A 57,671-nucleotide genomic window follows, 5' to 3' on the forward strand; every position below is an offset into this window, starting at 1 on the left:
CCAAGCAGGCAGGCCTGTCGATGGCGCAGCTGGCCGTCGCGTGGGTGCTGCAGAACCCGAACGTCGCCTCGGCGATCATCGGCGCCTCGCGCCCGGAGCAGGTGGCGGACAACGTCCAGGCCGCGGGCAAGAAGCTCGACGCCGACCTGCTCACCGCCATCGACGACGTCCTCGGCGACGTCGTCGAGCGCGACGCGAGCCTCACCAGGAGCCCCTGACGTCGAAAGCCGTGAAGGCCTCCTTAACGGCCATAAGAGCCGGTAAGGAGGCCTTCACGGCTTTCAGTCCTGGTTGATCCGGGCCTGGTAGGGGACGTGGCCGTCCAGGTCCAGGCCGTCCTCCGGGGAGACGCGGGGCTCGACGCCGAACCCGCGCAGCAGGCGGCTCGCGCCCGCCAGCCGGTCGCCGCCGCGGCCCGGGAGCCGCTCGGGGGTGAACCCGCGCTCGGCCAGCAGGCTTTCGACGTCGTCGATCAGCCGGTACGGGTCGTAACCCCGCGGCTCACCCACGGGGCCAGGTCTTCCCGGTGATCCGCTCGTAGACCTCGGTGTAGCGCTGCCGCGTCTGCTCGACGATGTCCGCCGGGATCTCCGGCCCGGGCGGGGTCTGGTCCCAGCCGGTGCTCCGCGACCAGTCGCGCACGAACTGCTTGTCGAAGGCGTGCTGCGGGCGGCCCGGCTCCCACTCGTCGGCCGGCCAGAAGCGCGACGAGTCCGACGTCAGGACCTCGTCGCCCAGGGTCAGCGTGCCCTCGGCGTCGAACCCGAACTCCAGCTTGGTGTCGGCGATGATGACGCCCTGCTTCGCGGCGTGTTCGGCGCCCTTCGTGTAGATCTCCAGCGTCAGCTCGCGAAGCCGCTTCGCGGTGTCTTCGCCGATTTCGTTCAGCACCTCGTCGAAGGTCATGAACTCGTCGTGGCCGGTGTCGGAGATCTTCGTCGTCGGCGTGAAGATCGGCTCCGGCAGCTTGTCGCCCTCGACCAGCCCCGGCGGCAGCGAGACGCCCGAGATCTTGCCGTCACGCTGGTACTCCCGCAGGCCCAGGCCGGCGAGGTAGCCGCGCGCGATGCACTCGACCTGGACCATCTTCAGCGGCTTGCAGCGCATCGCGCGGCCCGCGAACTCTTCGGGGACGTCGGTCGCCGAGACGACGTGGTTCGGGACGACGTCGGACATCCGGTCGAACCACCACGCGGACAGCTGGTTGAGCAGCTTGCCCTTGTCCGGGATCGGCGTCGGGAGCGAGACGTCGTAGACCGAGACGCGGTCGGTGGCGACCAGCAGGAGGTCGCCGTCGAGCTCGTAGAGGTCACGGACCTTGCCCGCGTGGATGTGCTTCATTCGCCGTCCTCAGTCGTGTACTCGTGGAAAACCCAGTGTTCGGGCAGCGCGGCGGACTCACCGTATTCCACGACCGTCCCGTCGGCCGCGAGGAAGGTGCTCCGGCTGAGCAGCACCGGCGACCCGGCCGGCACCTCCAGCTCGGCCGCCTCGTTCTCGTCCGCCCGGCCCGCCGCGTGCCGTTCCTGCGTGACGGCGATCTTCGTGCCGAGCCGCGCGGCCGCGTGGGCCGACGTGCCCTCGACGATCCGCTCCGGCACCAGCAGCGCCGGCGCCCTGGCCGAGAGCGCGCCGTCGAACCACGAGGTCGACGTCGACAGCGGGCGCGAATCCGGCCCGTACGTGGTGCGCCGGCGCCGGATGGCCGGCGCGCGCTCTTCCAGGCCGAGCGCGGCCGCGGCCCGCTCGGTCGCCGGTTCGAGCCCGGCCGAGCGGATCACGGCGTAGTGGCCCGGCGGGTAGATCTTGCCGGTCCGCGCCGAGGCGGCGCTGCGGTCGAGCGCGCTGCGGTGCAGGCCGCCGCGGTCGACGACGGTGCCGACGCCGCGCACCGGGCGCACGAGCCCCTGCGAACGCAGCGTGGCCAGCACCTTGGTGGCCGTCGCCATCGCGACGGCCCACGTGCGCGCGATCTCGCGGGCGGACGGCACCGTATCGCCCTCCTGCAACCGGCCGGACAGGATGTCTTCACGGATCCGGCCCGCGATCTGCAGGTACGGCGGCTCAGGACGGTCGAGGGTGGGCAAGGCGGCTCCTCACGAGGACTACGCACAAGTGTTCTAGCACGCCAGGGGGTCTCCCTCAAAGCCCTGCTCAGAACCACCCAGGTGTACTAGTACACGCGCTGGACTGCGCTCTAGTACGCAAGTTACCCTCGAAAGTGTGTCCCCGCCCACATCCCACACCGGATCAAGCGGCCCGGACCTCGAGGAACTGCTCGAGGAGCTCCGGCGCCGCAAATGGGTGCTGCACCTGTTCGGCGGCCGCGAGGCGCCGGAGATCTACGCGGCGGTCTTCCAGTGGCAGACCTGCGCGGACGTGGTCGTGCTGCGGGACGAGCACCGGGCGAGCGCCTACCGGGTGCCGACGTTCCCGGGCACCGACGTGTTCAGCCCGCGGGTGGTGACGTGGCAATACCACGCCACCCCGGTCTGGACGCTGCGGGCGGCGCTGACCCTGGCGGAGCCGGGCACCCCCGGCGCCCCACTGCAAGCGCTGCGCCCGCAGCCGGGCTGTCACATCCCGATGGAGCTCCGCGCGGACGTGACGATCCGCCCGACCTGGACCGCTTACGAGGAGGAGAAGGGGGACGACGGCGGACCACCCGCCTGCGCTTAGCGGGCGAGCAGCCGCTCCGCGACGACCAGGTCGTGGGGGTAGGTGATCTTCAGGTTCTCGGGCGCACCGGGGACCCACCGGATCGGCAGGGAGGAGTACCGCTCCATGCAGGACGAAGTGTCCGTTCCCGAGAAGCCTTCACGCTCCGCCTGTTCATAGGCCTCGAGCAGCGGTCCGGCCCGGAAGCCCTGAGGCGTCTGGACGCGGATCGCGCCGGGCACCTGGGCGACCAGGTGCCCGGCATCCACCTCGACGACGTCGTCCGCGGCCAGGCCCGGCACAGCCCCCCCGTCCTCGCGTGTCCGGGCCAGCACCGCACCGACCAGATCGGGGTGGACCAGCGGCCGGGCCGCGTCGTGCAGCAGCACGGCGTCGACCCGGCCGCCTCTTATGCGGGGGGCGAGGTGCCGCAACGCGTTCAGCTCGGACGCCTGCCGCGTGGCCCCGCCGTGCACGATCTCGACTTCGTTCGCGAAGGAGCCGAGGACCTCCTGGGCCAGCTCGGTGTCCTGCGGCCGGATCACCAGCACCAGCACGCCGATGCCGGGCACCCGGGCGAAGGCGTCGAGCGACCAGGCGACCACCCGCCGCCCGGCCAGCGGCAGGTAGACCTTGTTCAGCTTCGCGCCGACGCGGGTGCCCGCGCCGCTGGCCAGCACCACAGCGGCCGCGGTCTTCTCCACCTTCTCCACGAGCGGCGAGACTACTGGGCGGCCCTCGACCCGGCCCGCGCGGCGAGGCGAGCCCGGCGCCCCCCGCCACGACCTTCGCGCCGATCGCCGGCTCCGGCTCTGGCTCTGGCCAAGGCCGTGAGGGGCACCTTCAGGGACTTGAGGGGCCTGAGGGTGCCCCTCACGGCATTGGCCTGGGAGCCGGCCGGCTCGTGCGGTGGCGGGCATCGCCGCGGACCTCGGCCGGCCGCGTTGTCCGGCGGCCCTCGACCCGGCCCGCGCGGCGAGGCGAGCCCGGTGCTCCGCCACGACCTTCGCGCCGATCGCCGACTCCGGCTCTGGCTCTGGCTCTGGCCAATGCCGTGAAGGGCACCTTCAGGGACATATAAGCCCTGAAGGTGCCCCTCACGGCCTCCCAGGAGGGCGCCGGTGACGCGGCCCACCGGCGGTTTCCCCCGGCCCGGTAGGTTGGGCGCCAGCGTTGCCACGCAAGAGGAAGGGCCTGGTGTGGAGCCGGAAGACATCGAGTTCCCCGAGATCACCCCGCCCGACGAGCACGCCCGGTCCGCGGCGATCGCGTTGCACGACAAGCTGGTCAAGCCCGCCGGGTCGCTCGGCAGGCTCGAAGAGCTGGGCGTCTGGATCGCCGCCTGCCAGGGCCAGTCGCCGCCGCGGCCGTTCACCCGGCCCCGCGTCGTCGTCTTCGCCGGGGACCACGGGATCGCCGCCAAGGGCGTCTCGGCCTATCCCGCCGAGGTCACCTCGCAGCTGCTGGGCACGATGCTGACCGGTGGCGCCGTGATCAACGTGCTGGCCGCCGCCGCGGGCGCGAGCGTCCGCGTGGTCGACATGGCCGTGGACACCGAGGCCCCCGCGACCCGCTCGATCGGCGAGTTCAAGGTCCGCCGCGGCTCCGGCTCGATCGACGTCGAGGACGCCCTGAGCGCCGACGAGGTCCAGGCCGCCGTGCGCGCCGGGATCACGATCGCCGACGCCGAGGTCGACGGCGGTGCGGACCTGCTCATCCCCGGCGACCTCGGGATCGGCAACAGCACGCCGGCGTCCGTGCTGGTCGCGGCGCTGACCGGCACCGAGCCGGTGGCCGTGGTCGGGCGCGGCTCCGGCATCGACGACGACGCCTGGATGCGCAAGGCCACCGCGGTGCGCGACGCGCTGCGCCGGGCCCGCGTCGTGCTGGCCGATCCGATCGCCCTGCTGCGCACCACCGCGGGCGCCGACATCGCCGCGATGGCCGGGTTCCTGGCCCAGGCCGCCCTCCGGCGGACGCCGGTGGTGCTGGACGGTCTCGTCGCCTGTGCGGCGGCGCTGGTCGCCGAGGACCTCGCCCCGGGCGCGCGCCGCTGGTGGGTCGCCGGGCAGCGCACGGCCGAGCCGGCCCACGGCCTCGCCCTGGAGCACCTGGACCTGGGCCCGCTGCTGGAACTGGACGTCCGGCTCGGTGAGGGCACCGGCGCGGTGACGGCGTTGCCGCTGCTGTCGATGGCCGCGCGCGTCCTGGCCGAGACGGCCACGCTCGAGCAGGCCGGCGTCTCCGGCCCGCTCATCCCCGCCACCGCCACCTGACCCCGAAAGTCCGTGAAGGCCTCCTTGAGGGACTCTGAGTCCCTCAAGGAGGCCTTCACGGACTTGGACGACCTCAGCCGAGCGGGATCATCCAGTGGTCCGCGTCCGGGCGGGTGCCGTCCTGGATGCCGGTCAGCTCTTCGCGCAGCTTCATCGTCAGCGTGCCCGGCTGGCCGTCGCCGATCGTGAACTCGCCACCTCCGTGCTTGACGTGCCCGACCGGCGTGATCACCGCCGCCGTGCCGCAGGCGAACGTCTCCGTCAGCTCACCCGAGGCCGCCGCCTTCTCCCACTCCTCGGTGGAGATGCGGCGCTCCTCGACGCGGTAGCCGAGGCGGGAAGCGAGCTGCAGCAGCGACTTGCGGGTGACGCCGGGCAGCAGCGAGCCGGTCAGCTCGGGGGTGACGAGCCGGGCGTCCTCGCCGGAGCCGAAGACGAAGAACAGGTTCATCCCGCCCATCTCCTCGACCCAGCGCCGCTCCACCGCGTCGAGCCAGACGACCTGGTCACAGCCCTTTTCGACGGCCTGCGCCTGCGCCACGAACGACGCCGCGTAGTTGCCGGCGCACTTCGCCGCGCCGGTGCCGCCGGGCGCCGCGCGCACGTACTCGGTCGAGAGCCAGACGCTCACCGGCTTGATGCCGCCGGAGAAGTACGACCCGGCCGGGGACGCGATGACGGTGTAGAGGTAGTCGGCGGCCGGGCTGTTGACGCCGAGGCCGGTGGACGTCGAGATCATGAACGGCCGCAGGTAGAGCGCGTCACCCTGCCGGGTGGGCACCCACCGGTTGTCGACGGCGATCAGCTCGCGCAGCGAATCGAGGAACAGCTCTTCGGGCAGCTGCGGCATGGCGAGCCGCTCGGCCGACTGCCGGAACCGCGTGGCGTTGGCGTCCGGGCGGAACGACGCGATCTCACCGCTCGGCTGGCGGTAGGCCTTGAGACCCTCGAAGATGGCCTGGCCGTAGTGCAGCACCGACGTCGCCGGGTCGAGGGTGAACGGGGCGTAGGGGCCGACCTGCGCGTCGTGCCAGCCTTCGCTCTTGGACCACTTCACCGTCACCATGTGGTCGGTGAAGTACAGCCCGAATCCGGGGGCGGCGAGTACCTCCGCGACGCGTTCCTGGCTCGCAGGGCTCGAGTGCGGGACAGAGGTGAACTGCGTCGTGATGGTCATGGCCAGAGAATACCTGTTGGTCGGACGCGCGTTAGTCGGATGTCCACGTGTTTTCCGACCGGCCGCGCGTCCCGCGTCCGCGACGCGACCACACTAGGATGACGCCGTGACCTTTCACTCCACTGAGCCGGTCCCCCGGTCCGCCCCGGGCGCCGGCGCCGGCGTCAAGACGTTCGTCACCGCGGTACTGCTGACCTTCGGCGTCGGCCTGCTCGGCATGGTCGGCTGGGCCGTGCTCAGCAGCGGCTTCGGCGGCTTCCTCGGCCTGGTCGCCGGGGTCTTCGGCGTCGTGTGGTGGCGCAGCATCCACGACAAGACGGTGTTCCCGAAGGTGATCCCGACGAAGTCCGTCGTGATCCTCGCGGTCCTCAACGCCGTGCTGGCGCTGGTCCTGATCCTGACGGCGGGCTGAGCTCCTCCAGCAGCCCCGCGGGCAGCTCCGGCGCCGGCCAGCCCGGGCCCGGGCGGAAGTCGGTGCCGGTTCCGTCGAACGGGTAGGCGCCGCGCTCGGCCAGCGCGCCGATCCGCTCGCCTTCGGCGCGCAGCCGGTCGAGCTGCTCCGGGGTGAGCCGGCCGGCGTCGATCGCCACCTCGGCTTCGTCTTCGTCGTCCCAGCGCCAGGTGCCGTCCCGGTCGACGACGACGTCGAGCACGCCGTCGACCCGGTCGACCGCGCCCGGGGTGCGCCCGAGCGGCACCTCGAGGTTGACGTACCAGTTCGTGAACCGGCCCGCGGCGTCGAAGAACCACCACACCGACGACCATTCGTCGTCGGCGATCCGGCGCAGCGTGGACGTGCGGTGCCAGAAGTCCGCGACGGCGACGCGCGGGATGCGGAACCGCTGTTCCAGGGGCGCGTCCGCCATGTGCCGGCCGTCCACGAGCCGGCTGCCGACGATCGGCGTGCCCGCCGGGATCCAGCCGAGCAGGACGCGGCCGTCGTCTTCGAGGACGCGCAGCGGGTGGACCTGGCCGATCGAGCCGTCCGGCCGGTGGAACCGTTCGAGCACGGTCTGCCCGGGCGGCCAGCGTCGATCACTCACGCGATCCACTGTACCGGCGGGCACGCACACCCAGTAGCAGCTCGATCACCGTCGCCAGCCCCGCGACGACGAGCACCGGGAGCACCGGCAGGAAGTACGCGGCCACCGCGGCGACAGCGAGGCCCGCGAGACCGGGCACACCGGCCCGGGTCCGGACTTCCCCGCCCGCGGCGAGCGCCGGCACCACGGTCGCGACCACGGCGAACGCGGTGAGCAGCGGCTGCAGCGAGTCCGCGTCCGCGGCGGAAAGCAGGTCCCGCACCGACGTCGGCGACAGCCCGAGCCGGACGGCGCCGAGCTGGTAGAGCGCGGCGAAGGCGGCCAGCACGGCGACCGCGCCGAGCAGCAGGACCCGGAGCCCGGCGTTCTCCCGGCCCGCCGGCCGCAGGAACGGCAGCGTGAGCACGGCCGCGACGAGCACCCCGGCGAAGTCGGGCGGCCGCAACCCGCCGCCGACGGTCGACACCGGCGACACCGCGACGCAGAGCGCCACCAGGACCAGACCGGCCACCAGGAGGAGGCCGCCCGCGGCCCGTGCGACGAACGTAGGGATCTTGAGCCCGGCGAACCCGGCCCCGGCGACCACCACGACGAAGACCACCGCCGCGAGTTCGCGGTGCTGGGGGAAGACGTACGCGCCGAACGCGATCGCGTAGACGGTGATCTCGGCCAGCCGCGCGACGGCCACGACGACCCGGTCCACCAGGGCATCACCCGGTTCCGGCACCCGCGCCGTGCCGCCCGCGGCCACGGCCGCCAGCACCAGCCCGGCCAGCAGCCACCAGCCCGCGCCCGCCGCCCCGGCCGCCAGCGCGACCAGCAGCCCACCGCCCAGCCGCACGCCGCCCTCCCTCTCCCTCTGTTCACCCGTGCACCGCTTGTCATTAGCATGGCTCACGATCCCGACCGGGCCGGTGCCCGGTGCCACGTGAACGCGCGAGGAGCCAGAAGTGACCGTGCCCAAGCTCGCCCTGTCCGACAACACCGGGGAGGCACTGGCCAAGACGCGCGCCGACGTGGTCGTCATCGGCACCGTGGCCGGCGAGGACGGGCCCGTGCTCGCCGCGGGCGCGGAGGCCGTGGACGCCGCTTTCGACGGCCGGCTCGCCGGCCTGCTCGCCACGCTCGGCGCGAGCGGCAAGGCCGAAGAGGTCGTCAAGGTGCCGACGCTGGGCAAGCTGTCCGCCGGTGTCGTCCTGGCCGTCGGCCTCGGCAAGGCGGGTGCCGGCGTCACGCCCGAGCAGGTCCGCCGCGCCGCCGGTGCCGCCGGCCGCGCGCTGGCCGGCACCGACCGCGCGTTCGTCACGCTGTCGGCGCTCGACCTGCAGGCCGCCGTCGAGGGCACGATCCTCGGCTCGTACGTCTTCACCGCCTACCGCTCCGAGAAGGGTGACGCGCCGGTCGCGAAGCTCGACTTCGCCGCCCCGGCGGAGGGAACGGCCCGCGACCACAAGGCGACGCTGAAGGCGTCCGCCAGCATCGCCGAGGCCGTGCTGACCGCCCGCGACCTGATCAACACCCCGCCGAACGACCTGTTCCCGGCGTCCTTCGCCGAGCGCGCCAAGAAGCTCGCCGAGGACAACGGCCTCGAGTTCGAGGTGCTCGACGAGAAGGCCCTCAAGCGCAAGGGCTTCGGCGGCATCCTCGGGGTCGGCGGCGGCTCCACGCGCCAGCCGCGCCTCGTCCGGATCGCCTACAAGCCGGCCAAGGCCGCGAAGAAGGTCGCGCTGGTCGGCAAGGGCATCACGTTCGACTCGGGCGGCATCTCGCTCAAGCCCGCCGCCAACATGGACCACATGACCTCGGACATGTCCGGCGCCGCCGGCGTGCTCGCGTCGGTCGTCCTGGCCGCGAAGCTCAAGTACCCGCTGGAAGTCGTGGCGCACATCCCGCTGGCGGAGAACCTGCCGTCCGGGACGTCGTACCGCCCGGGTGACGTCCTCACCATGTACGGCGGCAAGACCGTCGAGGTGCTCAACACCGACGCCGAAGGCCGCCTCGTGCTGGTCGACGCCATGGTGCGCGCCGCGGAGGAGAACCCGGATTACCTGATCGAGACCTCGACGCTGACCGGCGCCCAGGTCGTCGCGCTCGGCAACCGCACCGCCGGCGTGATGGGCTCGGACGACTTCCGCGACCGCGTCGCCGCGATCATGCAGGCCACCGGCGAGAACGGCTGGGCGATGCCGCTGCCCGAGGAGTTGCGCGCCGACCTCGACTCGCGGCTGGCCGACCTGGCCAACGTCACCGGGCACCGCTGGGGCGGCATGCTCGCGGCCGGGATCTTCCTGCGCGAGTTCGTCGCCGACGGCCTCGACTGGGTGCACATCGACATCGCCGGCCCGTCGTTCAACACCGCCGGCCCGTGGGGCTACACCGGCAAGGGCGGCACCGGCGTGCCGGTCCGCTCGATCGCCGCGGTGCTGGCGGACATCGCCGCCAACGGCTGAGTGGACGCGGGCGAGTACCTCGAAGCGGCGGTCAGGGACGTCCTGACCGCCGCTTCGTCCATTGTGGACAACCAGGTCGGGTACGCGGCCCTGCTGCTGGCCACCGCCGGCGCTCCCGGCGAGGCCGACCGCCTGGTCACGCAGTGGCAGGCGCGCACGGAACGGCCGGTGAGCGCCCTGGCCGCCGACCCGGTCCGGGCCCGCGCCTGGGAAATGCTCTTCGAAGCCCGCGGCGGCCGTCCGTCATGGGCCGCAGGCCTGCCGCCACTCGATCTCGACGCCGAAGAGCGCGCGCACACGGCGATGCTGCGCCGCCCGGTCTCCGACCTCGACGGCGTGCTTCCACCGGGAGCGATCGCCGAAGTCGTCAAGCACGTCGCGCCGTCCCGGCCGGACAAGGTCCGGACCGCGCTCGCCGACGGTGACCTCACCCGCTGGGCCGAGCTGACCGGACCGCGGCCGGACGTCGTGACGCTGGCCGCGACCCGCGCGCTGGCCCCGGCGCTGGTGGCCGGCGCGGACCCGCTCGGCCTGGGCGGCTGGGCCGAGGCGTGCGCGGGTGCGCTGGTCGCGGCCCTGCACGAGCGGTACCCGCCCGACCTGGGCACCTGGCCCGAGCTGATCGCGGCGATCCTGCGCCTGCGCGGCAGCGCCACCGCTCCCCCGCCGGCGTCGCCCGCGGCGATCCGGTCGGCGGAACAGCGGCTCGGCGTGGACCTGCCCGGGGACCACCGCGAATTCCTGAGCACCTGCGACGGCCTGCCCGCCGACGTCGTTTTCCCGCGGCTGCTCGGCACGGCCGACCTGCGCGCCGAGAACGGCGTGGTGCTGCTGGCCGAACCGGCGGTGCTGCTGCTGTCGGCGTCACACGTGGTGGAGGTCGACCCGGTGCTCGGGACGACCGTGCACCCGTCGTTCCGCGCGGTGCTCGAACGGCACGCCACCCTGTTAGCGTCTGCGCAGTGACCACCCTCACCGTGGAGAAGATCACTCCCGAGAACGTCGCGGCCACGTGCCAGCTGGCGGTCGAAGAGCACCAGAAGGACTTCGTCGCGCCGGTCGCCGTCTCGCTCGCCGAGGCCTACACGCAGCCGGAGGTCGCCTGGCCGCGGCTGATCCGCGCCGACGGGGAGCCGGCCGCCTTCGTGATGGGGGCGTTCGACCCCGGCGCGGAGCTGGACTTCTTCCGCTGCGGCATCTGGCGGCTCAACGTCGGGGCCGGGGTCCAGGGCCGCGGCTACGGCCGCTTCGCCGTCGAAGCCGTCCTCGACGAAGCCCGCCGCCGCGGCGAAAAGGCCGCCACGGTGCTGTGGCTCCCGGCCGAAGGCGGCCCGGAGGACTTCTACTTGAAGCTGGGCTTCCGCCGCACCGGCCAGACCTTCAACGGCGAGGTCGTCGGCCGCATCGAGCTGTAGGTCTGCCGCGGCTCGTCGTGAGTGGTCAGGGCGGTTCTAACCGCCCTGACCACTCACGACGGCGAGCGTGCCTAGACCTGGCCGCGCTTCTTGCGTTCGGTGTACTCGCGCATCCGCTTCGGGTAGCCGATCCGCGCGACCTCGTAGACCGGGATCGAGCGGCGCTGGCCGAAGTTCTGCGCGGCGTCGAGGCTGCTGATCCGGCGCCGGGTCCACTCGCCGTCGTGGGCGACCAACACCACTGTGGTCTCGGTGACGTTCGTCTTCGGCTCGACGAATGCCTCCACCCCGCGCCGCGAGGCAGCCCACTCTTCGAGGTGCTTGGTGTCCTCGGTGTTGGCTTTCCGCAGCGTGCCGGCCTTCTGCCCGCCTTTGGCGCGCCTGCGCAGCGAGTCGAAGAGCCCCACCGCGACCACCTCTCCTCCGGGTACTTTGACTGCTCATTATCCCGGAGCGCGCGTGTGGTCGGCGTCGCACACCCGGCTAGGTCGCAGCCCCGTCCGGCGTAGTGACAAGATGGCGGTGTCGCGCGCGCGGTTATACCGGGCAGGGGCGACGACAGAGCACCACCCCACTGCTTGCCGAGGAGCTATTGAAGTGACCGACACCTCCGCCGACCTCGTGATCCTGGGAGGCGGATCGGGCGGCTACGCCGCGGCGTTCCGCGCGGCCGAGCTGGGCCTTTCCGTCACGTTGATCGAGAAGGACAAGCTCGGCGGGACCTGCCTCCACCGGGGCTGCATCCCGACCAAGGCACTGCTGCACGCGGCCGAGGTCGCCGACGAAACCCGCGAAGCCGAGTCCGTCGGTGTCAAGGCCGTCTTCGAGGGCATCGACATCGCCGGCGTCAACAAGTACAAGGACGGGATCGTCTCCCGCCTGTACAAGGGCCTGCAGGGCCTGGCCAAGGCGCACAAGGTGAACCTCGTCGAGGGCAGCGGCACGTTCGTCGGCGGCACGACCGTCGAGGTGGACGGCACCCGCTACACCGGCAAGAACGTCATCCTCGCCACCGGTTCCTACTCGCGCACGCTGCCCGGGCTCGAGCTGGGCGGCCGCGTGATCGCCAGCGAGCAGGCCCTCGCCCTGGACTACGTCCCCAAGAAGGTCGTCGTCCTGGGCGGCGGCGTGATCGGTGTCGAGTTCGCCAGCGTCTGGGCCTCCTTCGGCGTGGACGTCACCATCGTCGAGGCGCTGCCCCGGCTGGTCCCGAACGAGGACGAGTTCGCCTCCAAGCAGCTCGAGCGGGCCTTCCGCCGCCGCAAGATCGCCTTCAAGACCGGCGTGCGGTTCACCGGCGCGAAGCAGGACGACAACGGCGTGAGCGTTTCGCTGGAATCCGGCGAGACCCTCGAAGCCGACCTGCTCCTGGTCGCCGTCGGCCGCGGGCCGAACTCGGCCGGCCACGGTTACGAGGAGGCCGGCGTCAAGATCGAGCGCGGCTTCGTCCTCACCGACGACCGGCTGCGCACCAACCTGCCGAACGTCTACGCCGTCGGCGACATCGTCCCCGGCCTGCAGCTCGCGCACCGCGGCTTCCAGCAGGGCATCTTCGTCGCCGAGGAGATCGCCGGGCTGGCCCCGCGCGAGATCGACGAGAGCGGCATCCCGCGGGTCACCTACTCGCACCCGGAGGTCGCGTCGGTCGGGCTGACCGAGTCGCAGGCCAAGGAGAAGTACGGCTCGGACGTCACCACGTTCACCTACGACCTCGGCGGCAACGGCAAGAGCCAGATCCTCAAGACCTCCGGTGGGGTCAAGCTGGTCAAGGCACCCGACGGGCCCGTCGTGGGTGTACACATGGTGGGCGACCGCGTCGGCGAGCTCATCGGCGAAGCGCAGCTGATCTACAGCTGGGAAGCTTTCCCCGAGGACGTCGCCCCGCTCATCCACGCCCACCCCACCCAGACCGAGGCCCTCGGTGAAGCGTTCCTTGCCTTGGCCGGCAAGCCGCTGCACGTGCACAGCTGACGTCTCACCAGCAGAATCCAGACCACGCAGAATCTTGAAAGAGGAGTCAGCGAACGATGGCCTACTCCGTCACACTGCCGGAGCTCGGGGAGAGCGTCACCGAAGGCACCGTCACCCGGTGGCTTAAGCAGGAGGGCGACACCGTCGAGGTCGACGAGCCGTTGCTCGAGATCTCGACCGACAAGGTCGACACCGAGGTGCCCTCCCCGGTGGCGGGCACGGTCGTGAAGATCAGCGCCGCCGAAGACGAGACTGTCGAGGTCGGCGCCGAGCTGGCCGTGATCGACGACGGTTCCGGCGGCGCGCCCGAGTCCTCCGCCCCGGCGCAGGAAGAGCAGAAGTCCGAGCCGGAGCCCGAGCCCGAATCCGCGCCTGAGCCGCAGGCCCAGGACAGCGCGCCGAGCAAGCCGGACACCGCGCCGGCCGCCGGTGGCGAAGGCACCGAGGTGAAGCTGCCCGAGCTGGGCGAGAGCGTCACCGAGGGCACCGTCACGCGCTGGCTGAAGCAGGTCGGCGACTCGGTCGAGGTCGACGAGCCGCTGCTCGAGATCTCCACCGACAAGGTGGACACCGAGGTGCCGTCGCCGGTCGCCGGCACGGTGCTGGAGATCCGCGCGGGCGAGGACGAGACCGTCGAGGTCGGCGGCGTGCTGGCCGTGATCGGCGACGCGAACGCCGCGCCGAAGGCCGAGTCCAAGCCGGAGTCCAAGCCGGAGCCGGTCCAGGAGTCCAAGCCGGAACCGAAGCCCGAGCCGGTCCAGGAGAGCAAGCCGGAACCGAAGCCCGAGCCGAAGGCCGAGCCGAAGGCCGAGCCCGCTCCCGCCGCGGCCGCGCCGAAGGAAAGCTCGGCCGACGGCCCGTACGTCACGCCGCTGGTGCGCAAGCTCGCGTCGGAGCACGGCATCGACCTGTCGAGCCTGACCGGCAGCGGTGTCGGCGGCCGGATCCGCAAGCAGGACGTCCTGGCCGCGGCCGAGGAGAAGCAGAAGGCGGCCGCTCCGGCCCCGGCTGCCGCGGCCCCGGCGGCGCCGGCTCCCGCGGCGGCTTCGGCCCCGGCGGCCCCGCGCCCGACCGCCGTCTCGGTCTCCCCGGAGATCCAGGCGCTGCGCGGCACCGTGCAGAAGGCCAGCCGGATCCGGCAGATCACGGCCACCAAGACCCGCGAGTCGCTGCAGATCGCCGCGCAGCTCACGCAGGTCCAGGAAGTGGACGTGACCAAGATCGCCAAGCTGCGCCAGCGGGCGAAGGGTGCCTTCAAGGAGCGCGAGGGCGTCAACCTGACGTTCCTGCCGTTCTTCGCGAAGGCCACCGTCGAGGCGCTGAAGCAGCACGCGAACGTGAACGCGTCCTACAACGAGGACACGAAGGAGATCACTTACCACGGCGCCGTGCACCTGGGCATCGCGGTGGACACCGAGCGCGGCCTGCTCTCGGTCGTGATCCACGACGCGGGCGAGCTGAGCCTGGCCGGTATCGCGCACCGCATCGCCGACCTGGCGGGCCGGGCGCGGGCCAACCAGATCAAGCCCGACGAGCTGTCCGGTGGCACGTTCTCCATCACCAACATCGGCAGCGTCGGCGCCTTGTTCGACACGCCGATCATCGTGCAGCCGCAGTCCGGCATCCTCGGGACCGGCGCGGTCGTCAAGCGCCCGATCGTCGCGACCGACGCCGACGGCAACGACACCATCGCCATCCGCTCGATGGCGTACCTCCCGCTGACCTACGACCACCGCCTGGTGGACGGGGCCGACGCGGGCCGCTTCCTGATGACGATCAAGCAGCGTCTGGAAGAGGGCAAGTTCGAGGACGAGCTCGGTCTCTGACTCAAGCAGGTCGAAGGCCGCCACGGAACTCCCGTGGCGGCCTTCGCCGTTTCCGGGCCGGGAATGCGGCCGGGCACCGGATAGGCGACGATCGACCCATGCGAGTACTGATCGCCGGAGCGAGCGGCTTGATCGGGTCGGCGCTGGGCGAACGCCTGCGGCGCGACGGCCACGACGTCCGCAAGCTGGTGCGGCGCGAAACCCGGGCAGCGGACGAACACCGCTGGGACCCGCCGGCGGGCACTATCACCGGCGGCGCGTTCGACGGCGTGGACGCCGTCGTCAACCTGGGCGGCAAGCCGCTGTTCCCCGGCCGGTGGAGCGCGATGCGCAAGCAGCAGCTCACCGACAGCCGGGTCGAGCCGACCGAGGTGCTCGCCGAAGCCGTCGCCGAACACGGCGTCGGCGTCCTGGTCAACGCGTCCGCCGTGGGCTACTACGGCGATCCTGGACCGTCCTCTGTGGACGAGAACTCCCCGCGCGGGCAAGGGTTCCTGGCCGAGCTGTGCGCGGAGTGGGAAGCCGCGACGGCGGCGGCCCGCGACGCGCGGGTCGTCCACGTCCGGACCGGGCTGGTGCTCTCGGCGAAGGGCGGGCTCTACGGCACGCTGCGGCCGTTGTTCCGGCTGGGCCTGGGCGCGCGGCTCGGCGACGGCAAGCAGTACATGCCGTGGATCGCCCTCGAGGACGAGGTCGGCGCGATCGTCCACGCCCTCACGCACGACTCGCTGTCCGGGCCGGTGAACCTGACCGGGCCCGCGCCGGTGACCAACGCCGAGTTCACCCGCGCGGTGGGCCGCGCCCTGCACCGGCCCGCGCCGTGGTTCGTGCCCGGGTTCGCGCTCAAGGCGGTGCTCGGCCAGGCCGGCGAGGAGATGGCGTTGTTCGGCCAGCGGGCCGTCCCGGCCGCCCTGGTCAGCTCCGGTTACGAGTTCCGGCGCCCGACGCTGGACAGCGCGCTCGCGGCGGCATGACCGTCCCGATCCGGCGCTGGCTCGTCGTCGGCGTCGTGCTCTCGATCGCGTTCGTCCTGCTCGGGCTGAGTGTCGCGCGGCAACCGCTCGCCCTCGACGTCGCCGTGTCCGACGCCCTCCACGGCGTCTACGCCCGGCCGCTCGGACGGGTCGCCCAGGCCGGCAGCGACGTCCTCGGCCCGGTGCTCCCGTTCGTCCTCGGCACGGCGCTGGTGGCGCTGGCGTTGCGTCGCCGCGAGCACCTCGGCCTGTGCGTCCGGCTCGCGGTCGTGCTGGTGCTCTGCCGGATGACCAGCCTGGTGTTCAAGCCGATCTTCCTGCGCGAACGCCCACGCGACTACCCGGACCTGAGCTACCCGAGCGGGCACGTGACGTCGGTGGCGAGCACCGGGTTCGTCCTGCTCCTGCTGTGCGCGTGGCTGTGGCCGCGGCTGGTGAAGCGGGTCGCGGTGGCGGTCGTCGTGGCCACCGTGCTGATCGCCGTCTTCCGCGTGCTGCTGGGCGTGCACTGGGTCACCGACACGATCGGCGCCGTGCTGGCCGTGACCGGTGTCGGGCTGCTCTCAGCGTGCGCCTTGCGCCTGCTTCCGGCGGGTGACGGGCGTAGCCTCGACGGGTGAGTTCTTCCCGGATTTCCTGCCGCGCCAGCACCGAACCCGTCGACGTCCGCGAGCTCGGCACGATCGACTACACCGAGGCCTGGGAGCTCCAGCGGAGCTCGCTCACCGCCCGGGCCGACGGCGCCGCCGGCGACACGATGCTGCTGCTGCAGCACCCGTCGGTCTACACCGCCGGGAAGCGCACCGAGCCCGCCGACCGGCCCACGGACGGCACCCCGGTGATCGACGTCGACCGCGGCGGCAAGATCACCTGGCACGGCCCCGGCCAGCTGGTCGGCTACCCGATCGTGAAGCTCGCCGACCCGATCGACGTCGTGCACTACGTGCGGCGGCTCGAGGAGGCGCTGATCCACGTGTGCGACCAGCTGGGGGTGCACACCGGCCGCGTCGAAGGCCGCAGCGGCGTCTGGATCCCGGCCGACGAGCGCGGCATCGAGCGCAAGATCGCCGCGATCGGCATCCGCGTCCAGCGCGGCGTGACGATGCACGGCTTCGAGCTGAACTGCGACGCCGACCTGGCCGCGTTCGACAGCATCGTGCCGTGCGGCATCCGCGACGCGGGCGTGACGTCGCTGTCGTACGAGCTGCAGAAGGACGTCAGCGTGGAAGCGGTCCTGCCGCTGGCCCGCGACGCCGTCCTCGCGGCCCTCGAAGGCGAGCTCCCGGTGAGCGACGACCGCTGGCTCCCCCGCCCCGAGGCCCCGCAGGCCGCGGGCGTCACCTTCGCCCTCCAGAACTGAAAAGCCGTGAATGGCACATCGAGGGACTCTGAGTCCCTCGATGTGCCATTTACGGCTTTGAACCTCAGTCCAGCTGCGGGGCGACCTCGGACGCGATGAGGTCGATCTGGTCCAGGTCGGACAGGTCCAGCAGCTGCAGGTAGACGCGGGTGATCCCGGTCTTCTCGCGCCACTGGCCGATCCGGTCGACGACCTCGGCGGGTGAGCCGGCCAGGCCGCTCTCCCGCAGCCCGTCGACGTCGCGCCCGATCGCCGACGCCCGGCGCTCGACCTCGGCTTCGTCGCGGCCGACGCCGATGACCAGCGCCACCGAGCGCAGGATCTCCTTCGGGTCGCGGCCGATCTCCTGCGCCGCCGCCTCGACGCGGGCGAACTGCGCGGCCGCGGTCTCCTGGTCGGCGAACGGGAGGTTGAACTCGTCGGCGAAGCGCGCGGCCAGCGCCGGGGTGCGCTTCTTGCCCGAGCCGCCGATGATCACCGGCGGCGCCGGCGACTGGGCGGGCTTCGGCAGCGCCGGCGAGTCGGTCAGCGTGTAGTGGTCACCCTTGAAGGAGTACGTCTCCCCCGCCGGCGTCTTCCACAGCCCGGTGATGATCTCGAGCTGCTCGGCGTAGCGGTCGAAGCGCTCCTTCAGCGGCGGCAGCGTGAGCCCATACGCGTCGTGCTCCGCGTCGTACCAGCCGGCGCCGAAACCGAATTCGACGCGCCCGCCGGACATCTGGTCGACCTGCGCCACCGAGATGGCCAGCGGCCCCGGATAGCGGAAGGTCGCCGCGGTGACGAGCGTGCCGAGCCGGATCCGGCTGGTCTCCCGGGCCAGGCCGGCCAGGGTGATCCAGGCGTCGGTCGGGCCGGGCAGGCCGTCGGCCGAGCCCATCTTCAGGTAGTGGTCGCTGCGGAAGAAGGCGTCGTATCCGGCGGCTTCGGTCGCCTTGGCGACACGCAGCAGGTCGTCGTAGCTGGCCCCTTGCTGGGGCTCGGTGAAGATCCTCAAGTCCACCGCGTCAGCCTATCGACGGAGTGGCCTCTTCGCCGTCGGTGCGCCGCAGCCGGACCAGCATGCGGACGATCACGTCCTCGATCTCGGCGCCGACCTTCTTCGGGTCCGGCGAGCTGGCGATCTCGGTGGCCGCGCTCGACAGCGCGCCGAACAGCAGCCGCGCGGTGACCTCGACCGGCACCGGCTCGACCTCGCCCGCGTCGATCAGCGACTGCAGCCCGGACCGCACGAGCCCGAAGCTGCACCGCTCCTCGGCTTCACGCCAGCGCTCCCAGCCCATCACGACCGGCGCCTCGTGGATGGCGATCCGCTGGTAGGCGGGGTCGAGACAGGCGCGGATGAACGCGTTGAGCCCGCCCAGAGCCCGCTCCCAGGGTGTGCCTTCACCGGTCATGATCTTGTCGAGACGGTCGTAGACGAGGCTTTCGACCGAGTCGAACGCGGCCTCGAAGAGAGCCTGCTTGCCGCTGAAGTGGTGGTAGAGCGCACCCTTGGTGACGCGGGCGCGTTTGGCGATCTCGTCGAGCGAGGTACCCGCGTAGCCGCGTTTGGTGATCAGTTCCACCGCGCTGTCGACCAGCGCCGACCGCGTCGACTCGGAGTAGTCGAGTCGCCTGGACCTCATTGTCGCCACCTTCACAACTTTACGCCCGGAGGATCTCTCCATACCCATGGTATGTTCGCCGGGTCAGGTCCGTACCGGGAGTATGCCGCAGACCCGCGGTATGACCCCCGCCACGGAAGGGGAGCCACACCATGAGCTGGACCGACTTCTACCGACGTCAGGAAATCCTCGAAGCCACCGTCCGCCAAGCGGGCCGGAACCCGGGCGCGCCGCTGCCGCTCGACGAGGTGCCCGGGGCCGAAGACCACTTCGGCGGCGAAGAGAACGTCCTCGCCGCCCTCCAGTACAAGTGGACGCAGGTGCTGGCCGGCCGGCTGCGCACCGAGGTCACCGACCCGGACGACGCCGACGGCCTGGGCGACCACGTCGACGCCGTCACGCGCGCCTGGCGCGCCACCGTCGAGGAGCACGAGACGCTGCGCGCGGTGCTCGACGGCGGGCTCAAGCGCCACGCGTCGCTGCGCCGCATGCACGAAGGCGAGCTGCGGATGCTCGCCGTCACCTCCGGGCTGGCCGACCCGCGTGAGCCGGCCGCCGAGATCGTCCAGGTGGGCCGCACCCTCGAGGCGCTGCTGCGCACGAGCCGCGAGGAACCCGCCCGCCGCCGTCCGGTGATGGGACACCTGCGCCGCCTGCTCGCGCCGAGCGCGTGACAGGAGTTAAGTACACGCATGACTGAGCGTTGGGCCGAAGCCGACATCGCCGACCAGACCGGCCGCACCGCGGTGGTCACCGGCGCGAACTCCGGCCTCGGCCTCCGCACGGCCGAGGTGCTCGCGGGCAAGGGGGCCCGCGTGCTCCTCGCGTGCCGGTCCGCCGAACGCGGCGCGAAGGCCTTGGAGCAGGTGCGCGCGGCGGCTTCGGGCGCCGCACCCGAATTGGTGAAACTGGACCTGGCCGACCTCTCTTCGGTGCGCGACGCCGCGGCGTCGGTGCGCGAGCTCACCGGCGGCAAGCTGGACCTCCTGATCAACAACGCCGGGCTGATGATGACGCCGCGCGGCAAGACCGCCGACGGCTTCGAAACCCAGTTCGGCACCAACTACCTCGGCCACGCGGTGCTGACCTGGCTGCTGCTGCCCGCGCTGCGCGGTGGTACCGGCGCCCGCGTCGTCACGCTCTCGAGCGTCGCCGCGACCGGCGCGCGCATCGACGTCGCCGACCCGAACTTCGAGCACCGCCGCTACAACCCGGGCGCCGCCTACGGCCAGTCGAAGCTGGCCGACCAGGTGTTCGCGCTCGAGCTCGACCGCCGCCTGCGTGCCGCCGGCGACGACGTCCTCAGCGTCGCCGCCCACCCCGGCTACACCTCGACCGGCCTAGGCCAGGGCATGGCCCGCTCGTACCGCAACCCGGTGCTGCGCGCCGTGATCGGCGGCGGCAACCGGCTCGGCGAGATCCTGCTGGCCCAGGGCCCCCGGATGGGCGCGCTCCCCCAGCTGTACGCGGCCACCGCGGACGGCGTCGAGGGCGGCGAGTACATCGCCCCGCGGGGTGTCGGCGGCCTGCGGGGTTACCCCGTGAAGGTGAACCCGCTGACGCCCGCGCGCAGCGAGGCGCTGGGGGCCGCGTTGTGGGATCTCACCGCGAAGCTGACCGGCGTCACCCCCGACCCCGCGTAGTCCGGACGGGCGTACGGTTGAGGGCGTGAGTGCTGCGCCTGAAGGCCGGAAGCTGCTGCGTCTCGAAGTCCGCAACAGTGAAACGCCGATCGAGAAGAAGCCGCCGTGGATCAAGACGCGGGTGCGGATGGGCCCGGAGTTCACCGAACTCAAGGGCCTCGTGCGCCGCGAAGGTCTGCACACCGTCTGCGAAGAAGCGGGCTGTCCCAACATCTACGAATGCTGGGAAGACCGCGAAGCCACGTTCCTCATCGGCGGTGACCAGTGCACCCGCCGGTGCGATTTCTGCCAGATCGACACGGGTAAGCCCGCCGAGCTGGACCGGACGGAGCCGCGGAAGGTCGCGGAGTCCGTCCAGGCCATGGGGTTGCGGTACTCGACGGTCACCGGCGTCGCGCGTGACGACCTCGCCGATGGTGGGGCGTGGCTGTACGCCGAGACCGTGCGTCAGATCCACGACCTGAACCCGGGTACGGGTGTCGAACTGCTGATCCCGGACTTCAACGCCGACCCCGACCAGCTGACCGAGGTCTTCGGGTCGCGGCCGGAGGTGCTGGCCCACAACGTGGAGACGGTGCCGCGGATCTTCAAGCGGATCCGTCCCGGCTTCCGCTACGCGCGGTCCCTGGAAGTCATCACGGCCGCGCGCGAAGCCGGTCTGGTGACGAAATCCAACCTGATCCTCGGCATGGGCGAGACGCCCGACGAGGTCGCGCCGGCGATGCGGGACCTGGTCGACGCGGGCTGCGAGATCCTGACGATCACCCAGTACTTGCGTCCGTCGCCGCGGCATCACCCGGTGGATCGCTGGGTGAAGCCGGAGGAGTTCGTCGAGCACTCCCAGGCTGCTGAAGCGATGGGTTTCGCGGGTGTGATGGCGGGTCCGCTCGTGCGCTCGTCGTACCGGGCGGGACGGCTCTACGCCCAGACGAAGGCCCACCGCGGTGAAGTCCTGCCGGAGAACCTGCAGCACCTCGCCGTCGAAGGCCCGGCCGCGCAGGAAGCCGCGTCGCTGCTCGCACGGTGACCGACGCCACACCACCGACCTTAAAGGATCGGTAAAGTGGCACGCATGGCCCTGGTTTCGGATCTCTTGAGCTGGCTGCAAGGACTCCCGGAACCGGGGCTGGTCGCCGCGACCGGCGGCCTGGTGTTCGCCGAATGCACGATCGGGCTGGGTTTCGTGGCCCCGGGCGAGTCCGGCCTGCTCATCGCCGCGACGACCGCCACCACGGTCGCGCGGTTCATGGCACTGTGGACGGTCGTCACCCTCTGCGCGACCGCGGGCGACGCGCTGGGCTACGTCATCGGCCGCCGCTTCGGACCGCGGCTGCGCGAGACGAAGCTGATCCGCAAGTACGGCCTCGAAGGCTGGGACAAAGCGACGTCCGTCCTGGAACGCCGGGGCGCGTGGGCGGTGTTCTTCGCGAGGTTCCTGCCGGTGATCCGCACCCTGACCCCGGCCGCGGCCGGGACGTCGGGCCTGCCGTTCCGCAGGTTCCTCCCGGCCGCCGCGGCGGGCGCGTTCTGCTGGTCCCTGATCCACATCAGCATCGGCGCCGCCCTGGGCGAAGCGGCCAAACGCATCGAGGGCGCGTTGAACACGGGCGGGCTGATCGTGGTCGGTGTGCTGGTGGCGGTCGCGGTGTTCTTCTTACTGCGCTTCAAGAAACGCAAAACCCTCGCGGCCGCCGAGCCGGAGCCCGAGCGCGTCCCCTGACTGCGATGCCGTGAGGGGCACCCTCATGGACTTGTAAGCCATGAGGGTGCCCCTCACGGCTTACAAGCCGGGTCCACGAGGGTGCGGCCCGGGTGGCCGGACCGCACCCTCCCGGCGTCAGCGACGGGCGCGCGTCGCCTTGCCGGTGGCCCAGCCGATCAAACCGAGCGCCAACAGCGCCCCACCGGCGACGAACGGCCAGGAACCGGTGCCCGGCCCGGACGGCGCCGGCGCGGGAGCGGCGAGGTCGTACCCGCCGAGCTTGCCCTGCGCCCGGTAGGCCGAACCGGGCAGCTTGTCGCCGTACAACCGGTGCACCAGCTGCTGGTACGCCGGGAGCGTGACGCCGTCCCCGACCCGCGAGCGCGCCGGGTCGTTCAGCGGCAGCACGCGGCCCTCGCGAATCCGGTACCACGCGTTGACCTGCGGCTCGGTGAACACGAGATCACCGTGGGCCTGCGCCGGGTACGTCAGCTCCTCGGTCCCGGTGGTGAAGTTGGTCGCGGCCCAGCCGGCCGGCTCCGGGGTGAGCCAGACCGTCGCCTGGCGGCCCGTCGACGCCTGGGTCCGCACGGCGAAGTACGCGAACGCCGCGGGCTTCGCGTCCGGCGTCCCGGCGACGAACGCGGGGTCGAGCGAGTAGACGCGCAACGGCTCGCCGGTGACCCGGGGCGCCTGCGCCGCGTCGGCCCGCGCGACGCCGGAGCGCCGGTCGAGCTGGCCGAAGAACGACGACAGCTTCGCCGTCGTGTCCGCCGAGGCGAGGACCTGCTCGGCCGCCGTGACATCGGAGTTCGAGGGCTCGGAAGCCGAAGCCGTGCCGCCGAAACCGAGCACCAGCGCGGAGCCGGCGAGGAGGGTGACAAGTCCGCGGAAGACGTTCATGTCACGCCCCGATCCGGTAGAGGGACTGGGCCCACTGGAACTGCCCGTTGCGGACGTAGCTCGAATGCGCCATCGCGCTGTAGCGCCGGCTGCTCGGCCACGGGTCGCCGTAGTAGACGAGCCCGCTGCTGTCGTAGCCGTAGATGACCTGGGCGTGGCCGCCGCCGGCCGTCCAGTAGATGCCCGTCTCGACCGGGCGCCGCGCGGTGATCTCGCTCTGCACGGACGCGAAGCTCAGCGCGCTGGTCACGGTGCCGGGCCGCAGCCCGAGCGCCTGGTAGCCGCGCTGCACGTACGTCAGCTCACCGGCCTGGTTCGGGCACTGCGAGCCGGCCGGGTAGCCGCGGGAGTAGTCGCAGAAGGTGTTCTGGCTGACGTTCGAGCCGTAGCCCAGGAACCGCGCGATGGTCAGGCCGCTCGCGGCCCAGCACCACTGGTTCTGCTCCTGGACGAGCTGGCTGACGGACAAGGTGGCGGCGGCCTCCGTCACGTCGGTGGCGGCCGTCGCGGGTGGGGCGGACAGACCGGCGAGCGCCACGCACAGCACGCCGATCGAAAGTGATCGTCTGAGGTGCATTCGTTGCTCCTTGTCGGCAACAGGTGGGGACCTGGTGAGCGTCTCCCGTTGCCGCGCCGGGCAGTAATCCCAGCGGGGATAACACCGGCGTTATGCCGCCTATCGGGCGGAGACGAGCCGTTCGCCCGGTTCCTCCGGATGCTGCCGGCACCACCGCGCGAAGTGCGGGTTCCGCTGCCGCGACGCCACGTACGCGACCTCGGCGCAGCGGAACACCTCGTCGGTCGCCGGCGTGCGGGCGTCGTCCTCCCGCGTCGCGAACAGCAACGTGGTCCACAGCGGGTCCCCGGCGAGCGGCAGCGCGACCAGCCCGGGCGGCGGCGCCGACGCGGCCTGCGCGAGGCACACCGCACCCTGCGCGATCAGCGTGCCGGCGGTGCCCGCCTCGGACGTGAAGTGCCGCACCCGCGGCGTGAACCCGGCGGCCGCGCAGGCCTGCAGGAACCGCACCCGCACGCAGTTCTCGTGCGGCGGCGGCAGGATCCAGTCGACGTCGGCCAGATCGGCGAGGTCGACGACGCCACCGTGGATGGCCGGGTGCCCCTGCGCGATCCCGACGAAGATCGGCTCGGTGGCCAGCGTCCGCACGGTCAGCCCGGCGTAGTGGTGCGGCTCGGTGCCGTCGAACCGTTCGAGCAGCGCGACGTCCACGCGGCCGGTCGAGAGCAGCTTCAGGAGCGTCAGCGACGCCGGTTCGGCGTACGTCTGGACGTCGAGCGTCTTCCCCAGCTCTTCGATGAACCGGCCGATGATGAGTAGCGGCACGTACCCGATCTTGAGGGTCTCCGCGACACCTTCGCCGTGACTCCGCGCGGTGGCGACGAGGGCCTGCATGTCGGACAGCAGGGCGTCGGCGCGGGCGAGCACGAACCGGCCGAGCTCGGTCGGGCGCACGCCGCTGGGCTCGCGGACGAACAGGTCGCCGCCGAGGATGCGTTCGATGCGCTTGAGCTGGGCGGTGAGGGCAGGCTGGCTGACGCCCAGCACGGTGGCCGCGCGGCTCACACTGCCGCCGTCGGCGACGGCGCGGACGGCCCGGAGATGGCGCAGTTCCAGCTCGGCCACGTCCAGCAGGTTAACGCCGGCTTCACGGCCGGCACGACCTGCGAAAGTCGGGCTTACTACATTCGGCGGTATGAGTCTCGCGGATCTTCCCCGGCCGATCGGCTTCGTCCTCGGTGGTGGCGGCAGTCTCGGCGCCATGCAGGTCGGCATGTTGCGCGCGGTCGCCGAGGCCGGGATCACCCCGGACCTCGCGGTCGGCACGTCGGTCGGCTCGCTCAACGCGGCCGTCCTGGCCCTGACCCACGACGACCCGATCGAGCGACTGCGCGGGATCTGGGCGCACATGACGCGCGACGAGGCGTTCCCCGGCGGTGTGCTGAGCCGGGTCCGGACGCTGACGCAGAGCAAGACGCACCTGTTCCCCAACAGCGGTCTCACGAAGATCGTCAACGAGCACGTCGGCACCGGCCGCCGGTTCGAAGACCTGGCGCTGCCGCTCGGCGTCGTCACGACGCAGGTCGACACGGCCGAGCCGCTGCTGATCCGGACGGGTCCCCTGCTGGAGCCGCTGCTGGCCAGCTGCGCGATCCCGGGGATCTTCCCGCCGGTGGCCTACGAAGGCCGGCTGCTGTACGACGGCGGGCTCGTCGCGAACGTGCCGATGCGGCAAGCGCTGGCGATGGGCGCGCAGTCGCTGGTGGTGTTCGACTGCGCGTTCCCCGGGAAGCTGCCGGCCGAGCCGCGGACGTTCGCCGAGGTGATGATGTTCACCGCGATGATCAGCATGCGGAACCAGGCCGTGCTGGAGGCGCCGCTCGCGGCGTCCCAGGTGCCGGTGGTCTACCTGCCGGGGCCGGCGCCGGTGCGGGTGAACCCGCTGGACTTCAGCCACACGGACGCGCTGGCAGCCGAGGCGTACGACGCGGCGCGGGAGTTCCTCGACGGGATCTCGGTGTCCGGTGCGGGGCTTTACGGCGCACCTGGCCTGGTCGTCACGTGATCCACGTCACGACGATGCACCGATCCGGTCGGAAGGACGTCATCGCTATCGCGTAGTTTTGATGGTAATGCCCGCCGATCCCAATTTCCCAAAAAGAGACAATATGCTCCCCAAGAAGACTTTACTTTCGGTGGCCGGGATTCTCGCCGGAGCACTGCTGCTTTCCGCCTGCTCGTCCGGTGACGACGGTGGTTCGCCCACCAACGGGGCGCCGACGTCCGGATCCGAGGCGCCATCCGCGACCGCGGTGGCGGTGACGTTCGAGCCGGCGGGCGGCACAGGAGTCAACCCCGCGACCCCCGTCGTCGTCAAGGCGGCCAACGGGAAGCTCATCGACGTCACCGTGACCAACACGGCGAAGGGGAAGCCGGTGGCCGGCAAGCTGGCGACGGACGCCCTCAGCTGGACCTCCAGCGAGCCGCTCGGCTACGGCGCGACGTACAAGATCGTCGCGCACGCCCAGGGCTCCGACGGGAAGCCGATCGAGCAGGACAACCAGATCAGCACGATCGCCCCGAAGAAGCAGGCCAACGCCAACCTGATTCCGGCGCCGTCCGCGGTGACGAGCACGGGTGTCGGCGTGGGGCAGCCGATCGTCTTCAGCTTCGGCAAGATCGCCGTCAAGAACAAGGCGGACGTCGAGAAGGCCCTCACGGTGGAGTCGTCGCCCAAGCAGGAGGGCAGCTGGTACTGGATCGACGACTCGAACGTCCACTACCGGCCGAAGGAGTACTGGAAGGCCGGCACCACGCTGAAGGTCACGGCGAAGATCTACGGCGTCGATTTCGGAAACGGCGTGTTCGGCGCGGAAGACCGCACGGAGACGTACAAAGTGCACGATTCCTGGATCGCGAAGGCGGACGGGAACACCGAGCAGATGCAGATCTTCCACAACGGCGCCATGGTGAAATCCATGCCGATCTCGATGGGCAAGGACGCGACCCCGACACATTTGGGCGCGCACATCATTTCGGACAAGCAGGCCAACTACACGATGGACTCGTGCACGTACGGCGTCTGCCCGCCCGACCCGAAGGCGTACCGCTCCAACGAGAAGTTCTCGGAGCGGATCTCGAACGACGGCGAGTTCGTCCACGAGAACCCGAACAGCGTCGGCCAGCAGGGAAGCTCGAACGTCTCCCACGGCTGCATCAACCTGAACGCCGCGAACGCCCAGTGGTTCTTCCAGAACCTGGGCCTGGGCGACGTCGTGGAGGTAACCAACTCGGGCGGCCCCCAGCTCCCCGTCTGGGACCTGTACGGCGACTGGTCCAAGTCCTGGGCCGACTGGCAAGCCGGCTCGGCCGTGAAGTAACTCTGGTTGTTTCGAAGAAGGGGCCGGGAGCTTTCGCTCCCGGCCCCTTCTTCATGCCCTGTTCGACCCTCAGGCCGTGCGCAATGAGGCATCACCCGTGACTGGACGGGTAGCTCGCGTGATCCGCGGGGCATCAATGGTGTTCGTAGGGCATCTCGCCCGATCTGCGGGTGACGCCCGCTCAGGCTGGCATCACGGTGGCGGGTCTCGCGTGAGCCGGACCCGAACTCGTGTGATCAGACCCGTGACTCACCTGATTCGAAGCGGAACTCGCGCGCCCAGGCCCCAGCTGCCCAGCCCGAGGCCGACCAGTGAGGTTGGTGTCGACCAGTTGGAGGGCCGGCTCACCCGCCTGAGGGCGCTGGCTCGCGTGATCCACAGGCCGGTACCCGTGATCCGGAGGTCGCCACGCGTGATCCGGAGGTCGACACGCGTGACCTGCGAGTCGACACACGTGATCCTGGGGTCAACTCGCGTGATCCGCGGGTCGACACGTGATCAGAACGCCGGCACCCGTGACTGAAACGCCGGCACCCGTGATCAGACGGTCGACACGACCCCGACCGCGGCAACCCGACAAACCACCGACACCCCGGACACCAGGCACCCGGGGGTGCCGGAAAAGGGGGTGTGGATATAGAAAAAGGGCCTGGCCGGGAGAACCAAAGGTTCTCGACCGGGCCAGGCCCTTCCCCAACAAAATGTTCGGCGGTGTCCTACTCTCCCACAACCCTTCGGTTGCAGTACCATCGGCGCTGTCAAGCTTAGCTTCCGGGTTCGGAATGGGACCGGGCGTTTCCCTGACGCTAAAACCACCGAAACACTACGAAACAACCACACCCCCCAAAAACAGGGAGCCGTGTGGTGTCTCAGAAACCGTAGAGTGGATGCGTAACACCTTCGTAGACAAGTCCTCGGCCTATTAGTACCAGTCAACTCGACAACACATTACTGTGCTTCCATATCTGGCCTATCAACCCAATGGTCTATTGGGGGCCTTAACCCACAAAGGGTGGGATACCTCATCTTGGAACAGGCTTCCCGCTTAGATGCCTTCAGCGGTTATCCCTTCCGAACGTGGCCAACCAGCCATGCCCCTGGCGGGACAACTGGCACACCAGAGGTTCGTCCGTCCCGGTCCTCTCGTACTAGGGACAGCCTTCCTCAAGTATCCTACGCGCGCGGCGGATAGGGACCGAACTGTCTCACGACGTTCTAAACCCAGCTCGCGTGCCGCTTTAATGGGCGAACAGCCCAACCCTTGGGACCTACTCCGGCCCCAGGATGCGACGAGCCGACATCGAGGTGCCAAACCATGCCGTCGATATGGACTCTTGGGCAAGATCAGCCTGTTATCCCCGGGGTACCTTTTATCCGTTGAGCGACACCCCTTCCACCAGGTGGTGCCGGATCACTAGTCCCGACTTTCGTCCCTGCTCGACATGTCTGTCTCACAGTCAAGCTCCCTTGTGCACTTGCACTCAACACCTGATTGCCAACCAGGCTGAGGGAACCTTTGGGCGCCTCCGTTACTCTTTAGGAGGCAACCGCCCCAGTTAAACTACCCATCAGGCACTGTCCCTGAACCAGATCATGGCCCGAGGTTCAGATTCCCAATTCGACCAGAGTGGTATTTCAACAACGACTCCACAGTAACTAGCGTCACCGCTTCACAGTCTCCCACCTATCCTACACAAGCCGAACCGAAAACCAATACCAAACTATAGTAAAGGTCCCGGGGTCTTTCCGTCCTGCCGCGCGTAACGAGCATCTTTACTCGTAGTGCAATTTCGCCGGGCCTGTGGTTGAGACAGCCGGAAAGTCGTTACGCCATTCGTGCAGGTCGGAACTTACCCGACAAGGAATTTCGCTACCTTAGGATGGTTATAGTTACCACCGCCGTTTACTGGCGCTTAAATTCTCAGCTTCACCCCCGAAGGGATTAACCGGTCCTCTTAACGTTCCAGCACCGGGCAGGCGTCAGTCCATATACATCGTCTTGCGACTTCGCATGGACCTGTGTTTTTAGTAAACAGTCGCTTTCCGCTGGTCTCTGCGGCCACCCACCCCTAGTCCGTAAAGGACTTCAGGATGTTTGGCCCCCCTTCTCCCGAAGTTACGGGGGCATTTTGCCGAGTTCCTTAACCACAGTTCACCCGATCGCCTTAGTATTCTCTACCTGACCACCTGTGTTGGTTTGGGGTACGGGCCGTGCATGCACTCACTAGAGGCTTTTCTCGGCAGCATAGGATCACTCTACTTCGCCTCAAACGGCTACGCATCACGTCTCAGAGTATATAAAGCACGGATTTGCCTATGCTTTCTCCTACACGCTTACACCAGGACAACCATCGCCTGGCGGAGCTACCTTCCTGCGTCACCCCATCGCTTGACTACTACGAAATCAGGTCCCACGCTCCACAACACCAACTCCATCCGAAGACTTCGCCGGCGCGCTTTGGGTGGTTAGTATCAAACGCCTCGTCATGGGCGCACATGCTCGGGTACGGGAATATCAACCCGTTGTCCATCGACTACGCCTGTCGGCCTCGCCTTAGGTCCCGACTTACCCTGGGCGGATTAGCCTGGCCCAGGAACCCTTGGTCATCCGGCGGCAGAGTTTCTCACTCTGCATTCGCTACTCATGCCTGCATTCTCACTCCCACACCCTCCACCGCTAGCTTCCGCCACGGCTTCCCTGGGTGCAGGACGCTCCCCTACCCATCAACACGACTACACAAGGACTTCAAGAGCCCAAGTGGATCTATTGTGTCAATGACACAGCTTCGGCGGTGTGCTTAAGCCCCGCTACATTGTCGGCGCAGGACCACTTGACCAGTGAGCTATTACGCACTCTTTCAAGGGTGGCTGCTTCTAAGCCAACCTCCTGGTTGTCTGGGCAATCCCACATCCTTTCCCACTGAGCACACACTTAGGGGCCTTAGCTGGTGTTCTGGGCTGTTTCCCTCTCGACGACGAAGCTTATCCCCCGCCGTCTCACTGCCGCACTCTCACACCACGGTATTCGGAGTTTGGTTGATTTCGGTAACCCGGTAAGGCCCCTAGACCATCCAGTAGCTCTACCCCCGTGGTGAAACATGCGACGCTGCACCTAAATGCATTTCGGGGAGAACCAGCTATCACGGAGTTTGATTGGCCTTTCACCCCTACCCACAGCTCATCCCCTCAGTTTTCAACCTAAGTGGGTTCGGGCCTCCACGACGTCTTACCGTCGCTTCACCCTGGCCATGGGTAGATCACTCCGCTTCGGGTCTAGACCACGCGACTATAGGCGCCCTATTCAGACTCGCTTTCGCTACGGCTACCCCACACGGGTTAACCTCGCCACGCAGCACTAACTCGCAGGCTCATTCTTCAAAAGGCACGCCATCACCATTACAGCTCTGACGGCTTGTAGGCACACGGTTTCAGGTACTCTTTCACTCCCCTCCCGGGGTACTTTTCATCTTTCCCTCACGGTACTAGTCCGCTATCGGTCTTCAGGAAGTATTTAGGCTTACCGGGTGGTCCCGGCAGATTCACAGCAAATTCCACGAGCTCGCTGCTACTCGGGAGCACCATCACACAACACAAACACAGTTTTCGCGTACGGGGCTCTCACCCACTCCGGCCGCCCATCCCAAGGCGTTCCACTAACCATGCCGCATCATGCCCAGAGTGTCAGCTCTGAGAAGACAGGTCCCACAACACCGACTACACAACCCCTGACAGGTATCACATGCAATCGGTTTAGCCTCTTCCGCTTTCGCTCGCCACTACTCACGGAATCACGGTTGTTTTCTCTTCCTACGGGTACTGAGATGTTTCACTTCCCCGCGTTCCCTCCACACACCCTATATATTCAGGTGCGGGTAACACCACATCACTGGTGCTGGGTTTCCCCATTCGGAAATCCTCGGATCACAGCTCGGTTGACAGCTCCCCGAGGCTTATCGCAGCCTCCTACGTCCTTCATCGGCTCCTGAAGCCAAGACATCCACCATGTGCCCTTAACAACTTGACCACAAAGATGCTCGCATCCACTCTACAGTTCTCAAACACCACACCAGAAACAAACCACATTCCCAGGCTGTGTAAGCCCTAAGGCGTGTTGCCTCAGGACCCAACAGTGTGCATAGCAAACAATCACCCTCCGAGGCGCCGGCTCCTTTTTCCACGATCATCCGAAGATGCTCAGTACTAGAGGAGGCATTGCCAACCAAGAGTGACCATAACCAGTAGTTCCACAATTCCTTGAGCAAGCCCGGCAACACTGCATTCGAGTGTTAAACCGTGCCCACCCCACCACGGTGGTTCCGGGTATCCCGGCCGAGTGGATGTGTTGTGCTCCTTAGAAAGGAGGTGATCCAGCCGCACCTTCCGGTACGGCTACCTTGTTACGACTTCGTCCCAATCGCCAGTCCCACCTTCGACCACTCCCTCCCCGAAGGGTTGGGCCATGGGCTTCGGGTGTTACCGACTTTCATGACGTGACGGGCGGTGTGTACAAGGCCCGGGAACGTATTCACCGCAGCGTTGCTGATCTGCGATTACTAGCGACTCCGACTTCACGCAGTCGAGTTGCAGACTGCGATCCGAACTGAGACCGGCTTTAAGGGATTCGCTCCACCTCGCGGTATCGCAGCCCTCTGTACCAGCCATTGTAGCATGTGTGAAGCCCTGGACATAAGGGGCATGATGACTTGACGTCATCCCCACCTTCCTCCGAGTTGACCCCGGCAGTCTCCCACGAGTCCCCGCCATAACGCGCTGGCAACGTAGGATAAGGGTTGCGCTCGTTGCGGGACTTAACCCAACATCTCACGACACGAGCTGACGACAGCCATGCACCACCTGTACACCAACCACAAGGGAAGCCCCATCTCTGGGGATGTCTGGCGCATGTCAAGCCCAGGTAAGGTTCTTCGCGTTGCATCGAATTAATCCACATGCTCCGCCGCTTGTGCGGGCCCCCGTCAATTCCTTTGAGTTTTAGCCTTGCGGCCGTACTCCCCAGGCGGGGTGCTTAATGCGTTAGCTACGGCACGGACAACGTGGAATGTCGCCCACACCTAGCACCCACCGTTTACAGCGTGGACTACCAGGGTATCTAATCCTGTTCGCTCCCCACGCTTTCGCTCCTCAGCGTCAGTATCGGCCCAGAGACCCGCCTTCGCCACCGGTGTTCCTCCTGATATCTGCGCATTTCACCGCTACACCAGGAATTCCAGTCTCCCCTACCGAACTCAAGTCTGCCCGTATCGACTGCACGCTGAAGGTTAAGCCTCCAGATTTCACAGCCGACGCGACAAACCGCCTACGAGCTCTTTACGCCCAATAAATCCGGACAACGCTTGCACCCTACGTATTACCGCGGCTGCTGGCACGTAGTTAGCCGGTGCTTCTTATCCAGGTACCGTCACTTGCGCTTCGTCCCTGGCGAAAGAGGTTTACAACCCGAAGGCCGTCATCCCTCACGCGGCGTCGCTGCATCAGGCTTTCGCCCATTGTGCAATATTCCCCACTGCTGCCTCCCGTAGGAGTCTGGGCCGTGTCTCAGTCCCAGTGTGGCCGGTCACCCTCTCAGGCCGGCTACCCGTCGTCGCCTTGGTAGGCCATTACCCCACCAACAAGCTGATAGGCCGCGGGTTCATCCTGCACCGCCTGAACTTTCAACAACTCTCCATGCGAAAAGTTGTGATATCCGGTATTAGACCTCGTTTCCAAGGCTTATCCCAGAGTGCAGGGCAGATTACCCACGTGTTACTCACCCGTTCGCCACTAATCCACCCGAAGGCTTCATCGTTCGACTTGCATGTGTTAAGCACGCCGCCAGCGTTCGTCCTGAGCCAGGATCAAACTCTCCATCAATGAATAGTTTAATCGAGGCAAATTAATGCTCTCAAAGGAACCTCATACGAGGTTTCAAAACATAAGCTCTACTGGCTTAGTTCACTAGCACACTGTTGAGTTCTCAAGCAACACACTCTGGAATCACCCACGTTACCCGCGGGCTCAACCTCGGCGATTGTTTCAAGCCTTTGTTGTTCCGAGGCTATCACCTCGGTTCAGGACCACCCACTCTACCACCTTCGTGGGAGCTTGGTTCGTGGCCCCGGCGGCCGCCCGGTTTCCCTGGCGACTTGGAGAACTTTACATGCCCCGAAACGGCCTCGCACAGGGGGGTCCCTTTTTTGCACACCAGGTCGCTGACCTGCGGCGATCTACCCCTGCGGCTGCCCGTGGGCGAAGACGACCGTGACGGCGACGAGCGCGGCCGCGAGCACCGCGGCGACGTGGATCGGCGCCGGCGTGAACGACGCCGCGACGACGAGCACCGCGGTCACCGGGAAGCCGACGGCGATCGGGCGGCACTCGTTGGTCGGGCCGATGTGCAGCAGCCAGACGCTCAGCAGGAAGACCGCGACCGGGACCGTGGTCGCCAGGGCCGCGGCGATGCCCCCGACGTCGTGCAGCGTGTGGGTGTCGTAGGCGACCGCCACCTCCAGGCCGGCGCCGACGGCCGCGGCGGACGCGAAGATGAAGTAGTGGCCGTAACCCCAGCTCATGGTGGTCAGCAGACCCCGGTTGCGCACCAGGCGCGCGTGACCTGGGCGGTCGAAGTACAGCCACCACATCGAGAACACGAGCACCAGCGCGGCCGCGGCCAGCGAGATCAGCGCGCCGATGTGCCCCGGTTCCGCGGTGCCCTCCTTGATCGCGTTCGTCGCGCCGAGGATCACCTCGCCGAGCACGATCAGGGTGAACAGGCCGTACCGCTCGGCGATGTGGTGCGGGTGCCACGTGGTGCCGCGGCGGCTCTCCGCCCAGATCGGGACGGCCAGCTCCAGCACCGCGAACACGAAGAACGCGACGGGCTGCAGCCCGTGCGGCAGCCACAGGTAGCCGACCCACAGCACCTGGCAGCCGGCGATGCCGGCGGCGTAGCGCAGGGCCGACGGGCGGCAGCCCGGGTCGGACCGCGAGGCCCGCAGCCACTGCACGACCATCGCGAGCCGCATCAGGACGTAGCCGGCGACCATCACCCGGAAGTCGCCGTCGAAAGCGCGCTCCACCCCGGCCGCCACGGTCAGGCCGCCGGCGATCTGCACCAGCGTGACCAGCCGGTACGGGACGTCGTCGGTGTCGAACGCCGAGGCGAACCAGCTGAAGTTCAGCCAGCCCCACCAGATCCCGAAGAACACCAGCGCGAACGAGAACACCCCGTGCCCGATGTGCCCTTCGGCGAGCGCGTGGTGCAGCTGCGCGGCGGCCTGGCCGACGGCGACCACGAAGCAGAGGTCGAACAGCAGCTCCAGCGGCGTCGCGACGCGGTGGTGCTCACTGCTGTCGCGCGAGCGCATGGGCCGGTACCAGACCCGGATCCCGCTCCCCGGACGCGACGGGTACGGCGGCTGCTCGGTCATCGGGACTCCCCGCGTCTGCCTCGGACGGACGCGCTCATCCCAACATGATCAGCGGCGGCGGCGCGAGCCCGACACGGGCGAAACGGACGGACGGGCCCGGTTCCCCCTCACCCGGGCCCGCCCGCCACCGTCACGCGCGCTGCCGGCCGGCCGATGGGCAGCCCTTCCGCGACTGCCGGACGGTCCCCCGCGGACGCCGACACTCGTTGGATGGAAGGTGACCGAGTGTGTCCATTCCCTCGTACTCCGGACATTTCGGTCGCTCAGACCGGTCACCCCATCCCCGGGTGGCCGACCGATTGCCACTGTCGGTAGCCGAAGCCGCGCAGTGAAGGCTCCATAAGATCTACCCGGTTGCTCTGCGTAGCACCAGTGCCTTTCCGCGCGGGTCACTCGTTTGGAGCATCGCGAATCTGCGGAAAGTAGTGTCTCAGCCCCGATGGACGTCCGCGGCGGACGTTTCGGCCTCGCGAGCCGCCCGATCCGGCCCGGAAAGCTGCGCACGGTGTCTCCGCGCCCTCAGTTCGGCCACGGCGAGACCCAGCGCGCCGCACGTCAGGACGGCCGCGCAACAGAGGGCGACGGTGAGCGCCACCTGGTAGTCCCCCGCCGTGCCGACGACCGCGCCGAAGACCGACGCGAGCACGGCAGTGCCGATCGCCGTGCCGATCCGCTGCCCGGTCTGCAGCGCGCCGCCCGCGACGCCGGCCATCCGGACCGGGACGCACTCCAGCGTCAACGTCGTGTTCGGCGAGATCACCATGCCGCCGCCGACCCCGGCCAGCACCAGCGGCACCGCGAACGCCCATCCCGCGGACGCGGGCGGGACCAGTTGGGCCAGCAGCGCGACGACCAGCAGGCCGAGGGCGACCAGTACCAGTCCGGTGACGGTGAGCTTGCGTCCGAAGCGCGGCACCAGCCGCCCGGCGACGGCCGCGGCCACCGCCGAGCCGAGCGCGAACGGCGTCACCGACAGCCCGGACTGCAGCGGGGTGTAGCCGAGGCCCTGCTGGAAGAACATCGCGAAGACCAGCCAGATCCCGGCGAACCCGCAGAAGTAGAGCGCGCCCACGGCGGCACCCGTGGCGTAACCCGGGGTGCCGGTGAACAGCCGGGTGTCCAGCAGCGGCGACCGGCCGCGCCGGACCAGCGAGTGCTCCCAGCGCACGAAGGCGGCGCCGAAGACGAGCGCGACGACGAACATCCACCACAGCCGGGCCGGACCGCCGTTGTCGGACTCCACCACCGGGAGCAGCACGCCGAGGACCGCGACGGCGAGCAGCAGGATCCCGACGAAGTCGATCGCCGAGCGCAGCCGGAGCTCGCTCTTCCCGCTGCGCGGCAGCAGCCGCAGCGCCAGGCCGAAGGCGAGCACGCCGATCGGGACGTTGACGTAGAACACCCAGCGCCAGCCGTCCGGATCACCGAAGACGGCGAGGATCACGCCGCCGAGGATCGGGCCGACCGCCGTCGAGATGCCGACGACGGCGCCGAACACACCGAACGCGCGGCCGCGCTCGGGACCGCGGAAGAGGTCCTGGATCAGGCCGGTGTTCTGCGGGGTGAGCATGCCCGCCGCGATGCCCTGGGCGAGCCGGGCGAGCACCAGCGTCGTCTCGTTCGGGGCCGCACCGGCCAGGGCACTGGTGGCGACGAACGCCGCGAGGGCGCCGAGGAACATCTTCCGGCGGCCGAACGCGTCGCCGAGGCGGCCGCCGGTGACCAGGACCAGGCCGAACGCCAGCGCGTAGCCCGAGACGACCCAGCGGATCCCGCCGGCGCTCGCGCCCAGGTCACGCTGGATCGACGGCAGCGCGACGTTGACGATGCTGACGTCGAGCAGGCCCATGAACCCGGCCGTCAGGGAGACGGCCAGCGCTTTCCAGCGGCGGGGATCGGGTTCGTACGAAGTCATCCCGTCCAGCAAACACGAAGGGCCGGATCCGCGCGCGTTGTGCCCGCGGGTCCGGCCCTGTCGCAAGTCCTGCTCAGGTGGACGCGGTGATCCCGCGGATGCCCTTGAGCTCGCCGATCAGCATCGAGCTGACCTTGACCGGGTAGTCGTTGAGCGCGAACACCGTCTGGTTCCGCCCCACGAGCTTGAGGTGGACCATGGTCTCGCCCTTGTGAGCGAGCAGCGTGGAGCGCAGCTCGCTCACCACCGACTGGTCGATCTTCTCCGCCGCGGCCAGCAGGACCAGCGGCGGTTCGTCGTCGCCGTTGCCCGTGCCGACCTCGGACAGGTCCAGCGTCGCGAGGCCGCCGCCGAAGATGGACATCTTGTCTTCGCGCCAGTTGACGCGGCCCTTGACCAGCACCGCGTTGTCCTCGATCAGCTCACTCGAGAACAGCGCGTACGACTTCGGGAAGAAGAGCACCTCGAGCGAGGCGTCCATGTCCTCGACCGTGCAGATCGCCCAGGGCTCGCCCTTCTTGTTGACCCGCCGCTCGAGCGACGTGATCAGCCCGGAGATGACGAGCTCGCCCTCCTTGGGCGGGTCGGCGAGGATGCCGGCGATCGGCTTCGGGGCGTGCTTGCGCAGGATCCGCTCGGCGCCGTCCAGCGGGTGGGCCGAGACGTACAGGCCGAGCATCTCGCGCTCGTAGGCGAGCAGCTGCTTGCGCGGGTACTCCTCCTCGCCGAACTTCAGGTGCGCGAGCGGCGACGAAGAAACCGCTGCGGCGCTGTCATCCCCGTCTTCCCCGCCGAAGCCGAACAGGTCGAACTGGCCCATCGCCTCCTGGCGCTTGAGCGGGACGACGGCTTCGACCGCGTCTTCGTGGACCTGGATCATCGAGAGCCGCGTGTAACCGAGCGAGTCGAACCCGCCCGCCTTGATCAGCGACTCGATGACCCGCTTGTTGCAGACCACGAGCTCGGACTTGTCGAGGAAGTCGGTGAAGGTGGAGTACTTGCCCTTCTCCGCGCGGGTCTTGATGATCGACTCGACGACGTTCGCGCCGACGTTGCGGACCGCGCCCATGCCGAAGCGGATGTCCTCCCCGACGGCCGCGAACCGCAGGGCCGACTCGTTGACGTCCGGCGGCAGCACCTTGATGCCGAGCCGGCGGCACTCGGAGAGGTAGACCGCCGACTTGTCCTTGTTGTCGCCGACCGACGTGAGCAGCGCGGCCATGTACTCCGGCGTGAAGTTCGCCTTCAGGTAGGCGGTCCAGTAGGAGATCAGGCCGTACGCGGCCGCGTGGCTCTTGTTGAACGCGTACCCGGCGAACGGGAGGATCGTGTCCCAGAGCGCCTTGACGGCCTCGGCGGAGAACCCGCCGTCGAGCAGCGGGCTGGCTTTCATGCCGGCCTCGAAGCCGTCGTACTCGAGGTCGAGGACTTCCTTCTTCTTCTTGCCCATCGCGCGGCGGAGCACGTCCGCGCGCCCCATCGTGTACCCGGCCACCTTCTGGCCGATGTGCATGATCTGCTCTTGGTACACGATCAGGCCGTAGGTGTCGGCCAGGATCTCCCGCAGCGGCTCGTCGAGCTCCGGGTGGATCGGCTTGACCTTCTGCCGGTTGTTCTTGCGGTCGGCGTAGTCGTTGTGCGCGTTCATGCCCATCGGACCGGGGCGGTAGAGCGCGCCGACCGCGACGATGTCGTCGAACACCGTGGGCTCCATGCGGCGGAGCAGGTCGCGCATGGGCCCGCCGTCCAGCTGGAACACGCCGAGCGTGTCGCCGCGGGCGAGCAGTTTGTAGGTCTCCTTGTCCTCGACGCCCAGGGTGTCGAGGTCGATGTCGATCCCGCGGTTGGTCTTGATGTTGTCGATCGCGTCACCGATGACCGTCAGGTTCCGCAGGCCCAGGAAGTCCATCTTCAGCAGGCCGATGGCCTCGCACGACGGGTAGTCCCAGCCGGTGATGATCGAGCCGTCGTCCCGCTGCCAGAGCGGGATCGCGTCGGTCAGCGGGTCGCACGACATGATGACCGCGCAGGCGTGCACGCCCGCGTTGCGGATCAGGCCCTCGAGACCGCGGGCGGTGTCGAAGATCGTCTTGCACTCTTCGTCCGTCTCGACCAGCGCGCGGACCTCGGCGGCCTCGCCGAAGCGCTCGTGCTTGCTGTCGACGATGCCCGAGAGCGGGATGTCCTTCGCCATGATCGGCGGCGGCAGCGCCTTGGAGATCTTGTCCGCGATCGCGTACCCCGGCTGGCCGAAGTGGACCCGCGCCGAGTCCTTGATCGCCGCTTTGGTCTTAATGGTGCCGAAGGTGATGACCTGGGCGACCTTGTCGACGCCGTACTTGTCGGTCGCGTACCGGATCATCTCGCCGCGGCGGCGGTCGTCGAAGTCGATGTCGATATCGGGCATCGAGACGCGCTCGGGGTTCAGGAACCGCTCGAACAGCAGCTTCTGCGGGATCGGGTCCAGGTTGGTGATACCGAGCACGTACGCGACCAGCGAACCGGCGGCCGAACCACGGCCGGGGCCGACGCGGATGCCGACGCGGCGGGCGTAGCTGATGAGGTCGGCGACGATCAGGAAGTAGGCCGGGAAGCCCTTCCCGATGATGACGTCGAGCTCCTTCTCGATCCGCTCGTCGTAGCCCTCGGGCGGACCGGCCGGAAACCGCCAGGCCAGGCCCTTCGCGACCTCTTCGCGCAGCCAGCCGCCCTGGTCGTAGCCCTCGGGCACCTCGAAGAACGGCAGCCGGTCCTTGTGCGAGTAGACGTCCTCGTAGGACTCGATGCGCTCGGCGATCAGCAGCGTGTTGTCCGACGCGCCGGGGACTTCCTTGTCCCAGTACTCGCGCATCTCGGCGGCGGCCTTGAGGTAGTAGCCGTCACCGTCGAACTTGAACCGGGTCGGGTCGTTGAGGGTCTTGCCGGCCTGGACGCACAGCAGCGCCGAGTGCGTGTCGGCCTGGTCCTTGGTGACGTAGTGCGAGTCGTTCGTCGCGATCGGCTTGAGGTCGAGCAGCCGGCCGACCTCGAGGAGGCCCTCGCGGACCGACCGCTCGATCGGCAGCCCGTGGTCCATCAGCTCGAGGAAGAAGTTGTCGGCGCCGAAGATGTCCTTGTAGTCGGACGCGGCCTGGATCGCCGCTTCCTTCTGGCCCAGCCGCAGCCGGGTCTGCACCTCGCCCGACGGGCAGCCGGTGGTCGCGATGATCCCGGAGTGGTTCTCCGAGATCAGCTCGCGGTCCATCCGGGGCTTGCGGTAGTAACCCTGCATGCTGGCCAGCGAGGACAGCTTGAACAGGTTCCGCAGGCCGGTGGCGTTCTGCGCGAGCATCGTCATGTGGGTGTACGCGCCGGCGCCCGAGACGTCGCCGCCCTCACCCAGCTCGTCGGATCCGCGCTGGTTCTGCTGTCCCCAGAAGACCGGCTTCTTGTGGAAGCGGCTCTCCGGCGCGACGTAGGCCTCGATGCCGATGATCGGCTTGATGCCGTGTTTCTTCGACTGTTGGTAGAACTCGTCGCCGCCGTACATGTTGCCGTGGTCGGTCATGCCGACCGCGGGCATGCCGAGGCGCGCCGCCTCCGCGAAGAGGGGAGCGATCTTCGCCGCACCGTCGAGCATCGAGTACTCGGTGTGGACGTGCAGGTGGACGAAGGAATCGTTCGACACCAGCGAAAACCTCCCCTAGATCGGTGGGACCGGCTGCGCGCGGGTCACTCACCCTAACCCGTGGCTCGAGTGGCCCGCGCACGTGCTCGCCGCGCTCGATTCTGCTCCTCGCCGGAGCCGTTCGGGCGGTGCGACGCGCCACCGCTTCGGGCGGTGATGATCACGGCACGCGGTGCTGCCGGGCGGTCACCCGGAGCGTCAGCCGGCGGGGGTGACGAGGGGTCGGGACGGCTTGGGCGTGACGGCCGGGGCGGCCACGTCCGGGTGAAACGCCGGGAGCGCGGCCTGCGGCGGGGCGTCCGCGGGCGCCGTGCCCCACGACGGGTTCGGCGTCGTGGACAGGTCGTAGGTGATCGTGCCGCCGTTCGCGACGAACGACTCCGCCACCCACGGCTTGGACGTCGGCGAGCCGTTCACGCGCACGCCCTGGACGTAGTAAGTGTCCGCCGAGGCGCGCGGGGCCTCGACCGTGATCGTCGCGCCGTTGCCGCGGTGGACGACCGCGCGCGGGAACAGCGGGGACGCCAGCACGAGGTCCGCGCGGCTCGGGACCTGCGGGAACATGCCGAGCGTGGCGAAGACGTACCACGCCGACATGGTGCCGAGGTCGTCGTTGCCGGGCAGGCCGCCGGTGCCCGGGCCGTAGATCGTGTTCACGATCCGGCGGACCGTCTGCTGCGTCTGCCACGGCCGGCCGAGGTAGTCGTACAGCCAGGGCGCGTTGATGTCCGGCTCGTTGCCCGGGTTGTAGTGGACGTCGTCGGTACCCGACAGCGCCCAGTCGCCGGCCGCGTCGTGGAAGAAGCCGTCGAGGCGCTTCAGCGCGGCGGGCGCACCACCCAGGCCGCCGACCACGCCGGCGACGTCGTGCGAGGCCATCCACGTGTATTGCGCGCTGCTGCCCTCGACGAAGCCGGTGTCGGTCGACGGCTGGAACGGCGTCACCCACGAGCCGTCGGCCTTGCGGGCCTGGACGTACGGGCCGTCCGCGCTCGCCCGCGGGTTGACCAGGTTGCGCCAGTAACCGGAGCGCGCGAGGAACGCGGAAGGGTCACGGCCGATGCGGGACGCCCAGTCCGACAACGCGAAGTCGGCGACGGAGTCTTCGAGCGTCTCGGCGGCCGAGCCCCAGCAGTGGCAGGCGTCGTCCGGCGCGTAGTGCAGCTTCAGGTAGTCGGCCAGGCCCGGCCGCTGGCCGATGCACTGGATCGGGCAGCCGGCGTCGCGGGTGTCGTTCGCGGTCGGCACGGTGGCCGCGCGGGCCAGCGAGCCGAAGGTGCCTTGGACGTCGAAGCCGCGGGCGCCGAAGGCGTACATCCCGGCCAGCGCGGGCGCCGACGGGTCGCCGGACATCACGTGCGTGCCGCCGTTGTTGTGCAGCCACCGATCCCATTCCCCGCCGTTCTGCCCGGCGAAGTTGTAGAGGGATTGGGCGTAGTCGCCCGCCCGGGCCGGGTCGAGGAACGCGAGCAGCTGGACCTGCCCCCGGTAGACGTCCCAGCCGGAGAACGTGCCGTACTGCGCGTGCTGGCCCTTCGCGAGCCGGTGGACCTTCCGGTCGCTGCCGAGGTACTCCCCCGTGACGTCGCTGGCGAGGCTCGGCTGCTGCAGCGCGTGGTAGAGCGCGGTGTAGAACGTCGTGAGCTGCGCGTGCGTGCCGCCGCCGAGCTCGATCTTCGTCAGCTGGTCCTGCCACGCCTTCCGGGCCGACGCGCGAACGCTGTCGAACGACCGGTTCGCCGGTATCTCCGCGTCGGCGTTGCGCTGGGCGTTCGCGGCGCTGACGTAGGAGATGCCGATCCGGGCGGTGACCGGGCCCTTGCTCGCGTCGAAGCCGACGTAGCCGCCCGAGCCCTTGCCGACGCGTGCGGCGTCCGTGAAGCCCTCGCCGCCGGTCGCGCTGCTCGTGCCAGGCCGCAGGGTGCCGTCGACCCAGGTGCCCTGGCCGGTGATCGGCTGGTCGAAGGTGACGCTGAAGTGCAGCGTGTAGTAGGAGCGCTGGTTCTCCTCGCCGCCGGTGGTGCGGCCGCAGAAGCCGCCCGAGTCGACCGAGCCGGTCACCCGCCGGTGCGCCGCGTCGATGCTGATCGAGGCGTTCGAGCTGCCCGGCAGCGAGTTCGACGTCCGGAAGAGCAGGTTCGCGGGCTTGTCCGCGGGGAAGGTGAACCGGCCGAGCCCGGCCCGGTCGGTGGTGGTGAGGTTTACGCCGACGCCGTTGGCCAGGCCGACGCCGTAGTGGCCCGGCTCGGCGGTCTCGTCGGCGTGCGAGAAGTCGCTGGCGAAGACCTGGTCGGTGCGGTCGGCCGACGGCGAGGACAGGACGGCGCCGGGGAACGGCATGATCGGCACGTCGCCGGACGCGCCGGGTGTGCAGCCGGTGCCGTTGAGGTGGGTGAGGCTGAAGCCTCGCACCCGCGTGACGTCGTACTGGTAGCCGCCGGCGGCACCGGTCCCGTTCTGCAGCCCCTTCGTCGTGGTCGGGCTCCAGGCGATCATCCCGAACGGCGTCGTCGCGCCGGGGTAGGTGTTGCCCGCGTTGGTGCTGCCGATCAGCGGATCGACGTAGGACGCCGGGTCGGCGACCAGCTCGACGCCGGCCGCGGCGGGCGTCGCGAACGCCGTCGCCGCCAGGGCCACCGCGCCGAGCAGGGTCAGGATCTTCCGCGCGGCCATGGCCCGCCCTTCGCCGGTGACGTGCGACAACGTTGTCAGCTTGACGCTGCGCAACGCTACGGTCACCCGTTTGCGCCCGTCAACGACCCGGTGAACTTCTGTCCGGTTGTCACGGTGACCGGTGAGGTGAGCCACAAGCGCGTCGTCCGCGTTGACACCGCCCCGGCCGGGACCGAGCATCCGAGCCATGAACCTGTCCGACAGCCGGACAGCCGGTCCGCGGCGGGTGAGCGCCATGGAAGCCGTGCTGGCCCACCTGCGCCGTCAGATCGAACGCGGCGAGTACGCCGTCGGCGACAAGCTCCCGTCCGAGGCCGCGCTGGGCAAGGAGTTCGAGGTCAGCCGCTCGGTGGTCCGGGAGGCGCTGCGCGGGCTGCAGGCGCTCGGGCTCACCGAGTCGAAGTCCGGCAAGGGCACCTTCGTCACCGCGACCGGGCCCGCCGAGCACCCGGTGTTCGGGCCGTACTCGGCCCGCGACCTGATCGAGGTGCGCCGGCACGTCGAGATCCCGGTCGCCGGGTACGCGGCGCTGCGGCGCTCCGCCGACGACCTCGACCTGCTCGGCCACCTCGTCGAGCGGATGGCCGCCGAGACCGACAACACCGCGTGGGTCGCGCTGGATTCGCTGTTCCACATCACCATCGCCCAGGCGTCGGGCAACCCCGTGTTCGGGAAGGTGATCGAGGAGATCCGGGACGCGCTGGCCCGCCAGTCCGCCTTCCTCAACCAGCTCGGCGACCGCCGTCACCGGTCGAACATCGAGCACCGCGAGATCGTCACGGCGATCGCCGAGGGCTCGGAAGCCGCCGCGGTCGAGGCCATGACGGCCCACCTGCGGCACGTCGAAAACACCTTGACCAGCATCGTGAACGGGGACGAGTAGCACCTTGACCGAACAGACCCTCACCCCGGAGACCGCCACCGACGCGGGCGACGCCGGTTACAGCAAGGCCCTGAAGCCGCGGCACGTGAACATGATCGCGATCGGCGGGGCCATCGGCACCGGCCTGTTCCTCGGCGCGGGCGGCCGGCTCGCCCAGGCCGGGCCGGCGCTGGCGATCGTCTACGCCGTCTGCGGCCTCTTCGCGTTCTTCGTGGTCCGCGCGCTCGGCGAGCTCATCCTGTACCGGCCTTCGAGCGGCGCGTTCGTCTCCTACGCGCGGGAGTTCATGGGCGAGAAGGGCGCGTACGTCGCCGGCTGGATGCACTTCCTGAACTGGTCGACCACGGGCATCGCCGACATCACGGCCATCGCGCTCTACGCGCACTTCTGGTCGTTCTTCTCGCCGATCCCGCAGTGGGTGCTCGCGCTGATCGCGCTCGCCGTCGTGCTGACGCTGAACCTGGTGTCGGTGAAGCTGTTCGGCGAGATGGAGTTCTGGTTCGCCATCGTCAAGGTCGCCGCGCTGGTGCTGTTCATGGTGATCGGGATCGTGCTGCTGGTGACGCGCACGCCGATCGACGGCGTCGCGGGCGGGCCGCAGCTGATCACCGGGCACGGCGGGATCTTCCCGGCCGGGCTGCTGCCGATGGTGCTGATCGTGCAGGGCGTGGTGTTCGCCTACGCGTCGATCGAGCTGGTCGGCGTCGCCGCGGGCGAGACCGAAAACCCGGAGAAGATCATGCCGAAGGCGATCAACTCCATCATGTGGCGCATCGCGGTGTTCTACGTCGGCTCGGTCGTGCTGCTGGCGATGCTGCTGCCGTGGAGCTCCTACACGAAGGACCAGAGCCCGTTCGTCACCGTGCTGTCGCACCTGGGCGTGCCGGCCGCGGACAGCGTGATGAACCTGGTCGTGCTCACCGCGGCGCTGTCGAGTCTCAATTCGGGGCTGTACTCGACCGGCCGGATCCTGCGGTCGATGGCCACGGCCGGCTCCGCGCCGAAGTTCACCGGCGTGATGAACCGCAACCAGGTGCCCTACGGCGGGATCCTGCTGACGGCGTCGGTCTGCGTGCTCGGCGTGGGCCTGAACTACCTGGTGCCGAAGGAGGCCTTCGACATCGTGCTGAACTTCGCCGCGATCGGCATCCTCGCGACCTGGGCCATCATCGTGCTCTGCCACCTCCTGTTCGTCCGCAAGACCGAACGGGACGGGCTCGAACGGCCGGCGTTCCGGCTGCCGTTCTCGCCCTACACCGAGATCGTGACGCTGGTGTTCCTCGCCGCCGTCGTGGTGCTGATGGGCTTCGACGAGACCGGCCGGATCACGCTCCTGGCGCTGCCCGTGATCGCGCTCGCGCTGGTCGCCGGCTGGTTCGCGGTGCGGAAGCGGATCGACATGCGCGCGTTCGACAAGGCGGGGCTGTGAACCACGAACTCCTGGTCGAGCTGGTGCGCGACGGCATGGTCGAAGGCGGGCACCACGGCTCGGTGATCGTGCTCGCCCCGGACGGCACGACGTTGTTCGGCGCCGGCGCGCCGGACGCCCCGATGTACCCGCGGTCGACGGCGAAACCGCTGCAGGCCACGGCGATGGCCCGGCTCGGGCTGCGGCTGCCGGCCGCCGGGTTCGCCATCGCGGCGGCCAGCCACTCCGGCGAGCCGGTGCACCTCGACGCCGCGTCGGCGGTGCTCGGCGAGCGCTCTCCGGACGAACTGGGCAACCCTGCCGACTTCCCGTACGACCCGGTCGAACGCGACCACTGGGTCGCGACCGGGCGGGCTCCGAGCCGGCTCGCGCACAACTGCTCCGGCAAGCACGCGGCGATGCTGGCGACCTGCGAGCTGAACGGCTGGAGCACCGACGGCTACCTCGACCCGGCGCACCCGCTGCAGCGCGCGATCGCCGCCACCGTCGAGGACCTGACCGGACGCGCGGTCCTGCGGGTGGCGGTCGACGGATGCGGCGCGCCGCTCTTCGCGACCACGCTGCGCGGCCTCGCCACGGCCGTGTCGAAGATCGCCGCGGCCGCGCCGGGAACGCCCGAAGGCCTGGTCGCCGACGGGATCCGCCGGCACCCCGAGCTGGTCGGCGGCAGCCGCCGCGACGTCACCGCCGTGATGCGCGCGGTGCCCGGGCTGATCGCGAAGGACGGCTTCGAAGCCGTCCAGGTCGCGGCGCTGCCGGACGGCACGGCGATCGCGTTCAAGATCGCCGACGGCGGCGACCGCGCCCGGCGGCCGGTGCTGGCCGCGACCCTGGGACTGTGCGGGATCGACGTCCCGTCCGGGCCGGAGAACCTGCGCGTCACCGGGAACCTGGCCGGGGCACTCGGTGTGGGGAGCCGCTGAGCCCCGTCGCTCCGGTTGCCGGGCGCGCGACCTCGGGTACCGTCGGATCCGGAAGGTATGACTCCGCTTCGGAAGGCGTGTGCCCGTGCTGGACCGACTTGTCGACAGAGCTCTCGGACTCCCCCGCGCCGAAGGACCGAAACCGGTCGTCACGCGCGACCTGCCGGTGCCGATGACCGACGGCGTCACGCTGCTCGCGGACCGGTACGCCCCGGCGGGCGACACCCCGGCGCCGGTGGTGCTGATCCGCACGCCGTACGGGCGCGCCGGTCTCCTGTCGAAGCTGTTCGGGAACACGTTCTCGCGGCACGGGCTGCAGACGGTCATCCAGAGCACCCGCGGCTCGTTCGGCTCCGGCGGCGAGTTCCGGCCGTTCCACCTCGAGCGCGAGGACGGCATCGCCACCGCCGAGTGGCTGCGCGCGCAGCCGTGGTGCGACGGCAACCTCGCCATGGCGGGCGCCAGCTACCTCGGGCACACGCAGTGGGCGATCGGGCCGTACCTCGACCCGCCGCTGGCCGCGATGTGCCTCGGCGTCACGGCGTCGGAGTTCGTCTCGACGTTCTACCCGGGCGGCGTGCTCGCGGCGGACAACATGGTGTCGTGGTCGGCGATGATCGGCCGCCAGGAAGAGCGCTTCGGCGCGTTCCCGAACCCGCTGCAGGCGCGCAAGACGCGCCGCGCGATGGCGCACCTGCCGCTCAGCGGCGCCGACGTCGCCGCGATCGGGAAGCCGGTGAAGTTCCTGCAGGACATCACCGAGCACTTCGTACCGGACGACACCTACTGGGCGATGTCCGACCACAGCGCCGACGTCGAGAAGCTCGACGTCCCGGTGTCGATGGTCACCGGCTGGTACGACCTGTTCATCCGCGGGCAGCTGCAGGACTTCCGGCGGCTCGCCGAGGCGGGCAAGGCCCCGCGCCTCACGGTCGGCCCGTGGGCGCACGGCGAGCCGGCCAGCATGCGCCCGATGATCCAGGACCAGCTCGGGTTCCTGCGCGCCCACCTGCTCGGCGACCGCACGTTCCTGCAGCGCGCGCCGGTCCGGATCTTCCTGCAGGGCGCGGACACCTGGCTGGACTTCGAGACGTGGCCGCCGCCGTCCACCGCGACGGCGTCGCACCTGCGGCCGATCGGCGGGCTCGGCGAAGTGGGCGGCGACGAAGCGCGGCCGACGACGTTCACCTACGACCCGGCGGACCCGACCCCGGCGGTCGGCGGGCCGCTGCTGACGGGTGACTGGAAGCAGAAGGACAACCAGGAGATCGAGGCCCGCCCGGACGTGCTGGTGTTCACCGGCGAGCCGCTGGCGTCCGACCTGGACGTCATCGGCGACGTGGCCGCGACCGTGCACGTGCGCACCGAGCTCGGGCACGCCGACGTCTACGTCCGGCTCTGCGACGTCGACGCGGGCGGTGTCTCCCGCAACGTCACCGACGGGATCCTCCGGCTGCGGCCCGGCTTCCCCGAGGCGGACACCGGCGGCGTGGTGACGGCGGAGGTCACGCTCGACCCGACCGCCTACCGTTTCCGCCGCGGCCACCGGCTGCGCGTCCAGATCGCGGGGGGCGCGTTCCCCCGCTTCGCGCGCAACCACGGTACGGACGAGCCGATCACCGCGGCGGTGGACGGCAAGGCCAACCGCTTCGAGATCTTCCACGACGCGGCCCGGCCGTCCCGCATCACGCTGCCGGTGTTCACCCCCTAGCCCCAGGACGCCACTTTCCCCGTGAAAGTGGCGCCTCGGGGGCCCCAAACGTCACTTTCCCTAGGAAAGATGCGTCGTTTGGGAGGGAATTCTCAGTATGTGAGCACGCGGTGGTGCGTGGTCACCCGGCCGTCGTCGTGCAGCACGTGCAGCAGCAGCGACGGCGGCCGGTCGTACTCCAGCGGGCCGCCCTCGTCCCAGCCCCGGTCGCCGCCCGGCTCGACGGGCAGCAGCGACGTCGACACCACGCCGGGCGCGATCCGCAGCGGCACGCCGGCGAACGTCGTCGACGCGCCGGTGTGGACGTGGCCGGCCAGCAAGGCCGCCACGCGCGGGTGGCGGGCCAGCAAGGCCGCCAGCCGCTCCTCCCCCGACTGCCGGATCCCGTCCACCAGCGGGACGCCGACCTCGACCGGCGGGTGGTGGAAGGCGACGAACGCCGGGCCGTCGCCGCCGGACAGCACACCGTCGAGCCAGTCCAGGGTCTCGTCGGCGAGGTAGCCCGAGCCGCGGCCGGGGATCGTCGAGTCGCACATCGCGAACAGCACGCCGTCGATCTCCCGGGCGAGGTCGATCGGGCCGTCGGACGCGGGCAGGCTGTGACGACCGGGGCCGGGGGCTTCGCCACCCGGACCCCCCGGAAGGCGGTCGAGCAACCCGGTCCGGAATTCCGCGCGGACGTCGTGGTTGCCGGGGCAGACCAGCACCGGCGCCGGGTGCTTCAGCAGTTCGGCGGCGCGCGCGTACTCCGAGGCCGCGCCGTGGTCGGCGATGTCGCCGGTGACGACGACGGCGTCGACCGCGAGTTCGTCCAGGTACGCCATCACGGCCGCGACGCGTTCCTCCGCGCGCGGTCCGCCGTCGAGGTGCAGGTCGCTCAGGTGCGCGATGATCATCTTTCGTCCTTCCCCAGGTACGCCAAGGCTTTCACCCAGTTGCGGACGAGCACCGCGGTCGCCGCCGGCAGGTCGCCGTCCCGCAGTGCCGCGGCGATCCGGCGGTGCTCGCCGATGCTCTCCCCGGCGCGGGCGGCCCCGCCGAAGTAGCACGATTCGTACCGCTTGAGCAGCGGCTTCGTCTGCTCGATCAACCGCAGTAGGTGCGGGTTCGGGCAGCGGGACAGCAGCAGCGCGTGCCACCGTTCGTCCACTTCGGACAGATCCGCGCCGCGGTCCAGCGCCGCGGCCATCTCGTCGGCGACGACGTCGAGCGCGTCGGGCAGCCCGGCGAGCTCCAGCGGCGACGTCCAGCGCAGGGCGAGCGCCTCCAGCTCGGCGACCAGCGGGTAGAGCCGGCGGGCCTCGTCCGGGTCGAACGGCGGCACGAGGAAGCCACGCCCAGGCTCCGACACGAGCAGGCCGCGGCCGGCGAGCCCGATCAGCGCCTCCCGCAGCGGCGTCCGGCTGACGCCCAGTTCGCGGGCCAGGTGCACCTCGTTGACGCGGGCACCGGCGGCGAGCCGCCCGTCGAGCACGCGGGTGGTGATCTCCTCGATGAGATCGCTGCGCAAAGGAGTGCGGGCCATCCGGGCAGTATTGCATGCAATCGGGACGTACTGTATTCAGTTGGTATGACCTTTGACGGCTTCGATGTCGACCGCGCCCGCCGTGAGACCCCCGGCTGCGCGGAAGTGGTCCACTTCAACAACGCCGGATCCGCCTTGCCCCCGGCCGTCGTGACGGACACGGTGGTGGGCTACCTGCGTCACGAAGCGCTGGTCGGCGGGTACGAAGCGGCCGCCGAAACCAAAGATCAGCTGGCGGCGGTGTACGCGTCGGCGGCGCGGCTGGTCGGCGGCGAACCCGACGACATCGCCGTCACCGACAACGCGACGCGGTCCTGGCAGGCCGTCTTCTACGCGCTGCCGTTCGCCGCGGGCGACCGGATCCTCACCTCCAGCGCGGAGTACGCCAGCAACGCGATCGCGTACCTGCAGGTCGCCCGGCGCACCGGCGCGGTCGTCGAGGTGGTCGGCGACGACGAGTCCGGCCAGCTGGACGTGGAAGACCTTCGCCGCCGGGTCGACGGCGACGTCAAGCTGATCGCCGTCAGCCACGTGCCCACCCAGGGCGGGCTGGTCAACCCGGCCGAGGAGATCGGCGAGGTCGCGCGGGCCGCCGGGATCCCGTTCCTGCTCGACGCGTGCCAGTCCGCCGGACAGGTCGACCTCGACGTCTCGCGCCTGAAGTGCGACGCGATGTCGGTGACCGGCCGCAAGTACCTGCGCGGCCCGCGCGGTACCGGTTTCCTCTACGTCCACCCGCGGCTGCGCGAGCGGCTGGAGCCGGCGATGCTCGACCTGCACTCGGCGGTCTGGACGTCGCCCGCGGAGTACGTCGTCGACCCGACCGCCAAGCGCTTCGAGGTCTGGGAGAAGGACTTCGCCGCGGTGTCCGGCCTCGGCGCGGCCATCGACTACGCGCTCGGGTGGGGCCTGCCGGCCATCGAAGCCCGCGTCGCCTCGCTGGCCGAGACGCTGCGCGGGCGGCTCGCCGACGTCGGCGCGCGAGTGCACGACGCCGGCGCGAAGAAGTGCGGCATCGTCACGTTCAGCGTCGAGGGCACCCCCGCCGCGGACATCAAAACGCGGCTGTCGGCGGCGGGGATCAACACGTCGGTGTCGTCCCGCACGTCGGCGCAGTTCGACTTCACCGCCCGCGACCTGCCGGACCTGGTCCGCGCGTCGGTGCACTACTACAACACCGAGGACGAGATCGAACTGCTGGTGAAGGCGGTCGGGCAGCTCTAGAACGCGGTGACGCCGGTCAGTTCGGCCGACACGGTCCACAGCCGCTCGGCGAGCGCCGGGTCGACGGCGTAGTCGCGCACGCCCGCTCGCGTGCCGTCCGCGGGGGCGGGCTCGGCGATGTCGCAGTCGTCGAGGTAGACCCCGCCCATGCCGTCGAGCTGCGGGGACGTCGCCGCCCAGACCTGGGTCGCCGCACCCTCCTCGGGCGTCTTGGCGCCGCCGGTGACCTGCCCGGTCTCGTCGACCATGCCCGCGTCGATCAGCTCCTGGCGCTCCAGATGCCGCACGAGGTCGGTGAGGATCCGGCCCGGGTGCAGGGAAAACGCGCGAACGCCGCGGTCCTGGCCGAGCTTGTCGAGCTGGACCGCGAAGAGGACGTTCGCCGTCTTCGCCTGGCCGTAGGCGAGCCACTTGTCGTAGCCCTGCTCGAAATTCAGGTCGTCGAAGCGGACCGGGCCGTAGTGGTGGCCGCGCGAGGAGACCGAGACGACGCGGGCGCCCGGGTTGAACGCCGGCCAGAGCCGGTTCACCAGCGCGAAGTGGCCGAGGTGGTTGGTCGCGAACTGCGCCTCCCAGCCCGGGCCGACGCGCGTCTCCGGCGCCGCCATGATCCCGGCGCTGCCGATGAAGATGTCGATGCCGCGCCCGGACGCGACGAACCGCCCGGCGAACGCGCGGACGCTGTCGAGGTCACCGAGGTCCAGTTCGTCGATCTCGACGTTCTTCAAGTCCCGCAACGCTTCTTCCGCCGTCGTGCGGCGGCGGGCCGGGACGACGACGTGCGCGCCCGCCTGCGTCAGCGCGCGCGTCGTCTCGAGGCCGATGCCCGAGTAGCCGCCGGTGACGATCGCGAGCTTACCGGTCAGGTCGATGCCGGCCAGGACTTCGGACGCCGTGCTGGTGGCGCCGAAACCCGAGCCGATCTTGTGCTGTGCAGTGGTCATGTCCGCGACACTAAGAGCTGGAGTGAACTCCAGCGCAAGCCGGCGTGACCCACGGATCAGCCGTTGAGCAGCTGCCGCGCGATCACGAGCTTCTGGATCTCGCTGGTCCCCTCGTAGATCCGGAACAGCCGCGCGTCGCGGTAGATCCGCTCGACCGTGACGCCCCGGACGTACCCCATCCCGCCGTGCACCTGCACCGCGCGGTCGGCGACCCGGCCGAGCATCTCGGTGCAGAACAGCTTCGCCGACGACGGCCCGAGCTTGCGGTCCTCACCCGAGTCGTACTTCGCGGCGGCTTCGTGCACCATCGCGCGCCCGGCCGCCAGCTCGGCGTGCGACTCCGCCAGCAGCGCCTGCACCAGCTGGAACTCCCCGATCGGGTGACCACCTTGGCGGGCCGTGCGCGCGTAGTCGACGGCTTCGGCCAGCGCGCGTTCCGCCATCCCGACGCACAGCGCCGCGATGTGCAGCCGGCCGCGGGCGAGCGAGGCCATCGCGATGCCGAAGCCCTTGCCCGCCTCGCCGACCAGCGCGTCCGCCGACACCTCGACGTCGTCGAAGACCACTTCCGACGTCCACGCGCCGGCCTGGCCCATCTTGGCGTCGTGCGGGCCGACGGTGACGCCGGGCGCGCCCGCGGGCACCAGCAGGGCGGAGATGCCGCGGCTGCCGGCGCTGTCCGGCTCGGTGCGCGCGAACACGACGAAGACCTCGGCGAGCGGCGCGTTGGTGATGAACCGCTTGGTGCCCGAGAGCCGGTAGCGGTCACCGTCGCGGACCGCGCGGCTGGTGAGCCCGCTGGGGTCGGAGCCGGCTTCGGCCTCGGTGAGCGCGAACGACGCGATCGCCTGGCCGGCGGCGAGCCGGGGCAGCCAGCGGGTGCGCTGGTCCGGCGTCCCGTAGTGCACGATCGCCTGGCCCGCGATGCCGTTGTTGGTGCCGAACAGGGATCGGAACGCCGGCGTCGTCCAGCCGAGCTCGATGGCCAGCCGGACGTCTTCGGCCATGCCGAGGCCGAGGCCGCCGTACTCCTCCGGCAGCGCCCAGCCGAACAGGCCCAGTTCGGCCGCCTTCTCGCGGATCCCGGCGGGGATTTCGTCGGTTTCGTCGATCTCCGCCTCGCGCGGGACGACCTCCTTGCGCACGAACTCCCGCACCGCGCCGAGCACCTGCCCGAAAACGTCCACGTCCATCCGTCGCACGGTACCCGGTAGCGTGCGGTGCGTGAGCACCTTCTACGACGTCGCCGCACAGCACCCGGACCGGCTCGCGGTGCTCGCCCCGGACGGGCGGCCGGCGACCTTCGGCGAGCTGGCCGCGCGGGCGAACCGGCTGACGCACGCCCTGCACCGGCTGGGCCTGCGCGAGGGCGACGGCGTCGTCGCGATCGTCCACAACGGACTCCCCTACTTCGAGCTGCTGTTCGCCACGCTTCAGGCGGGGATGTACTTCACGCCGGTCAACTACCGGTCCTCCGCCGGGGAAATCGCCTACGTGGTGGAAAACAGCGGCGCACGGGTGGTCGTCGCGGACGCGGACATCGCGCGTGCGTGCCCGCCGTTGGCTGCGGTGGAACGCTTTTCGGTCGGCGCGGCGGACGGCTGGGCGGACTACGCGTCCTGGGGCGAGGACGAGCCGTCCACCGCGCCGGAGCTGCGGACGGCCGGGCAGACGATGCTCTACACGTCGGGCACCACGGGCCGGCCGAAGGGCGTCCGCCGGGCGCTCAGCGGGAAACCGCCGTCGCTGCACCCGATCCACCGCGACCTGATGGCGATGCTGGACGTCGACGAGGGGCCGGGCGTGCACCTCGTGGCCTGCCCGCTCTACCACGCCGCGCCCGGCTCGTTCTCCGTCAACGCGATGCACCTCGGGCACTCCGCCGTGCTGATGGACAAGTTCGACGCCGAGGAGACCTTGCGGCTGGTCGAGCGCCACCGGGTGACGAGCACCCACCTCGTGCCGACGATGTTCCACCGGCTGCTGCGGCTGCCCGAGGACGTCCGCGCGCGGTACGACCTGTCGAGCCTGGTGAGCGTGATCCACGGCGCGGCGCCGTGCCCGCCCGAGGTCAAGGAGCGGATGATCGCGTGGCTCGGCCCGGTCGTGCACGAGTACTACGGCGCGTCGGAGGGCCTGATCTGCGGCGTCACCGCTTCGGAGTGGCTGAAGGCACCGGGCACGGTCGGCCGGGCGCTGACCGGCGTGCGGCTGAAGATCGTCGACGACGACGGCGCCGAAGTGCCCACGGGCGAGCCCGGCACGATCTACTTCAGCTCGGCGCACACCGCGCTCGACTACCTCGGCGATCCCGAGAAGACGGCAGCCGCCCGATCGGGCGAATTCCTGACGGTGGGCGACTTCGGCTACCGCGACACCGAAGGCCGCGTGTTCCTGCTCGACCGCCGGACCGACCTGATCCTTTCGGGCGGGGTCAACATCTACCCGGCCGAGATCGAGGCGCGGCTGCTCTCGCACCCGGACGTCGCCGACGCGGCGGTGATCGGTGAGCCGGACGACGAATGGGGCCAGCGGGTGATCGCCGTCGTCCAGCCGGTCCCCGGCGTGCCGGGTGACGACGCCCTCGCCGCGCGGCTGGCCGAGCACTGCCGCGCCGCGCTGGCCGGGTTCAAGACACCCGGACGGTTCGACTTCACCGAGCAGCTGCCGCGGACCGAGTCGGGCAAGATGCTGCGCCGCACCCTACGGAAGGGCTGACTCCCGATGCGCAAGCCGATCGCCGTCACCACCGCTGTTCTCGCCGCCCTGCTGGTGCTGCCCGCCACCGCGTCCGCGACGCCGGGCAGCGGGGTCACCGGCACGATCCTCACGCAGAAGACGATCGGCCACACCGACTACACGCTGCGGGAGATCACCATCCAGCCCGGCGGCTACACCGGCTGGCACTTCCACGACGGCACGCTCTACGCGTACGTGAAGGCGGGAACGCTGACGCACAACCTGGCCGACTGCTCCCTCGACGGCCGCTACCGCACCGGGCAGGCGTTCACCGAGCGGCCCGACCAGGTGCACATCGGCCGCAACCTCGGGACGACGCCGATAGTCCTCGAAGTCCTGTACGTGCTCCCGGCGGGCAGCCCGCTCTCGGAGGACGCGCCCGACCCGGGCTGCGGCTTCTAGCTCGTGAACCAGCCCGCCGCGTCGAGGCGGTAGGCCGCGGGGCCGACGACGGCGCGCAGGTCGGTCTCGAGCGCGGCCATCCGTTCGGCGCCCACCGTGCGCGCCCAGTCCGCGCGCAGCTCGTCGAAGATCTCCGCCGACTTCGTGAGGGCGTCGACGCCGTGCGCGGTGAGCCGCACGATCTTGCGGCGCGCGTCGGCCGGGTCGTCGGCGCGTTCGACGTAGCCGAGCGCCTCGAGCCGCTCGACGGTCTTGCCCGCCGCCTGCTTGGAGACGCCGAGGCGCCGGCCGATCTCGGACGCCGTCGCGCCCTGGACGCCGACGGCCTGCATCGCGAAGCCGTACGAGGGCCGGACGCCCGCGTGCCCGCGGCGCGCGAGTTCGGCGTGCAGGCGGTCGATGAGCGTGCGGAAGCCGCCGAAGAGCAGGAACGGCAGCTCGTAGCCGGGTACGTCGGTCATAGCCCCTTGCCAAGTTCGACAACCAGGTTTACGGTTTCGACAACCATGTTGTCGATCCTACGTCTGGAGACGTTGTGTTCCCCGATCACACCCCGGAGTCTGCTCCCCCGGCCGCCCGCCCGGCGATGACGGCCACGGCGAAGAAGTTCGGCGGCCACGTCCCGGCCGCCGTCGCCCGCCTGGCGACGTCGCCGGAGCTGCTGAACGGCTTCCTGAAGCTGAACGCGATCTTCGAGTCCACGACCCTGCCGGCGCTCGACCGGGAAGTCCTGATCATGACGGTCGCCGCCCGCAACGGCTGCCACCTCTGCGTCGCGATGCACACGGCGTCCCTGCACGCGCTCAGCGCTTCACCCGAACTGGTGACAGCCCTGCGGACTCAGTCGACGTTGCCCTCCGCGCGGCTGGAGGCGTTGCGCGGGTTCGTCCACGCGGTCCTGGACACGACCGGCGACGTCCCGCCGGCCGCGCTGGATGCGTTCACCAGCGCGGGTTACACGCCGCGGAACGCGCTGGAAGTGGTGCTGGGCATCGGAACCTACACGCTGTCGACGTTCGCGAACCGCCTGACGGGAGCACCGCTGGACGACGTCTTCGCGGACCACGCCTGGCACGCTACCGCGGTCTGACGGTCGTTCCGTTCGCGGCGCCTTCGACGAGGTCCCGGCAGTGGCCTCGGCGACGACGAGCGCGCCGAGGCCACTGCCGGGGATCGGCTCGGTGAACGTCCCGCCGGTGAGGGTGATCGAGCCGCCGTCCGGCAGGCGCCCGGCGGCGAGCCGCGCGAGCGCGACCTGGCCGAGCAGTTTGCCGCGCAGGTCGTCGAGCACCTGCTCGTCGGTGAGGTCGCCGAGCGGCCGCAGCGGGACGTTGGCGGCACAGCACACCATGGCGTCGGGCGCGGACCCGAACAGCGCGTCGAGCGACGAGCCCGGTAGCGCCCAGCACGACGATCTTCACGTCTTCGACGCCAGCGGGCCCCGGCAACCGGATTCCCGGCTCGGAAGGGCCGGGAGAACTGCCCGAAGACCTGGCAGGGCGCCCACAAAACGACCCGCTGGCGGTGTTCCGTCGTCGGCTTCTCTCCGGACCGACCCCTTCCGTTTATGTGACCCAGGTCTCACGGAGCCGTGTCCGGTCCCCGGCCGCGGCTTCGACCCCTTGGTGTTCGCACCCACCGAGAAGGAGTCGATATGGACAAGCCGGCCGGCCGGCGCGAGTGGCTGGGGCTGCTCGTGCTCGTGCTTCCCACCCTGCTCGTCGCGATGGACATGACCTCGCTGTTCCTCGCCTTGCCGAAACTGAGCGCCGACCTGGGTGCGAGCGGCACCGAGCAGCTGTGGATCACCGACAGCTACGGCTTCCTCGTCGCCGGGTTCGTGATCACCATGGGCACCCTGGGCGACCGCATCGGCCGCCGCCGGCTGCTGCTCGTCGGCGGCGCCGCCTTCGCCGCGATCTCCGTCGTCGCCGCCTTCGCCACCACCCCGGAGCTGCTCATCGCCGCCCGCGGCGCGCTGGGGATCGCCGGGGCGACGCTGATGCCCTCGACGCTCGCCCTGATCACGAACATGTTCCGCGACGAGCAGCAGCGCGGGAAGGCCATCTCGATCTGGGCGACCTGCCAGTTCGCCGGCGGCTCGCTCGGCCCGGTCCTCGCCGGGTTCCTGCTCCAGCACTTCGCCTGGGGCTCGATCTTCCTGATCGCCGTGCCCGCGATGGCCGTGCTGCTGATCGCCGGGCCGATCCTGCTGCCCGAGTTCCGCACGCCCGCGCCGGGCCGGCTCGACCTCGGCGGCGTCGCCCTTTCGCTGGCCGCGGTCCTGCTGTTCGTGTTCGCCCTCAAGCAGCTGACGACCGGCGCGGGCCTGCTCGTGCCGGTGGGCGCGATCCTCGCCGGGGCCGTGCTGGGTGCCGTGTTCGTCCGCCGCCAGCTGAGCGGCCCGGTGCCGCTGCTGGACCTGCGGCTGTTCCGGAACCGGCCGTTCACCGCGGTCCTGGTCGCGCTGGTGTTCGCGGGGGTCGCGATGGCGGGCGTCGGCCTGCTGGTCACCCAGTACCTGCAGGGTGTGCTCGGGTACTCGCCGCTCGCCTCGGCCCTGCTGTTCGCGCCGATGGGCATCGGCGTCGCGGCGGGCACGACGGTGGCGCCCGCCCTGGCCCGGCGGCTGGCCCCGGTGACGGCGATCGCCGGCGGTCTGGTGGTCTCGGCGGCCGGCGGGCTCATGCTGTCCTTCGCCGACGGGCTCCCGCTGGTCGTGGCGGGCATCGCGGTGCTGACGCTGGGCACGGGCCCGCTGTTCGCGCTCGGCATCGGCCTGGTCGTCGGCTCGGTGCCGCCGGAGCGCGCGGGCTCGGCGGCGTCGATGGCGGACACCGGCAACTACCTGGGCGGCTCGCTGGGCCTGGCCTTCATCGGCCTGGTCGCCACGGCCGTCTACCACCGCGTGTTCCCGGCGGGCACCACCCTCGCCGCCGACGTCGCCCGCGCGGACGTCGCGAACCAGGCGAAGGCGGCCTTCACGACCGGCCTGAACGTCACGGGCGTGATCGCGGCGGCGCTCTTCGCGGGCTTGGCGGTCCTGGTGGCGCGGATGCGGGCCTCAGCCGAGCGCGCCGAGGAACTGCAGGACGCCCAGCAGACCCGCTAAGGCGCCGAAGAACTGGTAGATCCCGAAGCTGCCGCCCACCCGGCGGACGGACGCCTCGGTGCGCGGGTCGAGCAGCACGGTGACGGTCTTCCCGACGCGAGGCGACATGAACGTGTACCGCCCGGCCCACGCCGAGCGCGTCCGTCCGTAGACGGTGTACCGGACCTTGGGCTCGCTCGGCGCGCGGTTCAGCCACCG

General features: G+C 70.0%; 50 protein-coding genes and 3 rRNA genes (2 of these 53 only partly in view). 27 read left to right on the forward strand and 26 right to left on the reverse strand.

Annotated elements, in window-relative coordinates; translation table 11 throughout:
• Positions 1-218: the 3' portion of an aldo/keto reductase family protein gene (locus OG494_RS25695; protein WP_328443071.1), read on the forward strand. 772 nt of this gene lie to the left of the window's left edge; 218 of the gene's 990 nt are visible here — the last part of the coding sequence; its start codon lies off the left edge, out of view; its stop codon occupies positions 216-218.
• Positions 219-281: 63 nt separating this feature from the next.
• Here OG494_RS25695 and OG494_RS25700 read toward each other — a convergent pair whose 3' ends face one another.
• From OG494_RS25700 to OG494_RS25710, 3 genes are read right to left on the reverse strand one after another with little or no spacing between them, the layout of a single operon-like run.
• Entirely contained in the window at positions 282-509 is a 228-nt protein-coding gene (locus OG494_RS25700; RefSeq protein ID WP_323332556.1) for a hypothetical protein, read from the reverse strand.
• Positions 502-1,341: a phosphoribosylaminoimidazolesuccinocarboxamide synthase gene (locus tag OG494_RS25705; RefSeq protein ID WP_328443072.1), complete on the reverse strand. Its 840-nt coding sequence runs from the start codon at positions 1,339-1,341 to the stop codon at positions 502-504. Before OG494_RS25705 ends, OG494_RS25700 begins: the two co-directional genes overlap by 8 nt.
• Entirely contained in the window at positions 1,338-2,087 is a 750-nt protein-coding gene (locus tag OG494_RS25710; RefSeq protein ID WP_328443073.1) for a GntR family transcriptional regulator, read from the reverse strand. The genes OG494_RS25705 and OG494_RS25710 overlap by 4 nt, the downstream gene beginning before the upstream one ends.
• Positions 2,088-2,223: 136 nt before the next feature.
• Between OG494_RS25710 and OG494_RS25715 the strand changes: the two genes are divergently transcribed.
• On the forward strand, positions 2,224-2,679 hold the full coding sequence (locus OG494_RS25715) for a hypothetical protein (protein ID WP_328443074.1): 456 nt from the start codon (positions 2,224-2,226) through the stop codon (positions 2,677-2,679).
• On the opposite strand, the gene OG494_RS25720 is transcribed toward OG494_RS25715, so the two are convergent.
• Complete coding sequence (locus OG494_RS25720; RefSeq protein ID WP_328459023.1) at positions 2,676-3,362, reverse strand: IspD/TarI family cytidylyltransferase; 687 nt, start codon at positions 3,360-3,362, stop codon at positions 2,676-2,678. The two genes, OG494_RS25715 and OG494_RS25720, sit on opposite strands and share 4 nt — an antisense overlap.
• A 495-nt stretch (positions 3,363-3,857) precedes the next feature.
• Here OG494_RS25720 and cobT point away from each other — a divergent pair, with 495 nt between their 5' ends.
• On the forward strand, positions 3,858-4,934 hold the full coding sequence (gene cobT, locus OG494_RS25725; RefSeq protein ID WP_328443075.1) for a nicotinate-nucleotide--dimethylbenzimidazole phosphoribosyltransferase: 1,077 nt from the start codon (positions 3,858-3,860) through the stop codon (positions 4,932-4,934).
• A 73-nt stretch (positions 4,935-5,007) separates the two neighbouring features.
• Here the strand turns inward: cobT and OG494_RS25730 are convergent, their stop codons facing one another.
• The gene (locus OG494_RS25730) at positions 5,008-6,111 is read right to left on the reverse strand and encodes a branched-chain amino acid aminotransferase (RefSeq protein ID WP_328443076.1); all 1,104 of its coding nucleotides are present in this window, start codon (positions 6,109-6,111) and stop codon (positions 5,008-5,010) included.
• Between the two features lie 106 nt (positions 6,112-6,217).
• Between OG494_RS25730 and OG494_RS25735 the strand changes: the two genes are divergently transcribed.
• A complete protein-coding gene (locus tag OG494_RS25735; RefSeq protein ID WP_328443077.1) occupies positions 6,218-6,523 on the forward strand; it encodes a hypothetical protein in 306 nt (101 codons plus the stop codon).
• Here the strand turns inward: OG494_RS25735 and OG494_RS25740 are convergent.
• Both OG494_RS25740 and OG494_RS25745 read right to left on the reverse strand, forming a co-directional pair.
• On the reverse strand, positions 6,480-7,154 hold the full coding sequence (locus OG494_RS25740) for a DUF402 domain-containing protein (protein ID WP_328443078.1): 675 nt from the start codon (positions 7,152-7,154) through the stop codon (positions 6,480-6,482). The genes OG494_RS25735 and OG494_RS25740 overlap by 44 nt on opposite strands.
• Positions 7,147-7,995, reverse strand: a complete 849-nt coding sequence (locus OG494_RS25745; protein WP_328443079.1) for a hypothetical protein — start codon at positions 7,993-7,995, stop codon at positions 7,147-7,149. Before OG494_RS25745 ends, OG494_RS25740 begins: the two co-directional genes overlap by 8 nt.
• Positions 7,996-8,104: 109 nt before the next feature.
• On the opposite strand from OG494_RS25745, the gene OG494_RS25750 reads away from it, so the two are divergent.
• Genes OG494_RS25750 through OG494_RS25760 form a run of 3 tightly spaced genes read left to right on the forward strand, consistent with a single transcriptional unit; the run spans position 8,105 to position 11,019 of the window.
• Complete coding sequence (locus tag OG494_RS25750; RefSeq protein WP_328443080.1) at positions 8,105-9,604, forward strand: leucyl aminopeptidase; 1,500 nt, start codon at positions 8,105-8,107, stop codon at positions 9,602-9,604.
• Positions 9,605-10,570: an SMI1/KNR4 family protein gene (locus OG494_RS25755; protein WP_328443081.1), complete on the forward strand. Its 966-nt coding sequence runs from the start codon at positions 9,605-9,607 to the stop codon at positions 10,568-10,570. It abuts the gene before it with no gap.
• A complete protein-coding gene (locus tag OG494_RS25760; protein WP_328443082.1) occupies positions 10,567-11,019 on the forward strand; it encodes a GNAT family N-acetyltransferase in 453 nt (150 codons plus the stop codon). The genes OG494_RS25755 and OG494_RS25760 overlap by 4 nt, the downstream gene beginning before the upstream one ends.
• 71 nt (positions 11,020-11,090) lie before the next feature.
• Here the strand turns inward: OG494_RS25760 and OG494_RS25765 are convergent, their stop codons facing one another.
• Positions 11,091-11,435 (reverse strand): oxidoreductase, encoded by a 345-nt coding sequence (locus OG494_RS25765; RefSeq protein ID WP_328443083.1) that lies wholly within the window; start codon positions 11,433-11,435, stop codon positions 11,091-11,093.
• A 181-nt stretch (positions 11,436-11,616) separates the two neighbouring features.
• Here OG494_RS25765 and lpdA point away from each other — a divergent pair, with 181 nt between their 5' ends.
• The 5 genes from lpdA to lipB all read left to right on the forward strand — a co-directional run bounded on the left by lpdA (position 11,617) and on the right by lipB (position 17,150).
• Entirely contained in the window at positions 11,617-12,990 is a 1,374-nt protein-coding gene (gene lpdA / locus OG494_RS25770) for a dihydrolipoyl dehydrogenase (RefSeq protein ID WP_328443084.1), read from the forward strand.
• A gap of 56 nt (positions 12,991-13,046) precedes the next feature.
• Positions 13,047-14,816: a 2-oxoglutarate dehydrogenase, E2 component, dihydrolipoamide succinyltransferase gene (gene sucB / locus OG494_RS25775; protein WP_328443085.1), complete on the forward strand. Its 1,770-nt coding sequence runs from the start codon at positions 13,047-13,049 to the stop codon at positions 14,814-14,816.
• A gap of 98 nt (positions 14,817-14,914) precedes the next feature.
• On the forward strand, positions 14,915-15,790 hold the full coding sequence (locus OG494_RS25780) for a TIGR01777 family oxidoreductase (RefSeq protein WP_328443086.1): 876 nt from the start codon (positions 14,915-14,917) through the stop codon (positions 15,788-15,790).
• Positions 15,787-16,410, forward strand: coding sequence for a phosphatase PAP2 family protein (locus tag OG494_RS25785; RefSeq protein WP_328443087.1), 624 nt, complete (start codon positions 15,787-15,789; stop codon positions 16,408-16,410). Before OG494_RS25780 ends, OG494_RS25785 begins: the two co-directional genes overlap by 4 nt.
• Entirely contained in the window at positions 16,407-17,150 is a 744-nt protein-coding gene (gene lipB / locus OG494_RS25790) for a lipoyl(octanoyl) transferase LipB (RefSeq protein WP_328443088.1), read from the forward strand. The genes OG494_RS25785 and lipB overlap by 4 nt, the downstream gene beginning before the upstream one ends.
• 64 nt (positions 17,151-17,214) lie before the next feature.
• Here lipB and OG494_RS25795 read toward each other — a convergent pair whose 3' ends face one another.
• A complete protein-coding gene (locus tag OG494_RS25795; RefSeq protein ID WP_328443089.1) occupies positions 17,215-18,150 on the reverse strand; it encodes an LLM class F420-dependent oxidoreductase in 936 nt (311 codons plus the stop codon).
• Positions 18,151-18,154: 4 nt separating this feature from the next.
• Entirely contained in the window at positions 18,155-18,775 is a 621-nt protein-coding gene (locus OG494_RS25800) for a TetR/AcrR family transcriptional regulator (RefSeq protein WP_328443090.1), read from the reverse strand.
• 131 nt (positions 18,776-18,906) lie between these two features.
• Here OG494_RS25800 and OG494_RS25805 point away from each other — a divergent pair, with 131 nt between their 5' ends.
• Genes OG494_RS25805 through OG494_RS25820 form a run of 4 tightly spaced genes read left to right on the forward strand, consistent with a single transcriptional unit; the run spans position 18,907 to position 22,117 of the window.
• Positions 18,907-19,428, forward strand: a complete 522-nt coding sequence (locus OG494_RS25805; protein WP_328443091.1) for a hypothetical protein — start codon at positions 18,907-18,909, stop codon at positions 19,426-19,428.
• Positions 19,429-19,446: 18 nt separating this feature from the next.
• A complete protein-coding gene (locus OG494_RS25810) occupies positions 19,447-20,397 on the forward strand; it encodes an oxidoreductase (RefSeq protein WP_328443092.1) in 951 nt (316 codons plus the stop codon).
• A 25-nt stretch (positions 20,398-20,422) separates the two neighbouring features.
• Positions 20,423-21,424 (forward strand): lipoyl synthase, encoded by a 1,002-nt coding sequence (gene lipA, locus OG494_RS25815; protein ID WP_328443093.1) that lies wholly within the window; start codon positions 20,423-20,425, stop codon positions 21,422-21,424.
• A 45-nt stretch (positions 21,425-21,469) separates the two neighbouring features.
• The gene (locus tag OG494_RS25820) at positions 21,470-22,117 is read left to right on the forward strand and encodes a DedA family protein (protein WP_328443094.1); all 648 of its coding nucleotides are present in this window, start codon (positions 21,470-21,472) and stop codon (positions 22,115-22,117) included.
• Positions 22,118-22,234: 117 nt separating this feature from the next.
• Here the strand turns inward: OG494_RS25820 and OG494_RS25825 are convergent, their stop codons facing one another.
• From OG494_RS25825 to OG494_RS25835, 3 genes are all read right to left on the reverse strand, one after another.
• The gene (locus OG494_RS25825; RefSeq protein WP_328443095.1) at positions 22,235-23,002 is read right to left on the reverse strand and encodes a hypothetical protein; all 768 of its coding nucleotides are present in this window, start codon (positions 23,000-23,002) and stop codon (positions 22,235-22,237) included.
• A 1-nt stretch (position 23,003) separates the two neighbouring features.
• Positions 23,004-23,579 carry a papain-like cysteine protease family protein gene (locus tag OG494_RS25830; RefSeq protein WP_328443096.1) on the reverse strand — a complete coding sequence of 192 codons (576 nt, stop codon included), beginning with the start codon at positions 23,577-23,579 and terminating at the stop codon, positions 23,004-23,006.
• A 99-nt stretch (positions 23,580-23,678) separates the two neighbouring features.
• A complete protein-coding gene (locus tag OG494_RS25835) occupies positions 23,679-24,644 on the reverse strand; it encodes a LysR family transcriptional regulator (protein WP_328443097.1) in 966 nt (321 codons plus the stop codon).
• A gap of 70 nt (positions 24,645-24,714) precedes the next feature.
• Here OG494_RS25835 and OG494_RS25840 point away from each other — a divergent pair, with 70 nt between their 5' ends.
• Both OG494_RS25840 and OG494_RS25845 read left to right on the forward strand, forming a co-directional pair.
• Positions 24,715-25,584 (forward strand): patatin-like phospholipase family protein, encoded by an 870-nt coding sequence (locus tag OG494_RS25840; protein WP_328443098.1) that lies wholly within the window; start codon positions 24,715-24,717, stop codon positions 25,582-25,584.
• 103 nt (positions 25,585-25,687) lie between these two features.
• Complete coding sequence (locus OG494_RS25845) at positions 25,688-26,899, forward strand: L,D-transpeptidase (protein ID WP_328443099.1); 1,212 nt, start codon at positions 25,688-25,690, stop codon at positions 26,897-26,899.
• Positions 26,900-27,602: 703 nt separating this feature from the next.
• On the opposite strand, the gene rrf is transcribed toward OG494_RS25845, so the two are convergent.
• The 7 genes from rrf to OG494_RS25880 all read right to left on the reverse strand — a co-directional run bounded on the left by rrf (position 27,603) and on the right by OG494_RS25880 (position 42,647).
• Positions 27,603-27,719, reverse strand: a 5S ribosomal RNA gene (gene rrf, locus OG494_RS25850).
• 82 nt (positions 27,720-27,801) lie between these two features.
• Positions 27,802-30,923, reverse strand: a 23S ribosomal RNA gene (locus OG494_RS25855).
• A 331-nt stretch (positions 30,924-31,254) separates the two neighbouring features.
• Positions 31,255-32,770: ribosomal RNA gene (locus OG494_RS25860) — 16S ribosomal RNA — on the reverse strand.
• Together the 16S, 23S and 5S rRNA genes form the textbook arrangement of a ribosomal RNA operon.
• A gap of 353 nt (positions 32,771-33,123) precedes the next feature.
• Positions 33,124-34,326 carry a low temperature requirement protein A gene (locus OG494_RS25865; RefSeq protein WP_328443100.1) on the reverse strand — a complete coding sequence of 401 codons (1,203 nt, stop codon included), beginning with the start codon at positions 34,324-34,326 and terminating at the stop codon, positions 33,124-33,126.
• A 430-nt stretch (positions 34,327-34,756) separates the two neighbouring features.
• Positions 34,757-36,241: an MFS transporter gene (locus OG494_RS25870; protein WP_328443101.1), complete on the reverse strand. Its 1,485-nt coding sequence runs from the start codon at positions 36,239-36,241 to the stop codon at positions 34,757-34,759.
• A 73-nt stretch (positions 36,242-36,314) separates the two neighbouring features.
• A complete protein-coding gene (gene dnaE / locus OG494_RS25875) occupies positions 36,315-39,908 on the reverse strand; it encodes a DNA polymerase III subunit alpha (protein WP_328443102.1) in 3,594 nt (1,197 codons plus the stop codon).
• A gap of 198 nt (positions 39,909-40,106) precedes the next feature.
• Positions 40,107-42,647 (reverse strand): GH92 family glycosyl hydrolase, encoded by a 2,541-nt coding sequence (locus tag OG494_RS25880; RefSeq protein ID WP_328443103.1) that lies wholly within the window; start codon positions 42,645-42,647, stop codon positions 40,107-40,109.
• 169 nt (positions 42,648-42,816) lie between these two features.
• Here OG494_RS25880 and OG494_RS25885 point away from each other — a divergent pair, with 169 nt between their 5' ends.
• The 4 genes from OG494_RS25885 to OG494_RS25900 all read left to right on the forward strand — a co-directional run bounded on the left by OG494_RS25885 (position 42,817) and on the right by OG494_RS25900 (position 47,527).
• Positions 42,817-43,464: a FadR/GntR family transcriptional regulator gene (locus OG494_RS25885; protein ID WP_328459024.1), complete on the forward strand. Its 648-nt coding sequence runs from the start codon at positions 42,817-42,819 to the stop codon at positions 43,462-43,464.
• 4 nt (positions 43,465-43,468) lie between these two features.
• Positions 43,469-44,893: an amino acid permease gene (locus OG494_RS25890; RefSeq protein ID WP_328443104.1), complete on the forward strand. Its 1,425-nt coding sequence runs from the start codon at positions 43,469-43,471 to the stop codon at positions 44,891-44,893.
• Entirely contained in the window at positions 44,890-45,816 is a 927-nt protein-coding gene (locus OG494_RS25895; RefSeq protein WP_328443105.1) for an asparaginase, read from the forward strand. The genes OG494_RS25890 and OG494_RS25895 overlap by 4 nt, the downstream gene beginning before the upstream one ends.
• 85 nt (positions 45,817-45,901) lie before the next feature.
• Positions 45,902-47,527 (forward strand): CocE/NonD family hydrolase, encoded by a 1,626-nt coding sequence (locus OG494_RS25900; RefSeq protein ID WP_328443106.1) that lies wholly within the window; start codon positions 45,902-45,904, stop codon positions 47,525-47,527.
• 92 nt (positions 47,528-47,619) lie between these two features.
• Here the strand turns inward: OG494_RS25900 and OG494_RS25905 are convergent, their stop codons facing one another.
• Together OG494_RS25905 and OG494_RS25910 are read right to left on the reverse strand one after the other, a co-directional pair.
• Entirely contained in the window at positions 47,620-48,423 is an 804-nt protein-coding gene (locus OG494_RS25905) for a metallophosphoesterase (protein ID WP_328443107.1), read from the reverse strand.
• Positions 48,420-49,052, reverse strand: coding sequence for a GntR family transcriptional regulator (locus OG494_RS25910; protein WP_328443108.1), 633 nt, complete (start codon positions 49,050-49,052; stop codon positions 48,420-48,422). Before OG494_RS25910 ends, OG494_RS25905 begins: the two co-directional genes overlap by 4 nt.
• Before the next feature lie 45 nt (positions 49,053-49,097).
• On the opposite strand from OG494_RS25910, the gene OG494_RS25915 reads away from it, so the two are divergent.
• Entirely contained in the window at positions 49,098-50,276 is a 1,179-nt protein-coding gene (locus OG494_RS25915; RefSeq protein WP_328443109.1) for an aminotransferase class V-fold PLP-dependent enzyme, read from the forward strand.
• Here the strand turns inward: OG494_RS25915 and OG494_RS25920 are convergent.
• Positions 50,273-51,220, reverse strand: coding sequence for an SDR family NAD(P)-dependent oxidoreductase (locus OG494_RS25920; RefSeq protein ID WP_328443110.1), 948 nt, complete (start codon positions 51,218-51,220; stop codon positions 50,273-50,275). The two genes, OG494_RS25915 and OG494_RS25920, sit on opposite strands and share 4 nt — an antisense overlap.
• A gap of 56 nt (positions 51,221-51,276) precedes the next feature.
• Positions 51,277-52,413, reverse strand: coding sequence for an acyl-CoA dehydrogenase family protein (locus OG494_RS25925; protein ID WP_328443111.1), 1,137 nt, complete (start codon positions 52,411-52,413; stop codon positions 51,277-51,279).
• 31 nt (positions 52,414-52,444) lie between these two features.
• Here OG494_RS25925 and OG494_RS25930 point away from each other — a divergent pair, with 31 nt between their 5' ends.
• Both OG494_RS25930 and OG494_RS25935 read left to right on the forward strand, forming a co-directional pair.
• On the forward strand, positions 52,445-53,938 hold the full coding sequence (locus OG494_RS25930) for an AMP-binding protein (protein WP_328443112.1): 1,494 nt from the start codon (positions 52,445-52,447) through the stop codon (positions 53,936-53,938).
• 6 nt (positions 53,939-53,944) lie between these two features.
• Positions 53,945-54,361, forward strand: coding sequence for a cupin domain-containing protein (locus OG494_RS25935; protein ID WP_328443113.1), 417 nt, complete (start codon positions 53,945-53,947; stop codon positions 54,359-54,361).
• On the opposite strand, the gene OG494_RS25940 is transcribed toward OG494_RS25935, so the two are convergent.
• Positions 54,358-54,822, reverse strand: a complete 465-nt coding sequence (locus OG494_RS25940; RefSeq protein ID WP_328443114.1) for a MarR family winged helix-turn-helix transcriptional regulator — start codon at positions 54,820-54,822, stop codon at positions 54,358-54,360. The genes OG494_RS25935 and OG494_RS25940 overlap by 4 nt on opposite strands.
• A 125-nt stretch (positions 54,823-54,947) precedes the next feature.
• On the opposite strand from OG494_RS25940, the gene OG494_RS25945 reads away from it, so the two are divergent.
• Both OG494_RS25945 and OG494_RS25950 read left to right on the forward strand, forming a co-directional pair.
• Positions 54,948-55,451, forward strand: a complete 504-nt coding sequence (locus OG494_RS25945; RefSeq protein WP_328459025.1) for a carboxymuconolactone decarboxylase family protein — start codon at positions 54,948-54,950, stop codon at positions 55,449-55,451.
• A gap of 564 nt (positions 55,452-56,015) precedes the next feature.
• Complete coding sequence (locus tag OG494_RS25950) at positions 56,016-57,473, forward strand: MFS transporter (protein ID WP_328443115.1); 1,458 nt, start codon at positions 56,016-56,018, stop codon at positions 57,471-57,473.
• Here the strand turns inward: OG494_RS25950 and OG494_RS25955 are convergent.
• A protein-coding gene (locus OG494_RS25955) for a hypothetical protein (protein WP_328443116.1) crosses the window boundary here: on the reverse strand, positions 57,426-57,671 show its final stretch. Its footprint extends 501 nt past the window's final position; only the last 246 of its 747 coding nucleotides appear in the window; its start codon lies off the right edge, out of view; its stop codon occupies positions 57,426-57,428. The genes OG494_RS25950 and OG494_RS25955 overlap by 48 nt on opposite strands.

It is taken from the genome of Amycolatopsis sp. NBC_00438 (assembly GCF_036026695.1).
Lineage (GTDB): Bacteria > Actinomycetota > Actinomycetes > Mycobacteriales > Pseudonocardiaceae > Amycolatopsis.

What these genes read in the sequence shown, in the direction of transcription:
- OG494_RS25705 (WP_328443072.1), bottom strand. Translation starts at nt 1,341, where the DNA reads ATGAAGCACATCCACGCGGGCAAGGTCCGTGACCTCTACGAGCTCGAC.
- OG494_RS25730 (WP_328443076.1), bottom strand. Translation starts at nt 6,111, where the DNA reads ATGACCATCACGACGCAGTTCACCTCTGTCCCGCACTCGAGCCCTGCG.
- sucB (WP_328443085.1), top strand. Translation starts at nt 13,047, where the DNA reads ATGGCCTACTCCGTCACACTGCCGGAGCTCGGGGAGAGCGTCACCGAA.
- OG494_RS25780 (WP_328443086.1), top strand. Translation starts at nt 14,915, where the DNA reads ATGCGAGTACTGATCGCCGGAGCGAGCGGCTTGATCGGGTCGGCGCTG.
- OG494_RS25785 (WP_328443087.1), top strand. Translation starts at nt 15,787, where the DNA reads ATGACCGTCCCGATCCGGCGCTGGCTCGTCGTCGGCGTCGTGCTCTCG.
- OG494_RS25800 (WP_328443090.1), bottom strand. Translation starts at nt 18,775, where the DNA reads ATGAGGTCCAGGCGACTCGACTACTCCGAGTCGACGCGGTCGGCGCTG.
- OG494_RS25805 (WP_328443091.1), top strand. Translation starts at nt 18,907, where the DNA reads ATGAGCTGGACCGACTTCTACCGACGTCAGGAAATCCTCGAAGCCACC.
- OG494_RS25810 (WP_328443092.1), top strand. Translation starts at nt 19,447, where the DNA reads ATGACTGAGCGTTGGGCCGAAGCCGACATCGCCGACCAGACCGGCCGC.
- OG494_RS25820 (WP_328443094.1), top strand. Translation starts at nt 21,470, where the DNA reads ATGGCCCTGGTTTCGGATCTCTTGAGCTGGCTGCAAGGACTCCCGGAA.
- OG494_RS25825 (WP_328443095.1), bottom strand. Translation starts at nt 23,002, where the DNA reads ATGAACGTCTTCCGCGGACTTGTCACCCTCCTCGCCGGCTCCGCGCTG.
- OG494_RS25830 (WP_328443096.1), bottom strand. Translation starts at nt 23,579, where the DNA reads ATGCACCTCAGACGATCACTTTCGATCGGCGTGCTGTGCGTGGCGCTC.
- OG494_RS25840 (WP_328443098.1), top strand. Translation starts at nt 24,715, where the DNA reads ATGAGTCTCGCGGATCTTCCCCGGCCGATCGGCTTCGTCCTCGGTGGT.
- OG494_RS25845 (WP_328443099.1), top strand. Translation starts at nt 25,688, where the DNA reads ATGCTCCCCAAGAAGACTTTACTTTCGGTGGCCGGGATTCTCGCCGGA.
- OG494_RS25865 (WP_328443100.1), bottom strand. Translation starts at nt 34,326, where the DNA reads ATGACCGAGCAGCCGCCGTACCCGTCGCGTCCGGGGAGCGGGATCCGG.
- OG494_RS25870 (WP_328443101.1), bottom strand. Translation starts at nt 36,241, where the DNA reads ATGACTTCGTACGAACCCGATCCCCGCCGCTGGAAAGCGCTGGCCGTC.
- OG494_RS25885 (WP_328459024.1), top strand. Translation starts at nt 42,817, where the DNA reads ATGGAAGCCGTGCTGGCCCACCTGCGCCGTCAGATCGAACGCGGCGAG.
- OG494_RS25905 (WP_328443107.1), bottom strand. Translation starts at nt 48,423, where the DNA reads ATGATCATCGCGCACCTGAGCGACCTGCACCTCGACGGCGGACCGCGC.
- OG494_RS25910 (WP_328443108.1), bottom strand. Translation starts at nt 49,052, where the DNA reads ATGGCCCGCACTCCTTTGCGCAGCGATCTCATCGAGGAGATCACCACC.
- OG494_RS25915 (WP_328443109.1), top strand. Translation starts at nt 49,098, where the DNA reads ATGACCTTTGACGGCTTCGATGTCGACCGCGCCCGCCGTGAGACCCCC.
- OG494_RS25920 (WP_328443110.1), bottom strand. Translation starts at nt 51,220, where the DNA reads ATGACCACTGCACAGCACAAGATCGGCTCGGGTTTCGGCGCCACCAGC.
- OG494_RS25925 (WP_328443111.1), bottom strand. Translation starts at nt 52,413, where the DNA reads ATGGACGTGGACGTTTTCGGGCAGGTGCTCGGCGCGGTGCGGGAGTTC.
- OG494_RS25935 (WP_328443113.1), top strand. Translation starts at nt 53,945, where the DNA reads ATGCGCAAGCCGATCGCCGTCACCACCGCTGTTCTCGCCGCCCTGCTG.
- OG494_RS25940 (WP_328443114.1), bottom strand. Translation starts at nt 54,822, where the DNA reads ATGACCGACGTACCCGGCTACGAGCTGCCGTTCCTGCTCTTCGGCGGC.
- OG494_RS25945 (WP_328459025.1), top strand. Translation starts at nt 54,948, where the DNA reads ATGACGGCCACGGCGAAGAAGTTCGGCGGCCACGTCCCGGCCGCCGTC.
- OG494_RS25950 (WP_328443115.1), top strand. Translation starts at nt 56,016, where the DNA reads ATGGACAAGCCGGCCGGCCGGCGCGAGTGGCTGGGGCTGCTCGTGCTC.